The sequence below is a fragment of the Paenibacillus chungangensis genome, from assembly GCF_042675905.1.
Taxonomy (GTDB): Bacteria; Bacillota; Bacilli; order Paenibacillales; family Paenibacillaceae; genus Pristimantibacillus; species Pristimantibacillus chungangensis.
Genome location: NZ_JBHTJZ010000073.1, coordinates 56,792 through 114,462 on the forward strand (window position 1 = coordinate 56,792; position 57,671 = coordinate 114,462).

Sequence of the window (57,671 nt, forward strand, 5' to 3'; positions counted from 1 at the left end):
AAGATGAGGGCGCGATCGATTGTTTTGCAGCCGCGCTTCATCTGACTTTGCTGCTGACCGTGTACGGCTCGGCCAACGATGATGATATTCGGGACGCCTATGGCATTACCGAGACGCTCAGGTTCCAATACGAGCAAGCTTGTAGGTCTCTAAGGAGCATTGCGGAGCTTCTTCAGCAAGATGATGAACCTCAGCCTTGAAAAGCTGGTTCAACTTGTTTATAATAGAGTGGTTTATGGAACGTGAATACATGTTAAGCATGAGCATTTTTGGAGGGGAAAGCATAAAATGAAAGCAACCTGGGAAAAAATAGACAAGAACATCGTCTCGATGGACGTTGAGGTGGATGCGGAGAAAGTAACGGTCGCGCTTGACCAAGCGTTCAAGAAAGTAGCAAGTAAAGTTAATGTTCCTGGCTTCCGCAAGGGTAAAGTGCCACGCGGCATCTTCGAGTCGCGCTTCGGTGTGGAAAGCCTGTATCAGGACGCGATCGATATCATGCTTCCTGAAGCGTACACTGCGGCTATTCAGGAGAATGAGCTGCAACCGGTTGATCGTCCTGAAATCGACGTTACGCAAATCGGTAAAGGTCAATCCTTCAAATTCAATGCAAAAGTAACGGTTAAGCCGGAAGTAACGCTTGGCGAATACAAGGGCATTGTAATTGAAGCGGTAGAAACTGAAGTGAAAGAAGAGGAATTGGCAACTGAACTGGAGCGACTGCAGCAGCGTCATGCCGAGCTCAATGTCGTGGAAGAGGGAGCGGCGCAAAGCGGCGACACCGCTGTAATCGACTTTGATGGCTATGTGGACGGCGAGCCGTTCGAAGGCGGCAAGGCTGAGCGCTACTCTCTTGAACTTGGATCCGGATCGTTCATTCCGGGCTTCGAGGAGCAAGTAGTCGGCATGGAGATTGGGGATTTCAAGGATGTTGAAGTCAGCTTCCCGGAAGATTATCATGCAGAAGCGCTTGCGGGTAAGCAAGCAGTATTTAAAGTAAAGCTGCATGAGCTGAAGCGCAAGTCACTGCCAGAGCTTGACGATGAATTCGCCAAGGATGTCAGCGAGTTCGACACGCTGGAGGAGTATAAGCAAGATCTGTCCGAGAAGCTGAAGGAGCGTAAGGAGAAGGAAGCTGAGCAAGCGCGTGAGGCTTCTGTTGTAGAGAAAGCCGCCGAAGCTGCGGAAGTGGATATTCCGGAAGCGATGATCGACACGGAAATCGACTATATGTTCAAAGACTTCGAGCAGCGCCTAGGCATGCAAGGCATGAACCTTGATCTGTACTACCAGTTCTCCGGACAGAATGAAGAGGCGCTTCGCGGTCAGATGCGCAGCGATGCGGAGAAGCGCGTGCGTAACAACCTCGTTCTGGAAGCCATTGCGAAAGCAGAAGACTTTGATGTTTCCGACGAGGACCTGACGGAAGAGCTGGAGAAGCTTTCCAAGCAGTACAACCGTCCCGTATCGGAACTGCGCGACATATTCGAGAAGAACGGCAATCTGGACAGCCTGAAAGAAGATGTGCTGCTTCGCAAAACTATCGGTTTCCTGCTTGACAACAGCAAGACGGCTTAAACAAGGGCTAGCAGCCTTTGAATCACATAATGCTTTGCCCAAGATAAGGCGCGTGTATGATACGTGCCTTATTTTGACCTTACCTATCTGAAGTTGAGACCTTTAGCATGCAAACTCCATACATATGATTGAACCGCAGCCGTATACTGTAGTATTGGAAAATGACAAAAATGACATAAGAAACCGAACATGTTACAATGAAAGTGCTATTCAAGTCCAAAGAAGAAATGAGGTTGGTCGCATGAATCTGGTACCGATCGTAGTTGAACAGACGAATCGAGGAGAACGATCGTATGATATTTACTCCCGATTGCTGAAGGATCGCATTATTTTTCTCGGGAGCGCGATAGACGACGATGTTGCTAATTCCGTTATTGCTCAGCTGCTGTTTTTGGCGGCCGACGATCCGGAGAAGGATATCCATCTCTATATCAACTCTCCAGGCGGTTCAGTCACTGCTGGAATGGGAATATATGATACGATGCAATATATCAAGCCCGATGTATCCACGATCTGTATGGGAATGGCCGCCAGCATGGGCTCGTTGCTCTTGACTGCAGGCGCCCAGGGCAAGCGCTTCGCGCTTCCGAATGCCGAGGTCATGATTCATCAGCCTCTTGGCGGCGTGCGCGGCCAGGCGACAGATATCAAGATTCATGCCGATTGGATCTTGAAGACGAAGCAGAAGCTGAACCAGATCTACGTGAATCGTACGGGTCAACCATATGAGAAGATTGACCGCGATACGGACCGCGACTATTTCATGAGCGCCGAAGAAGCGCTACAGTACGGTCTGATTGACAAGGTTATTACTTCTCCTGTATCGTAATGTTTTAATTGAAGGGGTGAAGGCATGTTTAAATTCAACGACGAGAAGGGTCAATTAAAATGCTCGTTCTGCGGCAAGTCGCAGGAACAGGTTCGCAAGCTTGTCGCCGGACCCGGTGTCTATATATGCGATGAATGCATCGAATTGTGCACGGAGATCGTGGAAGAGGAGCTTGGCGGCGAAGAGGATCTGGATCTGAAGGATATTCCGAAGCCGCAAGAGATTCGCGCCATCCTGGATTCTTACGTCATCGGACAGGAATCTGCGAAGAAGTCTCTGTCAGTTGCTGTATACAATCATTATAAGCGGATTAATTCCGGAAGCAAGATCGAAGACGTGGAGCTGCAGAAGAGTAACATTCTGCTTCTCGGTCCTACGGGCTCAGGCAAGACATTGCTTGCTCAGACGATGGCTAAAATATTGAACGTGCCGTTCGCGATCGCTGATGCCACTTCGTTGACGGAAGCGGGATATGTGGGCGAGGATGTCGAGAATATTCTGCTCAAGCTGATCCAGGCCGCCGACTATGACGTGGAGAAAGCAGAGCGGGGCATTATCTATATCGACGAGATCGATAAGGTTGCGCGCAAATCGGAGAATCCTTCCATTACACGCGACGTGTCGGGAGAAGGCGTGCAGCAAGCGCTGCTTAAGATTCTCGAGGGAACGGTGGCATCCGTTCCGCCACAAGGAGGACGCAAGCACCCGCATCAGGAATTCATTCAGATTGATACGACGAATGTTCTCTTCATTTGCGGCGGAGCGTTCGACGGCTTGGAGCAGCTAATCAAGCGTCGCATCGGCAAGAAAGTAATTGGCTTCAACTCATCCGGCGAGACGCAGAAGGATTTGAAACCTGGTGAGTATCTGTCTATGGTGCTGCCGGAGGACTTGCTGAAGTTCGGTCTTATTCCGGAATTCGTAGGCCGCTTGCCAGTTATATCTACGCTGGAGCCGCTCGACGAGCCGGCGCTTGTTCGTATTCTGTCGGAGCCGAAGAACGCGCTGGTGAAGCAATATCAGAAGCTGCTGGAGATGGACAATGTGAAGCTGGACTTCGAGCCTGCCGCCTTGGATGCTATCGCGAAGGAAGCAATCAAGCGCAATACGGGCGCCCGTGGCTTGAGGGCAATTATCGAAGGCATTATGCTGGATGTCATGTACGACGTGCCGTCCCGTGAAGATGTCAGCACGTGCCTCATTACCGAGAAGTCAGTGCGAGAGAAGATTATGCCGGAGCTGTCGACCAACAAGAAAGGCAAGAAGAAGGAAGAGAGCGCCTAATCGACGTTTATTACAGCCAAAGTATCCACCCCTGCCCAAGAGGCACCGCTTCGGACAATGGGTGGACTTTGGCGTTCATGGGAGAGATAACTTATGTATTTACGTCAAGATACGGTAGCGGTCAAAGTAGGCGATCTAACGATCGGCGGCAGTAATGAAGTCATCATCCAGAGCATGTGCACGACCAAAACGGCCGATGTGGAGGCTACGGTGGCTGAAATTCTCCGTCTGGAGGAAGCGGGCTGCCAGATCGTTCGGGTGACGGTAAACAATATGGAAGCCGCAGATGCGATCAAGGAAATTAAGAAGCGCATCCACATCCCGCTGGTGGCTGATATTCATTTCGATTATCGGCTGGCGCTGGCAGCCATTGAGAACGGCATCGACAAGGTACGCATCAATCCGGGCAATATCGGTCGCCGAGAGAAGGTAGAGGCTGTCGTGCAAGCGTGCAAGGAGCGAGGCATTCCGATTCGAATCGGTGTGAACGCAGGCTCTCTTGAGAATCACTTGCTGGAGAAGTACGGCTATCCGACACCTGAAGCAATGGTGGAGAGCGCGTTATTCCATATCGGCATATTGGAAGAGCTGGACTTTCACGACATTATCGTGTCTCTGAAAGCTTCTGATGTTCCGATGGCGATTGCTGCTTACAGCATGGCTGCCGAGAAGATCAAATATCCGCTCCATCTTGGTATTACGGAAGCGGGTACGTTGCACGCGGGCACAATTAAGAGCTCCGCGGGTATTGGCGCATTGCTGGCTATGGGTATTGGCAATACGGTTCGCATCAGCTTAAGCGCAGACCCCGTAGAGGAAGTGAAGGTGGCTCGCGAGCTGTTGAAATCGTTCGGTTTGATTACGAACGCCGCGACTCTCGTATCCTGTCCCACATGCGGAAGGCTGGATATCGACCTGTTCGCCATCGCCAATGAGGTCGAGGAGTATATCTCCAAGATTAAAGTGCCGATCAAAGTATCTGTTCTTGGCTGCGCCGTGAACGGACCCGGTGAAGCGCGAGAAGCGGACATCGGCATCGCTGGAGCAAGAGGCGAAGGACTGCTGTTCCGTTACGGAGAGATCGTTCGGAAGGTGCCGGAGACAGAGCTTCTGGACGCTTTGAAGCAGGAGATTGACGAGATTGTACGGGTCTATGAAGAGACTGGCGACATACCGGGACGCAAGCAGCACTCCCATAGTGGATAGAATAGTGGCTTATCGTTGCCCCATGTAGCGGGGTGGGGTAAGCTGCTTTTTTTGTGCGCTGAATACTGACTGTGCGATTATTCCGACTTTCAAGAGGCAATACTGTCATAATACGGATAACTATGACGGTCGGTGAGGAGCCGTTACGCTTGAAAGGGGCGGAATAAGCATGAATTTAAGTCTCGTGTTAATGTTAGTGCAAGTGTTTTTCGCAGTAGTGATAGGAATTTATTTTTGGAATTTGCTTCGCAATCAGAAGACGAATCGGTCAGCGGTCGATCGCGAATCGCGAAAAGAGATGGATAAACTGAGAAAGCTGAGATCGGTATCGTTGACGAAGCCGCTGGCCGAGAAGACGCGACCGCAATCCATGATGGATATTGTGGGGCAAAAGGATGGATTGCGCGCGCTGAAGGCAGCGCTATGCAGTGCCAATCCGCAGCATGTCATCATATACGGTCCTCCCGGCGTAGGAAAGACGGCGGCAGCGCGGGTCGTCTTGGAGGAGGCGAAGAAGAATCCCTCCTCTCCCTTCTTGCCAGAAGCGAAATTCACGGAGATCGATGCGACGACCGCTCGCTTCGACGAGCGGGGCATTGCGGACCCGCTGATCGGATCTGTCCATGATCCCATCTATCAAGGCGCTGGAGCTATGGGGGTGGCGGGTATTCCGCAGCCGAAGCCAGGCGCTGTCACGAAGGCGCACGGAGGCATCCTGTTCATTGACGAGATCGGGGAATTGCATCCCGTGCAGATGAATAAGCTGTTAAAGGTGCTGGAGGATCGTAAGGTATTCCTGGAGAGCGCATATTACAATTCGGAAGACAGCAATATCCCGACTTACATTCACGATATTTTCCAGAACGGATTGCCAGCGGATTTCCGGCTTGTAGGGGCCACTACACGTTCGCCGGGTGAGATTCCTCCTGCCATTCGTTCCCGCTGCATGGAGGTATACTTTCGACCGCTCCTGGCGGAGGAGATCGCGCTCGTCGCGGAGAATGCCATCAAGAAGATTGGCTTCGGACCATGTCCTGAAGCGATTGAAGTGGTGAAGAAATACGCGACGAACGGCCGTGAGGCGGTCAATGTCATACAGCTGGCCGCCGGCGTGGCGTTGTCGGAGAAACGTGAGAGCATCGCCGCCGCGGATATCGAATGGGTCGTGAACAGCAGTCAGATTCCTCCCCGTCCCGATCGCAAGGTGCCGGACAAACCACAGATCGGTTTCGTAAACGGGCTTGCTGTGTACGGACCCAATCTAGGTACGCTGCTGGAAATTGAAGTGAGCGCCATACCCGTCGCGGCAGGGAAGGGCGTATTCACGATTACAGGTGTCGTTGACGAAGAGGAGCTGGGCGGCGGCAGCAGGACGCTGCGCCGCAAAAGCATGGCGAAGGGCTCGGTAGAAAATGTGCTTACAATACTCCGCCGTATCGGATTTAATCCCTACGACTACGATTTGCACATTAACTTCCCCGGCGGAACGCCGATCGACGGACCCTCCGCAGGAATTGCCATGGCAACGGCGATTGCTTCAGCCATAAGGGAGATTCCTGTGGATAATAAGCTGGCGATGACGGGGGAGGTAGGCATACATGGCAACGTCAAGCCGGTCGGCGGTGTGCTGGCGAAGGTGGAGGCCGCCTTTCAGGCGGGCGCGGTGCGTGTAATTGTTCCGAGGGAGAACTGGCAGGCCATCTTCAAAGATCTGGATGGCCTCCAGATCATCCCTGTGGACCGTGTCGAAGAAGTGTTCAATCATGTGTTCCCGGAAGAGAAGATGATTCAAGAGGGGCTCGAGAAGCCGGCCGGGTCAGATGTGTATATCGCGCCGGGTATTCCGTATTTGCAGGCGGATTCAACAGAGTGATACAATAAAGTGATGTTAAAGATTGGAGGTGCCTAGGATGGGAACTGGCAAAGGGAAGGGCCGCCGATTGCCCCTGCTTCCGCTTAGGGGGCTTCTCGTATATCCCAGTATGGTGCTCCACCTGGATGTGGGAAGGGACAAATCGGTGCGTGCGCTGGAACGCGCGATGGTTGAAGATCATAGAATATTGCTCTGTTCGCAGTCTGAAGTGAACATTGAGGAGCCGAGCCGCGAAGATATATATAAGGTCGGCACGATTGCCAAAGTAAGACAAATGCTGAAACTACCCAATGGTACAATTCGCGTTCTGGTAGAGGGCGAAACTCGCGCCGAAGTACAGGGCTACCTGGATAATGAAGAGTTCTACGAGGTGCTGGCGAAGGAGTTGCCGGAAGAGGTGACGGACGATCCCGCAGTAAATGCGCTGATGCGGTCCGTGCTGAATCAGTTCGAACATTATATCTCGCTGTCCAAGAAGGTGACACCTGAGACCTATGCGGCCGTATCGGATATCGACGAACCTGGCAGGCTGGCAGATGTTATTACGAGCCACCTGACGCTGAAGATTAAAGACAAACAGGATATACTAGAGACAATCGACGTGTCAGCTAGGCTGGAGAAACTGCTTGATCTGCTGAACAATGAACGGGAAGTCCTGGAGCTGGAGAAGCAGATTAGCCAACGCGTGAAGAAGCAGATGGAGAAGACCCAGAAGGAATACTATCTGCGCGAGCAGATGAAGGCGATCCAGAAGGAGCTTGGCGAGAAAGAAGGACGAGCAGGCGAAGCGGAGGAGCTGAGAAGCAGGCTGGAGGAAGCCGGCGTTCCCGATAGTGTGCAGGATAAAGTGAGCAAGGAAATCGATCGCCTGGAGAAGATGCCGCCCGCTTCCGCTGAGGGGGGGATCGTCCGCAATTATATTGATTGGATATTGTCCCTGCCTTGGAGCAAGCAGACTGAGGATGATCTTAGCATTAGCAAAGCCGAGGAAATTCTGAACGACGACCATTATGGGCTTGAGAAGCCGAAGGAGAGAGTGCTGGAGTATCTCGCCGTGCAGCAGCTGGTGAAAAAGCTGAAAGGACCGATTCTATGTCTGGCCGGCCCTCCGGGTGTCGGCAAGACATCTCTGGCGCGTTCCATCGCCAAATCGCTCGGCCGCAAATTCGTCCGGATATCGCTGGGCGGTGTCCGTGATGAAGCGGAGATCAGAGGTCATAGGCGCACTTATGTGGGAGCAATGCCGGGCCGAATTGTGCAGGGCATGAAAACAGCTGGAAGCATCAATCCCGTCTTTCTTCTGGACGAGATCGATAAGATGGCGATGGACTTTCGCGGCGATCCGGCCTCTGCGCTGCTGGAAGTGCTGGATCCTGAACAGAACAGCACGTTCAGTGACCACTATATCGAGATTCCATTCGATCTGTCCCATGTCATGTTCGTGACGACGGCGAACGCGATACACAATATTCCTCGTCCGCTGCTTGACCGTATGGAAGTGCTCTACATTCCGGGGTATACGGAGCTGGAAAAGGAAGAGATCGGCAGACGCTACTTGTTCCCGAAGCAGAGGGAAGCGCACGGATTGCAAGAAGGGCAGCTGGAGCTTGCCGATGAAGCGCTGCGGCTAATAATACGCGAGTATACGCGGGAAGCAGGCGTCCGTAATCTGGAGCAGCAGCTAGCCGGCATCTGCCGCAAGGCGGCCAAACAATTCGTGTCCAATGGCCATGAAGGCGAAGGCGCTATTGCAGTCGATGTGAAGCAGGTGAAGGAATGGCTTGGCCCTCCCAAATACCGTTACGGCCTCGCAGAGCAGGAAAATCAGGTGGGAGCCGTTACGGGACTTGCATGGACGGAGGTCGGCGGCGATACGCTCGTGATCGAAGTGACAGTCATGCCCGGCAGCGGCAAGCTCACCTTGACCGGCAAGCTGGGCGACGTCATGAAGGAATCGGCGCAAGCTGCATTCAGTTATATCCGGACGCGTGCGGATGCGCTTGGCATTGATCCCGGATTCCATGAGAAGAATGATATTCATATCCATATTCCAGAGGGGGCTATACCGAAGGATGGTCCGTCGGCGGGTATTACGATGGCTACTGCGCTCATCTCCGCTTTGACGGGACGTTACGTATCCAGAGAGGTGGCGATGACCGGAGAGATTACGCTGCGCGGCCGCGTACTGCCGATTGGCGGATTGAAGGAGAAGTCTCTTGCCGCTCACCGTGCGGGCATCAAGAAGGTGCTGCTGCCGAAGGACAATGAACGCGATCTGCGTGATATTCCGGACAGTGTAAGGGGAGAGCTGACCTTCGTGCCCGTAGCTCACATGGATGAAGTGCTGGAGCATGCGCTGCTTCCGGCGGAGCAAGAGGGAGAGAAGGAGGAGGCGGTGAACCCGTTATTATGAAAATAACAGATGTGCAATTTATCATTAGCGCTGTCAGGCCAGAGCAATATCCGGAGGACGGCTTGCCGGAGATTGCCCTGGCGGGGCGGTCCAATGTGGGGAAATCCTCTCTCATTAATACGATGATTATGAGGAAAAATTTAGCAAGAACAAGCTCTCAACCGGGGAAAACACAGCAGCTGAACTACTATCGAGTGAACGACATGGTCTACCTGGTTGACTTTCCGGGATACGGCTACGCCAAAGTGTCCAAAGTGCAGCGCGAGAAATTCGGTGTCATGATTGAAACTTATCTCAGGGAGCGGGAACTGCTTAAGCTGCAATTGCTCGTCATTGACATTCGTCACGCGCCGTCCAAAGATGACTGTCTCATGTATGAATGGCTGAAGCATTACAATATTCCGACTTGCGTCGTCGCGACGAAAGCGGATAAAATACCGAGATCCAAATGGCAGAAGCATATGAAGCTGATCAAGGAGACGCTGGGGATGGACAGAGAGGATACGATGGTGCTGTTCTCCTCAGAATCCGGTCTTGGGCGGGAGGAGCTTTGGAATATCATTGCTGAGCGTGCAGTCACGTAATTCTATGCAACATGAGGAAGAAAGACAATGAAGTTGTTTGATAAAGCAGAGCATAGAGGAAAAAAGTTCGGATTCCTTGTGAATTACTCCGAAATTTCTTGAAATATGCTCAAATTTGGTGACTCGCAAGGCAGGAATATATCGCATTGATCACGTATAATAGAAGTATGGAAGTGCAAAAGGCGGACGCTGCTTGCGGGCAGTGAATGCAAAAGAATTGAGGAGATTTTTATGGCTAAGCGGCTAGCCACAGAGTATGTAAATGCCAAACTGCAGTTAACGAATGAAGAGATGACGCAATTTATCGCTTTTATGGAGGATCAACAATTGCGGCTTCAGGTGCTGGTGATGGATCATGGCAGCCAGCGGCTCGTTCTTCAGGATGTAGCAGGGAGGGAGGAAATCCATCTCACTTTTGAGCGGCAGCATCACTACTACTTTTGCAGGCTCAATTGCCGTGTTGTACAACCAAAGCTGACCAATGCGTTGCGCAAAGCGGTATCCACATTCCGCGGCAATGCGATCGTCAACCGGATTTATAGCCATTATACGATGATCTATCACTATAAGAACGGCAACGTTCACAAAATTATCGAAAGCACGGAAACAGGCGAGCGAATCGTATTTCAGCACAAGGATACGCTCGGTTCGCTGGAGCGGTTGTTCCAGAGCCGATTGGTAGAACGTGAAATCGGGCTTCTGCAAGGTGCAGTGAATGAATGGCTTGATTTGCGTAATCAGACCAGGGATAACGGCGAGATCGCTGCTATCGATGAGCGTCTGAAGGAGCTGACGCGCAAGCTGTTTGTACTGGAAGCATAGGGCAGTTGATGATTCTGGGCCGGGTCAGCCTAATGGTGGCCCGGTATTTTTTATAATAAAGAGGTGTGTATCAAGGAGCAGTCCGAGCACATACATTAGTTTTGGAGATGAATTTTTGCCAATTGTGGGTGAAATCAAAAATAACTGTTGCAATTATTGCGGATAGATGTTATTTTTATTCTCGTTGAAAACATTGCTGATTGAACAAAATTAGGAACCAGGATTCACTCAGGACATGGATATGTTGCGAGAGATTATACCCTCGGGAAGTGAATGACGTAGGTCCTAGCGGATGAAATTTTTCAAACATTTTATTCCTAGGAAGGGGGAACCGGAAGATGGAATACTCAACTTTCGGAAGACACGTTGCTGTTGATGCTTGGGGTGTAGATTTTGATTTGCTGAACAGCGCTGAATTTTTGCAGTCACACATGGTAGAAGCCGCCGAGGCGTGCGGTGCTACAGTATTATCGGTGCAGGGTCAACAATTTGAACCTCAAGGGGCGACAGTTCTCGTGTTGCTGTCTGAGAGTCACCTCTCGATCCATACGTATCCTGAGAGAGGATTTGCTGCATTGGATTGCTACACTTGCGGTGAAACCGTCGATCCTCAGCTGGCGATCGATTACATGCTTTCTGTATTGAAGCCGACGACGACACATGCCAAGAAGCTTGTGCGCGGTCTGGGCGAGATGCAAGTGGAAGAGCCGAAAATGAAACAAACCGAGCTGGTGTAGACTACCTCGGATAGTATGCGATATTAGGATAACCATGGACCAGTTCCATGGTTATTTCTTTGCAGATATGGGGAATAATGATGTTGTATTTTTCAAATATTATTCATAAATGAATCTGAAGCGTATGTCGAAATATGCTATAATATTCGTTGATATACAAGGGTCGTACAGAAATCATAAGGAGGCAGGTGAAGCGAGGAGATGCATATTATCACTGTCGGGCTCAATTATCGAACGGCGCCGGTGGAAGTCAGGGAGAAGTTCGCATTCAGCGAGAATGATTTGCCTCATGCCCTCCATCAGCTGATGAATACGAAGAGCATACTGGAATGCGTCATCGTGGCCACCTGTAACAGGACTGAACTGTACGCCGTCGTGGACAGGCATCATATATGCGGTCATTATATCCGCAGCTTTATGGAGAACTGGTTTCAACTGGAACGGAAGCATTTCACGAACCACTTATACATGTATGAAGATGAGAAAGCTATTGAGCATTTGCTCCGCGTCACAAGCGGTCTGGATTCCATGGTCATCGGCGAGACGCAAATATTGGGACAGGTGAAGGATGCATTCCTGCTGTCTCAACGCGAGAAGACGACAGGAACAATATTCAATATGCTGTTCAAGCAGGCGGTGACGATGGCCAAGCGGGCACACTCCGAGACGTTGATCGGGGAAGCCGCCGTATCCGTCAGCTATGCGGCGGTTGAGCTTGGGAAGCAGATATTCGGTCAATTCGCCAAGAAGACTGTTATGATTATCGGTGCGGGAGAGACGGGCGAACTGACAGCGAAGCACCTGTATGCGAACGGAGCGGATCGCGTCATCGTCGTGAACCGGACGTTCGATCGAGCAATGCAGCTTGCGGACAAGTTCAATGGCATTCCTTGCTCCATGGAGGAGGTGCGGCATAAGCTGCATGAGGTCGATATCATCATCAGTTCTACCGGATCGCAAGGTTACGTGCTTGCGCGGGACAATGTTGCGGAAGCCATGAGACAGCGCAAGTCGAAGCCGCTATTCATGATCGATATTGCGGTTCCGCGCGATATTGATCCTTCCATCGCATCTATCGAGAACGTATTCCTGTACGATATAGACGATCTGGAAGGTATCGTGCAGAGCAATCTGGAGATGCGCAGGCAGGAAGCCGCTAAGATCGAAGCGATGATCAGCGAAGAGATGGAGCTGTTCCAGCAATGGTACAGGACGCTTGGCGTTGTTCCGCTTATCCGCGCCCTTCAGACGAAGGCAGAAGATATCCACAAGGAGACGATGGCCAGTCTGACGAATAAGCTTCCTGCTCTGGAAGAGCATGAACTTAAGGTCATCCGCAAGCTTACGAAGAGCATGGTAAGCCAGATGATGCATGATCCTATATTGCGCATTAAGGAAGCTGCTGGCGAGAGACGGGCAGAGGAAGCCATGGATATGTTCGTGAAGTTGTTCGCACTGGAAGGTCAGCTTTTGGAGCAGCAAGAGACCGCCAAGCCGCAAGCCGTTCCATCCGGAGGCGGCGCGTCCCATTCGAAATCGCCGACAGCAGCTCTGGCTCGTACGTGATTCCTTCCTCCTGACAGGAGAGAAGGAGTCACAGATACCAGTAAGCTTGCGAGGTGGTAGGAAGATGGGGACAGCCAAGTGGATATATGATGCAGTGCTTTATATTTATGCCCTGAGCTTACTGTTTTATTTCTCCGACTTTATGCATGCGAACCGGAGGGCGAAACGGATAGGTACAGGGCTGCTTATTTTTGTATGGGTTTTGCAGAGCGCCTATCTGGTCCAACGGCTGACGTCGCTCATACAGATGGATGTAGTCAGCCTGAGCGGGTTGGAGTATTGGTTTATTTTTTCCTGGCTTATGATTACCATTACGTTAGTCATTCATCAGTTTTTCTATATCGATTATGTCGTGTTTTTTGTCAATATAATCGGTTTTGCTGTGTTCGCCCTGCATTTGTACAGCGAGACCGGGGAGGGGCAGTCGCTGGATATATGGCAGGCGACCAGAGAGCTGCTATTCGTACATATTAGCCTCGTTTTATGCGCTTACGCTACATTAACTATCGGCGCCGTTCTTGCCGGCATGTACATGTACTTGCATTACCGGCTCAAGAGCAAGCGGTGGTCACAGGCTGTGCGGCGCTTCCCCAGCCTGGATCGGATCGAAAGGTATATGGACCGCACGATCGTTATCGGAGTGCCTCTGCTCGCTCTGTCGCTAGCCATCGCGATTATATCTCTGCTCGTGGAAGGGAAAGCGATACTGCTGCTTGACTGGAAAGTGGTTACTTCTTTCCTGTCGCTTCTTATCTTCGTCATCTATGTCTATATGCGTGCGCTGGACAAGTATCCCGGACAACAGCTGGCCAAGTTGAATATTGTTGCTTTCGTCATACTTGTTTTCAACTTCATGACCAGCTCTTTGTCATCATTTCATTAGAGAGCGGAGGATTGCCGCCATGAGTGACACATCGCCGTACGATTGTTACCCGGTCATGATGCGGCTGCAAGGAAAGCGCTGCCTTATTGTTGGCGGCGGACCGGTAGCCGAGCGCAAGCTTGAGGGACTGCTCGCTGCAGCGGCAGACGACATCGTTCTCGTTAGTCCCGATGCGACAGCTGAAATTCGAGAGCTGTCCGAAGCCGGGCGGCTTCGGTGGGAACGTAGGCACTATCGCGAGGAGGATATGGCGGGTGCTTGGCTAGTCTTCGCTGCCACTGGCGACAAGGCGTTGAACGCTTCCGTCGGACGTCTTGCGGAGCGCAGCGGCAAGCTTGTGAATGTAGCGCACGAGTCCGAGTTGGGTAACTTTATTACACCTAGCATTCTACGGAGAGGGGAGCTGCTCGTGACCGTCACCGCATCCGGCAACAGTCCTTCCTTCTCCCGACTGCTCAGGAAGGAGCTGGAGGCGCGCTACGGCGATGAGTATGGAATAACCGTTAAGCGACTAGGACAATTAAGGAAGCTGGCGCTGGAACAGCTGGCAGATGGGAAGCTTCGGAGTGACGTGCTGGAGCAGGCTGCCGATGAAGCGCTGGCAAGAGGGAACGAGCGTAAGGATATTCAGCAATGGCTGAACGAATTGACGGACAAAATAAGGGGGAGGTAGTTGGTATGACGGGTACAAGTGGAGCGCATCGCGTGATAACGGTCGGCACAAGGCAGAGCTCTTTGGCGCTTACGCAGACGGGGCAAGTCATTGCGCAATTGGAGGAGATCTGTGAGAGGCACGGGCTGCCCTATACTTTTCAGATGCAGAAGATCGTGACCAAAGGCGATCGAATACTGGATGTGACATTATCCAAGGTGGGAGGCAAGGGGTTGTTCGTAAAGGAGATTGAAGCTGCGTTGATGGCAGGGGAGATCGATATGGCTGTACATAGCATGAAAGACATGCCATACGTGTTGCCGCAGGGCTTGTGCAATGGGGCGACAACGAAGCGCGAGGACCCCAGAGACTGCCTGATCATGCGCAGCGGAAGCAGCTTGCAAGAACTGCCGCACGGAGCAAAGGTGGGCACAAGCAGCCTTAGACGCTCCTGCCAGCTGAAGAATGCCCGTCCCGATCTGAAGCTGGAGTGGATACGCGGCAATATCGATTCCCGCATGCGCAAGCTGGAGACGGAAGGCTTCGATGCCGTCGTGCTGGCCGCGGCGGGACTGACCCGTATGGGATGGCAGGACAAAATATCGGCCCTGCTGCCCCAGGACGTATGCGTGCCGGCTGTAGGCCAAGGCGCGCTCGGCATTGAATGCAGGGAGGACGATGAGGGAGTAAGGGAGCTGCTGCATTTGTTGAACGACGCCGATACGGATCTTGCCGTTACGGCGGAACGCAGCTTCCTCGGAGCGTTGAACGGCGGATGTCAGGTGCCCATCGGCGCATATGCGTCCATCATAGGGGAGCAAGACGGCCTGCCGATGCTGGAGATGACGGGAATTGTCGGCACGCCTGACGGAACGGTGATGCTGAAGGAGATCAAGTGCGGAACCGATCCGACAGCTCTGGGCAAGGATGTGGCGGAAGCTCTGAAAGCAGAAGGAGCAGAAGACATATTGGCTCAATATGGGGGATAGCCAATGAACAAGGGGAAAGTATATCTGGTAGGCGCCGGTCCGGGAGATCCCAGACTGATCACGGTGCGTGGGCTGCAATGTCTGAAGGAAAGCGATACTATCGTATATGACCGGCTGGCCAGCCCACGACTGCTTCGTCATGCGAAGGCCGGAGCGGAGCTCATCTATGTGGGCAAGCTGCCGGACCGCCATACGATGAAGCAGGAGGAGATCAACAGGCTGTTGGTCGATCTCGCACTGGAAGGGAAGACGGTAACGCGGCTGAAGGGCGGCGATCCCACCATTTTCGGTCGAGTCGCCGAAGAGGCCGGCCTCCTGTATGACCATGGCGTCGAGTTCGAGATTGTTCCCGGAATCACTTCCGCGATAGCTGTTCCGGCATATGCAGGCATCTCTGTCACGCATCGTGAGCTTGCTTCCTCTCTATCCATTGTTACCGGTCACGAAAGTCCGGACAAGCTGGATCGCTCTATTCAATGGGACAAGGTGACGAATGCGACAGGCACGCTGCTCTTCTTGATGGGCGTCGCCAAAATTGACTATATTGCCAATCAGCTTATGAAGCACGGCAAGTCGCCGCACACACCCGTCGCTCTGGTCCGCTGGGGGACGAGGGTGGAGCAAGAGACGGTTGTCGGCACCCTAGAGACGATCGCGGATATTGTGAAGCAGCGGAACTTCCAGCCTCCCGCCGTCATTGTAGTAGGCGAGGTAGTGCTGCAGCGGGAGAAGCTGAGATGGTACGAGCGCAAGCCGTTGTTCGGCATGCGGATACTCGTTACGCGGGCAAGAGCCCAAGCGAGCGCATTAGCAGAGCTAATCGAGGAGATGGGTGGAGAGCCATGCGAGTTCCCTGTTATCGAGACGAGGCTGCCACAGGAGCCAGAAGCTGTGAAGGCGCTGCGCAGCCATCTGGAGGATGCGGAAAGTTATCACTGGATTATTTTCACAAGCGTAAATGGAGTGGAGTATTTCTTCAGATGGTTGAAGGAATTCCATCTTGATATCAGAAGATTCCATAAGGCGAGAATTGCCGCAGTGGGGCCTAAGACGGCATCCGCCTTGCATGAACGTGGGCTGTTCGTAGAAGAGCTTCCGGAACAGTATGTTGCCGAAGGGCTGCTGGATCAACTGGAGCCGGTTATGCGTCCAGGGGAGAAGGCACTGTTGGCACGCGGCGATCTGGCTCGCGAGGTGCTGCCCCGGGAGCTTGCGGCTAGAGGCATAGAAGCCGTAGAGGCGAACGTATACGAGACTGTGATTGCGGATACGAAAGACAGTATGGTGATGGAATGGCTGCGAGAGAAAGCGATACATATGATTACCTTTACCAGCTCTTCTACCGTCGGTAATTTGCTTGAGGTGCTGCGGCGGAACGGCTGTGACGATCCTATTAGTCTGCTGGAAGGCATACCCGTTGCGAGCATTGGACCCATTACATCACAGAAGGTAGCTGAGGCAGGTCTTGCTCTGACGGTCGAAGCGAATACGTATACGATCGAAGGACTGCTTGATGCCATTGCAAGCTATAATAAGAACCGAAAGAGCGTCTAGGAAGGAATGGTGACAGATGGGTTATCCAATCGTAAGAAATCGGCGCTTGCGCCGCAGTGCGGGACTACGAAGCCTCGTACGGGAAACTGTGCTTGGTGCGGATGATTTTATATATCCGTTGTTCGTGACACACGGCAGTAACGTGAAGGAAGAGATACCGTCTATGCCAGGCGTGTATCATTACTCATTGGACCTCTTGCATGAAGAGATCAAGGAGATCATCGCATCGGGCATCAAGTCCGTTCTGCTGTTCGGCGTGCCGGAGCATAAGGATGAGCGGGGAAGCTCCGCATACGACGCGAATGGCATTGTGCAACAGGCCATCCGCGCCGTGAAATCATGGGCGCCCGAACTGGTCGTCATCGCGGATACTTGCCTCTGTCAATTCACGGACCATGGCCATTGCGGCGTCGTCGTGAAGGAGGAGCGGAGCGGACATACGATCGTAGACAATGATCGATCGCTGGAGCTGCTCGTTCGTACAGCTGTATCGCAAGCGGAGGCGGGAGCCGATATAATCGCGCCGTCGAATATGATGGACGGATTCGTTCATGCGATAAGAGAAGGACTGGACGCGACAGGCTATAACGATATCGCAATTATGTCCTATTCTGTGAAATACGCCTCGGCGTATTACGGCCCGTTCCGCGATGCCGCGCATTCCACACCGCAATTCGGGGATCGCAAAACGTATCAGATGGACCCTGCGAATAGCCGCGAAGCGATGCGGGAAGCGGAAGCAGATGTAATGGAGGGCGCCGATATGCTGATGGTAAAGCCCGCTCTTGCTTATCTGGATGTGGTGAGAATGCTGAAGGAGCAGTTCGACCTGCCTGTCGTAGCCTACAATGTCAGCGCCGAGTATGCCATGGTGAAAGCGGCTGCTCAGAACGGTTGGCTCGATGAGCGCGCTGTTGTCCTGGAGACGCTGACCGGCATGAAGCGTGCCGGAGCAGACATGATTATTACGTATTTCGCAAAGGATGCCGCTCGCTGGCTGAGAGGAGAGGACGTGTAATGGAACAAGGTCTGGGAAGAAGAGGGGACAGCCGTTCCGCTGAAGCGTTCGACAGAGCGAAGAAGGTCATTCCGGGAGGCGTGAACAGCCCGGTGCGAGCGTTCAAGTCCGTCGGCTTGACGCCAATCTACGTGGAGAGAGGCGAAGGAAGTCGAATATACGATATCGACGGCAACAGCTATATCGATTATGTCGGGTCTTGGGGACCTCTCATTATGGGCCACGCCCATCCTGAAGTGATTGAGGCGCTGCGCAAGACGGCGGAGAAGGGCACGAGCTTCGGAGCGCCTACCGAGCTGGAGACGCTGATGGCGGAGCTTGTCGTGGAGCGCGTCCCTTCAGTAGATATTGTGCGCATGGTTAATTCCGGTACGGAGGCGACGATGAGCGCGCTTCGGCTGGCCAGAGGAATTACGGGAAGAAGCCGCATACTGAAGTTTGAAGGCTCCTATCACGGACATGCGGACAGCTTGCTTATAAAAGCGGGCTCAGGTGTCGCTACGCTCGGCCTGCCAGACAGTCCCGGCGTTCCCGAAGGGGTGGCGTCCCATACAATCACTGTTCCATATAACGATATCGAATCGGTCAAGCTTGCATTCGACAAGTATGGCGAGGAGATCGCTTGCATTATCGTCGAGCCGGTTGCCGGCAACATGGGCGTCGTTCCGCCACTGCCGGGATTTCTGCAAGGCTTGCGGGATATTACGACGCAATACGGCAGTCTGCTCATATTCGATGAGGTGATGACCGGTTTTCGCGTCGCTTATGCATGCGCCCAAGGACTGTATGGCATCACGCCTGACCTGACCTGCTTCGGCAAAGTCATCGGAGGCGGACTGCCGGTAGGGGCGTACGGCGGACGACGCGAGCTGATGGAGCAGATAGCGCCAAGTGGGCCAATCTACCAAGCAGGCACCTTGTCTGGCAATCCGCTCGCGATGGCGGCGGGCTATACGACACTGAAGCTGCTAACGCCAGAAGTGTACCAGCAGCTGGAGCGCCAGGCAGCCAAGCTGCAAGCGGGTATGGCGGATAATGCGAAGAAGCATGGCGTGGCAGCTACCATCAATCGGGTAGGCTCCATGGTATGTCCGTTCTTCACAGAGCAGCATGTCATTAACTTCGATATCGCAAGAACAAGCAATCTGAAGCAGTTTCAAGCGTACTTCGCTTCCATGCTTGCATTGGGCATCAATATAGCGCCTTCCCAATTCGAAGGGATGTTCGTGTCTGCCGTCCATAGCGACAGCGACATCGAGACGACCATTCAAGCGCACGATGCCGCGCTGGAAAGTCTACAGCAGGCATGATGGCGAAGTGCTGGGAAGAGGCTGTTCGTCAAGGGGAATGGCTGGAGCTGCCTTGGGAGAAGCTTGCCGCCACAGCAGCTTCTCTAGAACCCGGAGATGATGTTCCTGCACAGCCGGAGACCGGCAGCCACCCGCATAAGGTGCGGCAGTGGCTGGCGGCTTCTTCTTTATTCCCGGAGAAGTGGGTCAACCGGCTATTCTCCGTCGGCGGAATAAGATGGCATGAAGAGAAGCTTGCGCTTAAGTGCTTTCCGGCAGCACGCATGAACGACGACCCTCTGTATCGAGTGGCGAAGCAGTCGAATAGTGGTGATCGTGCGGCCGTCTTATACGAGGATGATTATTGTCTCGTGCTGAATAAGCCGGTAGGCATGCCCGTACATGGTTCTGGCGTGGGCGATCAGGGGCGGGGGACGTTAGATGAGGAGGCGGCGCGGCATCTGCTGGCATGTGGCGATCCCTTGCCGGTCCGTCATATCCATCGACTGGATGACGATACGTCTGGCCCCGTTCTGTATTCCAAGAACGATCTGGCGCAGCTGCGGCTGGACGAAGCGATGCGCAGCAAGGCGATCGGTCGTCGATATGTTGCGGTCGTACACGGACGTCTGATGAAGTCTTGCGGGGAAATTAATGAACCGATCGGCAAGGATCGACATCATCCTGCACGAAGGAGGGTGTCGTCGAACGGCGACAAGGCGATCACCCGTTACGAGACGGTTGCATCCAATTCTCGTTACTCCATAGTTCGGCTAATACTAGAGACCGGACGAACCCACCAGATTCGGGTGCATATGAGCCATATTGGTCATCCCCTTTTGGGAGATTCGTTATATGGAGGATCTTCCAACATGCTCAACCATCAGGCGCTGCATGGGGAAGAGCTGATTTTCCCTCACCCGCTAACCGGCTGTACGATTAACGTATCGTCGCCGCAACCGGATTGGCTTATCGGGCTAATGGACCATATTGACCAGGTTTGAAAAAGACAGTCATGCTCTCGGCAATCCAACCATATAGATAAGTAGTGTATGTAACGCTAGCCCAAGCATTCAGGAAGTGAAGGGAGGACTTAGGCGTGTCTAATGGGATGAACGGATTGCGCTTTGATGTATACGAGAGGGTCCATATGCCTGATGACGCAGCAGCCATCGATGAACTGGAAGAAATCGAGCTTGTTCCTCGTATACAAGTAATCGATCAAGGTGATCAAGCAGTATTGAAAGGACAACTGCTGCTCAGCGGCGTATATCGGGGGCAAAATGCGGCGGAAGGTCCATTAACGCTGGAGCACTGGATTCCGGTTGAAATCTCGCTGCCTATGAATCGGGTGTCCAGGCTGGATGACATCTCCATTGAGATTGACAACTTCGACGTTGACCTGCTATCGGCTCGCACATTGAATATTACGGGTGTGCTGTCGCTTCGGGGGATTGCAGTGGAACCCCTTCAGGAAGAGCAGAGCGGATGGGAGGAGGAATCCTTCACTGCCGTACATGAGCGCGAGCAGGAACGAGAGATGTCTCAAGTGTCTGGTGCGTCTATGGAAGAAGAGAGCGAGGCGTACATAGTGGATCGCGAGGCGCAAAGCGAAGAGAGCGATACAGCTGGCGAACCGGAAGCCGAGCTGGAGGCGGAGCGGGAAGTTCAAGTCGCAGATGAAGAGGGCAAGTCCTATGATGAGGGGTATTCTGAACGTGAAAGCTACCAAGTGCCGTCATTGTCGTGGGAGTATCAATCGCATCAGCTGCCTAATGCAGAACATAGCTACGATAATGAAGAAGTGGAAGCGCGGCAACCGTTCCTCGATAGCGCCGACGCTGTTGAAGGGGCGAACCAGGAGGAGGGTCAACGGCCGGAAGAGCTGGAACCGGAATCCCACCAGGACCAGCACGCTGGGTATGCGCTGCTAGAGAAGGAAAGGCAGAAGGGAGAAGACGCATCAGCCCTGTCACAGCCTTCTTCATTGACAGCTGAGCAAGAGCCCCTTCCTACAGAATCAGCCAAGCCTGGGGTGCAGATTGCGTTCACAGGCAAATCCCCGGAGCACAGTGAAGGAAGTACAGAAGTGGGGATTCGCTCTCTGCTACAGTCCAGTCAGCGTGAGCGGGCTGTTAGAGAGGCGGCGGAGCAGTCGCAGGTGGAGCAAGAAGCGGAACGGACGGAAGCCATTCAGGAGGCTGAGGAAGAGATTGAATGGAAGCGATTGTTCCTTAGCAAGCAGGAAGGCGACGCGGCATTCAGGAAGATCAGAATGTGTATCGTTCAGCGCGAAGAGACGCTGGAAGAGATTGCAACCCGTTACAGCTTGAACCCAAGAGAAATACTTGTTCACAACGGATTGCATGAATCTGCCATTGAAGAGGGGCAAGTATTATATATTCCATAATGACAGCGAGGCGGGCTTGCGCAAAGGTGCAGGCCCGCCTTGATGCTTAGGCGGGAATCCTCAGGCATAGCGCCAGGTTGACTAACGCGTCGTATAGCGGTATGATGGTGAATATATGCGTTATAATGACGTGGAAGGGGAATAGCAGCAGCTATGCCTTCAGAGAGCAGGACCGTTACGCTGAGAGGTTCTGCAGGATGAACCTGCATGCGAGTCGCCCCGGAGTCGCTTTACTGAAGCGGGAAGCATTGCAGCCTGCCGTCTTAGGTAAAGCCGGTAACAGCCGTTATCTGTACGAGTGCCGCAAGGGGATCGCTAATGGACCCGCTCGCGGAACAAAGGTGGTACCACGGGAGTTAGACCTTTCGTCCTTTAGAGGGCGGAAGGTCTTTTTGCATATATCCAGATTAATGTGGAGGATGGAACATATGTCAGAAAATCAAAGCAATCATGCAATGCCGACAACTTATGATCCGAAAACAGCCGAGCAAAAATGGTATCCTTACTGGATGGAGGGTCAATTCTTTCAAGCGGGCAAGCGTCCCGATGCGGAAGCTTATACGATCGTCATTCCCCCGCCTAATGTGACGGGCATGCTGCATATCGGCCATGCACTGGACTTCACCCTGCAAGATATTCTCATTCGAGCCAAGCGTATGCAGGGATACGATACGTTATGGCTGCCGGGCATGGACCATGCCGGTATTGCCACTCAGACGCGTGTGGAGCAGAAGCTTCGCGAGAGTGGTGTGTCGCGCCATGATCTGGGCCGTGAAGCCTTCCTGGAGAAGGTGTGGGAGTGGAAGGAGCAGTACGCGGGAACAATTCGCGACCAGTGGGCAAAGCTGGGGCTGTCGCTGGATTATTCCAAGGAGCGATTCACGATGGACGAAGGGCTGTCCAAAGCGGTGCGGGAAGTATTCGTCAGGTTGTACGAGAAGGGGCTTATTTATCGCGGCAAAAAGATTATTAATTGGGACCCTGCAGCACGTACAGCATTATCCGATATTGAAGTGGAGCATAAGGAAGTCAATGGTCACCTCTATCATTTGAAGTATCCGCTCAAGGACGGATCCGGCTACGTGACAGTTGCGACGACACGGCCGGAGACAATGCTGGGCGATACGGCGGTCGCTGTTCATCCGGAAGACGAGCGATACAAGGATATGATCGGTAAGACGCTTGTATTGCCGGTCATCGGCAGAGAAATTCCGATTATCGCGGATGAATACGTCGAGAAGGACTTCGGTTCCGGTGCGGTGAAGATTACGCCTGCGCACGATCCGAACGACTTCGAGGTAGGCGAGCGCCACAGCTTGCCGCAGATTACCGTAATGGATGAGACGGGCACGATGAACGCCGAAGCAGGCCCTTATCAGGGGCTGGACCGCGCCGAGTGTCGCAAGAAGCTTGTGAAGGACTTGCAGGAGCAGGGCGTATGTGTGCAGATTGAGGATCATGTCCATCAGGTCGGCCATAGCGAGCGCAGCGGCGCCGTCGTAGAGCCGTACCTGTCCACACAATGGTTCGTGGCGATGAAGCCGCTGGCTGAGGCAGCGATAGCCGCTCAGAAGACTGGTAAGGGTGTCCGGTTCGTGCCGGAGCGCTTCGAGAAAATATATCTGAATTGGATCGAAAATGTACGTGACTGGTGCATCTCCCGCCAGCTGTGGTGGGGTCACCGTATACCGGCATGGTATGACGATGCGACAGGCGAGCTTCACGTATCGCGAGAGGACATGGAAGGCGATCATCTCCGTCAGGACGAGGATGTGCTGGATACGTGGTTCAGCTCTGCGCTATGGCCTTTCTCTACGCTTGGGTGGCCGGATGAAAGCGAGGATCTCAGCCGCTACTATCCGACCAATGTGCTGGTGACGGGCTATGACATTATCTACTTCTGGGTAGCCAGAATGATCTTCACGGCGCTGGAATTTACGGACGAGAAGCCGTTCCAGGACGTGCTTATTCACGGGCTGGTGAGAGATAAGGATGGACAAAAGATGTCCAAGTCGCTGGGCAACGGTGTCGATCCGCTGGAAATTATCGAGCAATATGGGGCGGATGCGCTCCGTTTCATGATATCGACGGGCAGCACTCCCGGTCAGGATCTGCGCTTCCGAATAGAAAAGGTGGAGCAAGCGCGTAATTTTGCCAATAAGATCTGGAATGCGTCACGCTTCGCGCTCATGAATCTGGATGGCTTCAAAGCGTCGGATATCGACATTGCAGTGAAGCTGGGCACAGCGGATCGCTGGATTCTGCACCGGTTCAATGAGACGGCGCGCGATGTGACCAGACTAATGGATAACTATGAATTCGGCGAGACTGGCCGTGTGCTGTACAACTTTATCTGGGACGACTTGTGCGACTGGTATATCGAATTCTCCAAGCTTAGCTTGAATGGGACGGACGAAGCGGCGAAGCGGGCCACGCAATCCGTGCTTGCCTATGTGCTGGATCGCACGCAGCGGCTTATTCATCCGTTCATGCCGTTCATCAGCGAGGAGATCTGGCAGCATCTTCCCCATCAAGGGGAGACCATCACCTTGGCGGAGTGGCCGAAGTATGACGCTGCGCTGGAAGCACCGGATGCCGTCGCGGAAATGAATCTGCTCATGGAGATCATCCGAGCCGTTCGCAACATTCGCGCAGAAGTAAACGTGCCGATGAGCAAGAAGATCGAGCTTCTTCTCAAGCCGTCCAGCGAGAGCAACGCCGCTATTCTTGCGCGCAACGAGGAATTCGTGAAGCGCTTCTGCGGCACTTCGCTGCTGGAGACGGGTATGCATATCACTGCTCCGGAGAAAGCGATGACCGCAATCGTCACCGGCGCGGAGCTGTACTTGCCGCTTGCGGGTCTGATAGATATCTCGCAAGAGATTGCGCGGCTGGAGAAAGAGCTGGCACATCTGAATGCCGAAGTGCAGCGCGTCGAGAAGAAGCTCGCTAACGAAGGCTTCGTATCGAAGGCGCCGGCCAAGGTTATCGACGAGGAACGGGCGAAAATGAAAGACTATGCCGAGAAGCGGGATAAAGTGCTGCAGCGGATAGCCGAGCTGCAGGGCTAACGGGAAGAAGGGATGCAAGATGACGGAACAAAAGCAAACGGGAAGCGACTACAGCAGCTTATCCACTTACAATGAGGCTGTCGCCTGGATTACGGGCTTGATTCCATTCGGCATCAGACCGGGGCTGCAACGTATCGAAGCATTGCTGGAGCGGCTCAACAATCCGCATCGCCGGCTGAAGTTTATCCATGTCGCCGGGACGAACGGGAAAGGCTCGGTATGCGCTTATCTGACAAGCGCGCTCTTGCGCGGAGGCTATGATGTGGGGACGTTCACGTCCCCTTACATTACGAAGTTTACCAATCGATTTCAATATAATGGCGAGGATATCCCGGAGGAGACCCTCCTTGCGCTTTCCAACGAATTGAAGCCGCATGTGGACGAGCTGGCAGATACGGAGCTCGGCTCGCCAACGATGTTCGAGGTTTCTACGGCACTGGCCATTCTTTATTTCGCTAAGGTCAGTTATCCTGACTATGTCGTATGGGAGACGGGGCTTGGCGGTCGCCTGGATGTAACGAATGTGGTCTACCCGGTCATTTCGATTATTACGAATGTCGGACACGACCACATGGACCGTCTGGGCGATACGCTGGAGCAGGTGGCTGCAGAGAAGGCGGGTATTATCAAGCCGGGCGTGCCTGTCGTCAGCGCAGTCTCCCAACCGGAGCTGGCGGCTGTTATACGCGGAACGGCACTCCGGAATAAGAGCTCGCTCTACATGCTGGACGATCAATTCCGTGTTGAACGGCTGGAAGCCAGCGAGGAGGAACAGTCCTTCCGCTTCAGCAGCTTGTTCCGCGATCTGCCGGAACTGAAGATTACGCTAAGCGGCGCTCATCAGGTAACGAATGCTGCGACGGCTCTTATGGCGTTGGAAGTGCTTCGTCAATATCAGGCACTGGTACTGGATGAGGAAGCGATCCTGGAAGGACTTCGCGGCGCGACATGGCCAGGACGCATGGAGTTAGTGAGCAGGGAGCCGCGCGTGTTATTAGATGGCGCGCATAATCCCGAAGGCGCAGAGGCGCTGGCTGCAGCAATAAGCGACACGTATAAGTATGATCGCTTGAACGTTATGATGGGTATGCTGGAGAATAAGAATCATCAGGCGACGCTCCGGCATATACTACCTATAGTGAACACGCTTATTATTACCGAGCCTGATTATCGCATGAAGCAGGATGCGGACGAATTGGCTCGGCTGGCAGAGGATATGCGGGAATCGTGGTCTCCAGCGCTGTCGTTCCAATTAGTCGTTGCGAAGGATTGGAAGGATGCGCTCAACAAATTGCAGGAAGCAACCGGGGAGACGGATCTTGGAGTCGTGACAGGTACGCTGTATTTGATAGCGGATGTACGTTCCTATATGTTGTACAACTCGGATTCTGAAAAAGGTTGGTGAACCGTCTTTGAATACGGCAGAACACATCCACTTCATCGGAATCGGCGGTTATGGGATGAGCGCCATTGCCCGCGTGATGCTGGAGAAGGGATACAAGGTAACAGGTTCGGATGTGGCGCGACAGGAGTTAACGGAGAAGCTCGCGGCCAAGGGAGCGGATATCTTCATTGGCCATCAGCCGGAGCATGTGAAAGGAGCAGACCTCGTCGTATACTCCACGGCGCTGCCTAGTGATAATGTGGAGCGGAAAGCGGCGGAAGACCTGCGCATTCCGGTGTTGCATCGTTCTCAAATGCTGGCCAGGCTAATGAATGCGGGAAAAGGCGTTGCCGTTGCCGGAGCGCACGGGAAGACGACGACTTCCTCCATGATCGCGCTTGTCATGGAAGAATGTAAGACGGACCCTACTTATATTATCGGCGGCGAGATTGTGAATGTGGGCACCAACGCGAAAGCGGGAAAGGGAGAGTATGTCGTAGCGGAAGCGGATGAGAGTGACGGTTCCTTCCTGCATTATCATCCTGCGATTGCGATCGTAACCAATATCGAACCGGATCATCTGGAAAATTACGATGGCGACTACGAGAAGTTGAAAGCGGCCTATGTCCAATTCCTTCAGCAAGTAAAGTCTGAGGGAAAAGCGATTGTATGCGCGGACGATACCGCGATTCAGGAAATATTGCCGAGAGCTCGCAAAAGGGAGGACGGGAAGGGGGAGCCTCTATTAATCACATACGGCATCGATCAAAACGCTACCTACAGGGCGGAAAACATCGTGCTGGGTGATCGTAAAGTCTCCTTCGACATGCTCCGTCAGGGTGAGCCACTCGGTCGCGTTGAACTGTCTGTTCCTGGCCTTCACAATGTATACAATGCGATGGCGACGGTTATTACATGCCTGGAGGCTGGTTTGACATTTGAAGCCGTCAAAGACGCGATCAAGCTATTTCGCGGCGCAAAACGTCGCTTCCAGGTGTTAGGTGAAGTGAACGACATTCTCGTCATTGATGACTATGCTCATCACCCAACGGAAATCCAGGCAACGATCAGTGCGGCCAAAACGACCGGGAAACGAATCATTGCCGTCTTCCAGCCACAGCGTTATACGAGAACGTATTTCCTATTCGAACAGTTCAGCAGAGCGTTCTCGGAAGCGGACGATGTTATTATATCCGATATCTACTCGCCTGCGGGCGAGCTGCAAATAGAGGGAATTAACTCAAGCAAACTGGTAGAATTGATTCGGAATAACAGTCATGCCAGGGCTGAGTATATTCCGACAAAGGATGAGGTGCTGGCGGCGCTTCAACAACGTGTGAAGCCAGGCGATCTCGTCATTACAATGGGCGCCGGCGACATATGGAAGGTGGCGGACGCTTTGGCCAAGTCTCTGCAATCATCACATGGCGGGGCGATCCAATAACGATAAATCCGGAACCTTACTCACTTGATGGAAGGTTCACCTGGAAAAATAGAGGGTGGTGCAGGGATGATACTCCTTGTGCCGCCCTCTCTGTTATCATCAATGTTCTACTCAGAGCAGACCACTTGTAGTGAGACAGAGAATGGAGTCTTCCAGCATCGGCATATCTCGTAATTTGATTTCATAGAATGATAGTAGACAGGACAATGGAATCAAGGGAGTGATCGACATGAACAAGAAGCCTTCCAACCGGATAACGTATCGATTCGACCGCAGCGGTAATGTAATGCATGGCAATGCGAAGCCGGCAGCTCATGCACAGCAAGGGAGTGTGGAAAATAAAGGAAGTTCAAACGTTGTCCCCTTATACCCGTCGCATGCTGCGAATGTTATACATGAAAGCGAGTATTGGACAAGCCCTTATCAGCAAGATGTCGGGAAATTGGAAGAGTTGATCAGGAATTCAACACATGATCGCGACAGAAAGTTGCCCTGCAAGGATGAGGTCGATGTCATGCCTGAACATCTTGCCGACCTGGAGGATCGTGATCCAAGTTGTGAAAAGGAAAAATGGCCGGACATGCAAGTTGAATCGGGGTATGAGGAACGCTTCGGATATCTTGACGGGAACGGTTCGCATTTACGGAGAAATCAAGGTCCGTCATGGTTTAACGTATTCCTGTCAGTCACTGGGGCCCTGGCGACAGGCGCGTTGTTCGGCTATGTCATTCTAAGCTTGTTCACGGGTTCAGAATTGTGGTCGTTCAAGGAACGTCAAGCATCAAGCGATAATGTCATACAGCAAGAGACTTGGGCAAGTCATTCGGATGCGGGAATGGATCGCGCAAGTGTCAAGGAGGGAACGACGCAGTCGGATAGGAAAAACGAAGATCAGGAAGGAGCAACCGCTAGCGATGCTTCCGCTCGCAGCTCGGTTGTTGCCATTGACGGCTTGAAGTTTACTTACCACATGCTGCAGTACGGCGTGTTCAGCAATCCAGAAGGCATGAATGCCGCCGTGAAGCAACTTCGCGACAAAGGACTTGCTGCCTCCTACGCTCACATCGACGAAAGCAAGTATGCCGTTTTTGCAGGTGTAGCTGCGGATGCGCAAAGCTTGAAGCTGCTTGAGAGCAAGCTGCCGGGACTGATCTTGTACGGAAAGGAAGTGCGGCTTCAATCGCCGGATGCAATGAATTTTTTGGGTACAGAAAAGGAAGTTAAGGCGTTTTTCGAACAAACGAACGGGCTGATTGCGGTCTGGAGCAATCTTATTACTGCTCAGTTCGAGCAATCCTCTCTCTCCAGTCTGGGCGATGCTGCGACTGAGGCTTGGAAGAAGCGGTATGCGGAGTGGAGCGATATCGCGAAGGTGGTACACAAGGGAATGAACGACGAATTAGGAAACGCTTATATGGACAAGCTGCTGGCCGCGATGGATCTAACGGCAGCGTCTATTGCTTCCTACAATAAGGAGCCGTCCAGCTCTCCATTATGGCAGGCGCAAGCCGCACTGATGGAAGCGGTGCTGATACAAAAAGAATGGTTTGAGACGCTGGGCGCATTGTAATGAAAGGAATTGGAGCGTATAATAGGGACAGGTGTCAAATAGCCAGCTGTATCAGGCGTGAAAATAGTGGTAGCAGTACGATAGGGAGGGCATCGCATTGAAGAAGAATGGCTGGACTCTCCTTCTCTTCGTCATATTGGGATTGCTTGCGGGAGCTTTGCTGTCGCACTGGCTGGAATCCTTACCCGGTACAGCATTCCTGACAAAACCGATTGAAGCGACAATATCGCCTGCCATTGATTTGTATGTGCTGGACTTTGCCATGATCCTCGATATTCGTATCAGTTTGTTGAGCCTGATTGGTGCCGTTATCGCAATATGGCTGTATCGCAAGCTTTAGAGACTTATACTTCGTAACACCCCAATAGACAAGCTTACAAGGAGAAGGCAGTTATGGCAGACCAACTGACATATTCACATCCGATAAGCCGGATTGTCCTGGCTTCATCGTCTCCGCGCCGGAAGGAACTGGTCGCAGCTATGGACCTTTCCTTGCCGGTTTCTATTTTGTCTGCGGACGTAGAGGAATGGATCGATCCTTCATGGTCGTCGGGGCAAGCTGTACAGGAGTTGGCTCTTCGCAAGGGGAGAGCCGTCAAGGAGAGACTGGGGAAGGAAGACGGCTCTGCGTTATCCGATCTTATCATCGCAGCGGATACGATCGTCGTACTGGACGGGAAGCCGCTTGGCAAGCCAGACAATGAAGCTCACGCCAGAGAGATGCTGACGGCTCTGCAAGGGCGCTGGCACGAAGTGTATACGGGCGTTGCTTGTCTGCCAACGGCATACGGAGAGCACACAGTCTGTCATCGTCTGACGAAAGTGCATATGAAGCCGTTGAGCCAAGATCATATTAGCCGATATATTGCCACTGGCGAACCGAACGACAAGGCTGGGGGCTATGGCATTCAAGGACTTGGGTCAATGTTCATTCACGAAATAAAGGGTTGTTACTTCAACGTGGTCGGATTGCCCGTATCGTTATTGGCCGATATGCTGAAGCGTTATGGCATAGAGGCATATTGAATCGCGATATGGCGGGAGGAGCACGCCAACTATGAAGATAAAGGCGGTAATGGGACATGGAAATGCAAAGCGGCAATTTGCGTGATGTCCCCCATGAAGAACGTCCAAGAGAGCGCATGATGAGATATGGGGCTGAAGCGCTTAGCCATGCGGAACTACTGGCTATTCTGCTTCGAACGGGAACGCAGCGCCAATCGGCCATTCATTTGGCTGGAGTTGTATTGAAGCAATGCGGCAGTCTGCGCAATCTAATGGATTTGAGCATGGAAGAATTAACGGCCATAAAAGGCATAGGTCCTGCGAAAGCAGTTCAACTCCGCGCAGGCATTGAGCTTGGAAGACGTATGATCAGGAGCAAGCTACCTGACGTTGTGACGGTGCGCAGCCCCAAGGATGCCGCCGACTATTTGATGGAGGATCTTCGTTATCTGAAGAAGGAACACTTTGTCTGCTTGTTTCTCAATACGAAAAATCATATTATTGCCCGGGAAACCTTGTCAATGGGTACGCTTAATGCGTCTCTCGTACATCCCAGAGAGGTGTTCCGCGCAGCGATTAAGTGCAACAGCGCATCTATCATTTGCGCGCATAACCATCCAAGCGGCGATCCAGCGCCAAGCCCCGAAGACATCCGATTGACCAAGCGGCTTGCGGAGGCGGGGCAGCTTGTCGGCATTGACATTCTTGACCATATTGTCATTGGCGATGGCAGGTTTGTCAGTTTGAAGGAGCAGGGCTATATGTAATATAATAATGGAATCGGTACAATAGTCATTGATAAATGAATGTGTTTTAGTGAAGAAGGGAGCAGCAGCATGTTTGGAAGTTTTACGAAAGATCTGGGTATTGATCTGGGTACGGCCAATACTCTTGTCTATGTGAAAGGAAAAGGAATTGTCGTGAGGGAACCGTCGGTGGTAGCCCTGCGTACAGATACAAAAACGATTGAAGCCGTCGGCGAACAGGCGAAAAAGATGATCGGGCGCACGCCCGGTAATATTCGAGCCGTGCGTCCGATGAAGGACGGTGTCATTGCTGATTACGATACGACGGCAACGATGATCAAGTACTTTATTCGCTCTGCCCAGAAGCAGAGGTCGCTGTTCCCTCGTCATCCCAATGTCATGGTATGCGTGCCGTCCGGCATTACAGCCGTAGAGAAACGCGCTGTCGAGGATGCTGCGAAGCAAGCCGGAGCTCGCGAGGCTTACACAATTGAAGAGCCGTTCGCAGCGGCAATCGGCGCTGATCTTCCTGTATGGGAGCCTACCGGCAGTATGGTCGTAGATATTGGCGGCGGTACGACCGAGGTTGCGGTTATCTCGCTCGGTGGTATTGTCACTAGTCGTTCTATCCGTGTGGCCGGAGACGATATGGACGAAGCAATCATTCAATATATCAAGCGCCAATATAATCTGATGATCGGTGAACGCACGGCGGAGCAGTTGAAGTTGGAGGTAGGCTCCGCACTGCCGCTTGATAAGCCTGAGACGTTGGAGATTCGCGGTCGTGATCTCGTGACCGGCTTGCCGAAGACGCTGCCTGCCACTTCCGATGAGATTACAGATGCATTGTCTGATACCGTCAATTCCATAGTGGAAGCAGTGAAGATTACGCTGGAGAAGTGTCCACCCGAGCTTGCGGCGGATATTATGGATCGGGGAATCGTTTTGACGGGAGGCGGCGGTTTGCTTCGGAATTTGGATAAGCTGCTGCAGCGCGAGACTGGCATGCCTGTTATTGTTGCGGACAATCCGCTGGATTGTGTAGCGATCGGAACCGGACGTTCTTTGGATCACATTCATCTATTCAAGGGCAGGAGCTCCTCACGCTCAAGGCGATAAGCTGTAAGATGTATGGACAAGGGGATTTAGGGGTGAGGGATTGCTTAATCTATTTAGGAATAAACGTCTGTTTATGCTCATGATCGGAATGATTCTTACAATTGCGATTATTGGTTTTTCGTTAAGCGATCGCAAGGAACTCTCCTGGCCTGAAAAATTTTTGAAGGATACCTTTGGCTACGTTCAGCAATGGTTCTACAAGCCCGCTGGCTCAATAGCGGGCTTCTTTGAGGATATCAGGGATCTGAGGGAAGTCTATGAGGAAAATGAACGACTGAGAAATGCAGTAGCCGCATATTCGCGGGATAAGGTAGCATACAACTTCATAAAGCTGGAAAACGAGCGACTTCTGGAGCAACTGGAATTTACGAAACAGCAGAAGCAAATGTACAATTACAACTATTTGATCGCTCAAGTCGTATCCATCAGCAACGATGCTAACAATCGCTCCATGAATATCAATCTCGGCTCAAAGCACGGGGTCAAGCCCAATATGGCGGTAACGACGGTGGACGGATTGATTGGCTTAGTAAGCTCAGTGTCGCCGTTCACTTCCACCATTACGCCGATTACCGAATTGAATGAATCCTCTCCCACAGCGAATGGCAATTCCATCGCCGCTACGATCGAAGGGAGAGAGAACGATTCCTTCGGCATTCTCAGCTATTACGACAAAGAGAAGAAGCGTCTCGTCATGACCAGAATCGAAGAAACGGATAAGATGGAGGTCGGCGACAAGGTCATCACCTCAGGACTAGGCAATGTGTATCCTAGAGGGATGGTGGTTGGCACTGTGGAGACGAAGCAGGTTGGCGACATGGGGCTTACGTATACTGCAACTGTCAAGCTAGCTGCGGATTTCGACCATTTGTACGAAGTGTTCGTCGTTCAGCCGCCTGAGGTGGAGGAGCAATGAGCATGAACAGAATCGTTCCGATCATGATTCTGCTGTTTGTCCTCGAAGGAGCGCTTGTGCCCTGGCTTATTCCGGAGAGCATTGACGACCGCCTCATACCGCACTTTATATTCGTTATGGTCATATTTGCAGCGCTTTATCGGGGCAGGTTTGCCGCTTTGGTGTTAGGTGCGGGATTCGGTTTGCTGCAGGATATCGTGTATTATGGGCATATGCTTGGCGTCCATTTTTTTTTGATGGCGATTATCGGATACTTCACAGGCTTGTTGCTGGAGAAGAAGAGAGTAACACTGCTTATGGCAATGTCGGTAATCGGACTGAGCTGCATCGTATATGATTCCATCACATTCGGCATATATGCTGTGTTCCGTATTACCAATGCATCCTACACTTGGTCGCTCATCCATTACATTGTTCCAAGTCTGTTCTTGCAATTGGCTTTTGCGCTTGCGTTATACATTCCACTGCGCCGCATGTTCCAATCTCGCATTTCGACCGGCGCTGACGATGAAGAGGAATGAGACAACGGGTAAAAATCTTCCCGGGATGCAGGAATTGGAGATACCGGCCAAGAATTTTATAGGTTGGGGAGGGACGAGTCGTGGCCGAAAAGCAACAACATATAATGATAAAAGGCGTAAAAGAAGGTCTGCTGTTCCTTCTCGATGATGAGTGTACATTCGAAGCCCTGCTTCAAGAGCTGCGACATAAGCTGGAGAAGACGCATCAACAATTGCTATCCGGACCGTTAATTCATGTTCATATCAAGCTTGGTGAGAGGGTCGTCACAGACGAGCAGAAGGAACAATTGACGAGCATTATTCGAGCACAGGGTAATCTTATAATCGGTTCGATTACATCCAATTCGTCAAGCGGGGCTGACATTATCGACAAAGAGAAGCTGAAGGTTATGACATGTATCGTTCGCTCCGGGCAGACTGTGGAGCATGACGGAGACTTGCTTCTAATCGGAGATGTCAATCCGGGGGCAAGCTTGTTGTGCGCCGGGGATATCTATATCTTGGGAGCGCTGCGGGGAATGGCCCACGCCGGAACCGGCGGACGGGAAGATGTCATTATTGCTACCTCGCTTATGCGTCCAACGCAGCTTCGTATCGGCGATGTCGTTAGTCGACCGCCGGAAGAATGGGCGACAGGAGACGCATCCATGGAATTCGCTTATTTGAACGAAGGCCAGATGCAGATCGACAAGCTGTCTCAGCTTTATCGCATCAGGCAGAATCCAATTCTTTTTAAAGGGGTGTAGAGTATGGGAGAAGCGATTGTAGTAACTTCAGGCAAAGGCGGTGTCGGTAAAACGACGACCACGGCTAATATCGGTACGGCTCTTGCCTTGCTTGGAAAGAAGGTCTGCCTGGTCGATACGGATATCGGGCTTCGTAATCTAGATGTCGTAATGGGACTGGAGAATCGGATTATCTATGATCTGATCGACGTTACGGAGGGACGCTGCAGGCTGAATCAAGCGCTTGTGAAGGATAAGCGCTTCGAGGAGTTGTATATGCTGCCGGCTGCCCAGACGAAGGACAAGGATGCGGTTAAGCCGGAACAGATCCGGAAAGTTGTGCAAGAACTGAAAAATGAGCATGACTATGTGCTGATTGATTGTCCTGCGGGAATTGAGCATGGGTTCCGTAATGCAATTGCAGGCGCAGATCACGCTATCGTTGTAACGACGCCGGAGAATGCCGCTGTTCGGGACGCCGACCGTGTTATCGGTCTTCTGGAGGGGGAGAAGATCCCTTCCAAGCTGGTCATTAACCGCATACGCCAAACAATGGTCAAGAGCGGCGAGATGCTGGATGTGGACGAGATATGCCAAGTGCTGTCAATTGACCTCGTCGGCATCGTACCGGATGATGAGAAGGTCATATCCGCAGCCAACAATGGCGAGCCGACGGTGATGAATCCGGCCTCACGGGCGGCAATCGCCTACCGGAATATTGCAAGGCGCATATTGGGAGATATGGTTCCGTTAATGGTGCTGGACGAGAAGGTTGGCGCTTTTAAGCGTTTCCGCAAGTTTTTTGGAATAGGATGATGGCTTCGTGCTGAATAAACTGAAGAAGCTGGACTGGGGCATACTTCTCATTCTGGGTCTACTAATGGCTGTCAGCGTCGTAGCCATTCATAGCGCCACGGCGTATACGCCGAAGTACAGCGGTAGCGTAATGAAGCAGCTGATGTTCTATGCCCTAGGATTTGGAGTTGCCACTATCTCTGTATTGTTCGACTATCGTATTGTATTAAAGCTATGGCATGTTATGTACGGCATTGGAATCGCTCTGCTTATTGCGGTCTATTTCTTCGGGGGTATCGTCAACGGGGCGAAAGGCTGGTTCAGACTCGGCGCTTTCTCTTTCCAGCCTGCGGAAATCGTCAAGATCATACTGATCATCGGAATAGCCTACTTGATGGGGAAGCGGCAAGGCGACAAGCTGAATTTCTCGCAGGATTTGCTGCCGATCGGCGCGTTCGCATTTTTGCCGTTTTTGCTCGTTATGATTCAGCCTGATCTCGGCAATGCAATTATCTATTTAGTAATTGTGGTTGGCATGCTGTGGATTGGCAATGTGAAGTATACGCATGTGTTAATCGGGCTTTCCGTCCTAGTCGCGGGTCTTGTATTATTTGTCATGCTGTTCAATTTGTTCAACGAGCAGATCTATACGTACCTGAAAGATGTCGAGAAAACACACTGGTATGACCGGATTAACACATTCATTAATCCGAGTGAAGCCAGCGCCGATGCGCGTCATCAATCAGAGAATGCGATGATTGCAATTGGCTCTGGTGGATTGAGTGGCGATGGCTTCCTGCAGGGTGACATGAAAAATGGCGGATTTATTCCCTATACGTATTCCGATTCCATATTCGTCGTCATCGGCGAGGAGTTCGGGTTCCAGGGTTCGGCGATCTTGCTCATGCTGTACTTCTTGCTCATATACCGAATGATTATGATTGCATTCAAATGTTACGACAGGCGGGCGGCCTATATCATTCTCGGCATCGTGTCGATGTTCGTCTTCCAAGTGTTCCAGAACATCGGCATGATGATCGGATTAATGCCGATTACGGGCATTACGCTGCCATTCGTCAGCTACGGTGGCACGTCGCTGCTGCTCAATATGCTGTCGATCGGACTTGTGCTGAGTATTAAAGCCCATCAAGAGGTTTATGAGCTAGTGGCGGATTAGCGTGATATAGAGAAGGTGGCGGTGCGGGGGAAGCGGGATCCCCTGACACCGCCACTTTTTATGGATACAAGAGAAGTGCGCCATTCGTGGGGGCATCGCGCATACTTGTCCCGACTTCTTCATACATATGTTGTAACTATTCCATAAGGTTCTTGCGGTATATGACGAAGAAGGAGGGCGAGGATGTGGGAACGAGAGACGATGTGAAGAAACGCCGTCATCACAAAATAAAAAGCTTAACCCGGCAATACGCCGACCGGACGGCACGGGAGGAAGAGGGAAAACCCGCTGAGCCAGTCAGGGGACGAATCTCGGCTGGAAGCAAGGAAAAGGATCGGATGCCGTTCGTCCAAGCAGAACGCATTAATCGGGAAAGGCTATTATTGGAGCATTCGTCGAGAGATTCTGAGGAGCGGACTCATAGCGGGGATAGGCTTGCTGATCCTGAATTGGATTGGAAGCGGAATCCAAATCCATGGGAGAGATGGGAGGAGTACTCCGGCAGAGGCGGGGTGCATAGGAGAGGGATCGGCTTGCAAGACCAGCACGAGCCTGAATCGCCAAATCCGCCGAGAGGTCATCACTTCCGAAAACAACTTGTTAGAAAGTTGGCCATTGCAATCGTGCTGTTCTTTGCTGTATGGGGAATCTTCCAATGGCAGCATCCGTGGACAGTGAAGGCACAGGCGGTGGTGAAGGAAGCGCTTACGGAGGAGATGGACTTCGCAGCGGTCGCCGGCTGGTATAAGAGCGTGTTCGCGGGCGCGCCGTCCTTCATTCCCATATTCAACGACAACAATGATGAGGCAATTGGCGTAGAGGGGGACATCGTCAAGACGCCGATCGTCTCACCTCTGGAAGGCGGCGTCCTGCTGCGTACGTTCGCTGAGCTGCTTAACGGGATTGAGCTCGCTGGCGAACCGGGGATGCAGGTAGTAGCTGTGGAGCGAGGAAGAGTGGTTATGGTGTCCCGTGAAGGAGATAGCGTGTTGCTGCAGCATGCTGGAGGTCGAATGAGCATATACGGCAAACTGGGCAGCAGCGATATCAGAGTTGACGATTGGGTGGAAGCGGGGGACGTTATCGGCGTATTGAAGGAGGCTCCGGAAGGAGGGTTCAGCCCGCTCTATTTCGCGATTAAGCAAGACAATCAATATGTTGATCCTGTAGGCGTGATTCCCCTTGATTAGCTTGCGGGGCATTCGCTGGTCCATCCACCCGCTATTCGTCCTTATCATGGCGGCATCCGCCCTAACGGGCTACTTCACCGAGCTGATTACGCTATTCATCATCGTGCTCGTTCATGAGATGGGACATGTTCTGGTGGCAAGAGGCCTGGGATGGACTGTCAAGGAAGTCAAGCTATTGCCATTCGGGGGCGTTGCCGAAGTCGAGGAAGCGGGCGGCGCAAGCGCAAAGGAAGATGCAATTGTCGCCATTGCAGGCCCGCTGCAGAACGTCTGGATGGCAGTCGCTGCATGGGGCTGCGGTGCGCTTGGCTTATGGGACGCTGAATGGGCGGAGTATGTCATGATGGCCAATGTCATTATCGGTTCCTTCAATCTGCTGCCGATTCATCCTCTGGACGGAGGCAAGCTGATGCAGTCCTTGTTAAGCTACTTTATTCATTACTACCATGCGCTGCTGTGGACCGCCAGAATCAGCTTGACGCTTAGCGGCGCTATGACGCTATCCGCTTTTTTGCCCATCCTGCTGCACGGAGAAGGCGTTCAGCTCAATCTGTTTATTATTGGCGTTTTTCTAATCGTATCGAACTTGACATACCTGCGACATGTTCCATTTCTATTTTATCGATTTCTTGTACAACGGGAACGTCTAGCGAGACGATTAACGGAACTGGGCAGAGAAGCTAGCCCGTTGATCGTGCAAGGGGGACAATCCGTGCTGTCCGTCGCTCGCCGCTTTAATCGGGAGAGATATCATCTGGTTTACGTGCTGGAGCCCGCTGCGAAGGATTTAAGGGTTTTGGCTGAAGAGGTGATTGTAGCCGGGTGTTTGTCCGGTGAGAATCCAGGTCGTGCAGTATCGGAACTTTTGCGTTAGAATAGAAGGAAAGAGGAGCGGGAGGAACGTTAATGAAGCAAATGCTTGTGCAAATAGACGGCGACAAAATACAAACCGCTGTTCTGCAGGATGGCAACCTAATTGACTTTCATCTGGAGACCAGCCATAGCGCAAGCCTTGTCGGCAACATATACCGGGGTAAGGCCGTCAATGTACTGCCCGGCATGGAGGCGGCCTTCATTGATATCGGTCTGTCCAAAAACGCATTCCTGTATATCAATGATCTGCTTCACCCCAATCTGGACAAGCAGCCTACCCATAAACCATCCATCGCAGATATCATCCGCCATGGGGAGGAGCTTATGGTGCAAGTCGTGAAAGACCCTATTCGCGGCAAGGGAGCCCGTGTGACGACGCACTTCAACCTGGCGGGGCGTTGGCTTGCGTATATGCCGTCGGCGGACTATGTGGCTGTCTCCAAAAAAATTGGCGACGATGCGGAGCGAGAACGGCTGAAAGAAATTGGTGAATCTCTGCGAATAGGCGAAGAAGGCATCGTTATGCGCACAGCCGCATCGGGTGCAGAACAAGCGGCGCTGTCCGACGATACGAAGCGGCTGCGCAAGCTGTGGCAATCAGTAATGGCCGCTAATGAGACGGCTGTCGCGCCGGCGTTGCTCCATACCGAGGATGGCTTGCTGCAGCGGGGCGTACGCGATTATTTCACAATGGACCTGGATGAAATATGGACGGATAGGTCCGACACTTTGGAGGAGATCGCTACCTTGCTCGATGTGATCGCACCTTCCCGAAAGGATAGGCTTAAGCTATATGAGACGCCGGGTGGCTTGCTTCAGCATTATGGAGTCTGGCAGCAGCTAGAAGCCGCATTTGCTCGCAAGATACCGCTGGACAGCGGTGGTTACCTTATATGGGAGGAGACTGAGGCGCTCACGGTCATCGATGTGAATACGGGTGGCTACACCGGTACGGCAAGCTTGGAGGATACCGTGTACCACACCAATACGGAAGCCGCGACGCTTATTATGCGTTTGCTGAGAATTAGGGATACGGGTGGTATTGTTATCGTCGATTTCATCGATATGGAGCGGGAGACCAACCGACAGGACATCTTTCAAAGCATGGTTCAGGAGGCGCACAAGGATGCAGCCAAGTGCACGATCGTAGGCTGGACCCGGCTAGGGTTGATGGAGTTAACTCGCAAGAAAGCCCGCAACAGCAGCGTCAGGGAGCTGATTGGCTTACCATGACGATCGATGCAGTAAATTAGCTTGCCATAGGCTATCATATATGATACAATTTTTTGGTGTATAATTCACAATGGGCTGAAGACATACACAGGTACCGCACGGATCGGGTAGACAAGCGCGGCTCATACCGCCACCTGAATTAGGCGAGTCTTCGTAGAATAAGGAGGTGCACCGAATATGTTCGCAATTATTGAAACTGGCGGCAAGCAATACAAAGTTCAAGAGGGCGATGTCATCTACATCGAGAAACTTGAAGGCGGCGAAGGCGAGAATGTTACTTTCGACCGCGTGCTGGCTGTATCTGGCAAGGACGGTCTGGTGGCAGGTTCCCCTGTCGTGTCCGGCGCTAGCGTCACTGGTAAAGTGGAGAAGCATGGCAAAGGTCAGAAGATTGTCGTTTACAAGTACAAGGCGAAAAAGAACTATCGTCGCAAGCAAGGTCATCGTCAGCCATACACGAAAGTAACGATCGAGAAAATCCAAGCGTAAGAGGATCCATTCCGATGATAAACGTTAGCATCGTGAGAAGCGGCGAGCAAGGGCGCGTCGTATCGTTCGCCGTAAAGGGTCATGCCAAGTATGCAAAGCCCGGCAAGGATATTGTATGCGCAGGAGTGTCAGCCGTAACGGTAGGCACGGTCAATGCCATTGAAACTTTGGCGGGGGTTCAGCTTCCGGCACAGATGCAGAACGGCTGGCTGTCCTCGGATATTCCGGAGCTTCCGGATAATGAGCTCGACGGCAAAGTGCAGCTTCTTCTTGAATCGATGCTTGTGATGCTGGATACCATCGTTCAATCATACGGCAAGTATATTGCCATCCGCGAAGAGAAGCTGTAGGCTTTCAGCTGCGGTGCGGCAAAAGTAACTATGGGAAGGAGGAACATCTCATGTTGAAACTGAATCTTCAGTTGTTCGCTTCCAAGAAGGGTGTAGGTTCCACCAAGAACGGACGCGACTCCCAATCCAAGCGCCTTGGCGCTAAGCGTGCGGACGGTCAAATCGTATCTGGCGGCAGCATTCTGTACCGCCAGCGCGGAACGAAGATCCATCCCGGAACGAATGTAGGCATCGGCAAGGACGACACGCTATACGCGAAAGTGGACGGCGTTGTAAAGTTCGAGCGTTGGGGTCGCGAACGCAAGAAAGTGAGCGTATACCCAGTTGAGCAGGCTCCTGTAGCCGCAGCAGTGGAAGTATAATGCACATAGAAAAAGCCTCGGCCGACAACGCTTGGTCCGGGGCTTTTCGTTTTTTTTCATAATGACCGGACTGACCCGGCGTGTTATACTGGATAAGCTAGGAAATTAGACGAAGGTAGGGTTCGTGCAATGGGACGCTTAGCATCACTCAAGTATGTTGCGGCGACATCCCTTCTGCTGCCGGTTAGCGCCGCGCTAATGTGGCCGGGAAGGCTATGGATCGTAGCCGTCTTAATTGCCTGGCTTATCGCTGTATCCGCATTGTGGATCAAGGCGGATAGAATGAGCTGCCAGGATCGGATGAGCAGAACTGTCCATGCGATGCAACATGCAGGCATCCGTACGCTTAACCATCACCGACATGACTGGATGAACGATCTTCAGGTGCTTTATGGCTACATAAGGCTGGGCAAGCTGGATAAGAGTATACAATATGTGGAGAAGATAAGAGAGAGAATGGCCGGCGAGAGCGCGGTTGCCAATCTAGGTGTGCCATCGCTTGTCAGCTATATCCAATCGTTCCGAACGCTCACCAATTCCTTAACCCTTGAAGTAGCCATACAGGATGGCCTCAATTTGAGGGATATGGCGCTGGATGAGGAAGGCGTTGCACATACGATTATGGAGACGATCAATGCATATCGCTTCGCCGCCAAGACGGGTGACGAAGCTCCAAGCATGCTGAGGGTGGAACTCAGTCACGATGATGCTGCATTGTATGCAGCTTTCTATTATGAAGGCGAATTGATCAATGAGCAGCAATGGAAGCAAAAAATACAACAGCAGTTGATAGGCGCTCCCATGAAGCCTGTAGGCAAAGAGCATACTGTGACAAGTATGCTGCTGCGGGCGGAGATGCGCGCCTGAACGGAGGCAATACATGTTTGTCGATAAAGCGAAAATATTTGTAAAGGGCGGCGACGGGGGAGATGGCATCATATCCTTCCGCCGCGAGAAGTATGTTGAGAATGGCGGTCCTGCCGGCGGCGACGGCGGCAATGGCGGCGATCTGGTATTCCAGGTGGACGAAGGCTTGCGCACGTTGATGGATTTCCGCTATCAGAAGCATTTTAAAGCGCAGCGCGGCGAACGCGGGAAGGTGAAAAGCATGCATGGCGCGAGCGCGGATGACACGATTGTTCGCATTCCGCCCGGCACAGTGATTATTGATGATGATACGGGTGAGACGATCGCGGATATGACGCGTCACGGCCAGAAGGTTGTTGTGGCTAAAGGCGGACGCGGCGGACGCGGCAATTGCCGGTTCGCCACTCCGAGTAATCCGGCTCCGTACATCGCGGAGAATGGAGAAGAAGGCCAAGAGCGGTGGATCGTGCTGGAGCTGAAGGTGATGGCCGACGTAGGGTTAGTAGGCTTCCCAAGTGTGGGCAAGTCTACGCTACTGTCGGTTGTATCCGGCGCGAAGCCGAAGATCGGCGCTTATCACTTCACGACGCTGTCGCCCAATCTGGGCGTGGTGGATGTAGGGGACGGCCGTAGCTTCGTCATGGCGGATCTTCCCGGTCTGATCGAAGGCGCACATGAAGGCGTGGGGCTGGGGCATGAATTCCTGCGTCATGTGGAGCGGACGAGGGTGATTGTCCATGTCGTGGACATGAGCGGGTCAGAGGGGCGCGATCCCTTCGACGATTGGAAGAAAATTAATGAAGAGCTGAAGTTGTATAATGCGAAGCTTGAGGATCGTCCACAGATTATCGCTGCCGGTAAGATGGACATGCCAGATGCTGCGGACCAATTGGAGCTATTCCGTGAGCAACTGTTGGAGGAATGCTATGACAATTATACGATCATGCCAATCTCGTCCTTGACGAAGCAGGGCATACAGGAGCTCTTGTATAAGGCTGCGGATGTTCTGGATGAGACGGCAGACGTCGTAGAAGTGGAAGAAGTAAAGGAAGTTGAAGAACGCAAGGTTTATACGTTCGAGAGCAAGAAGGAAGCGGCCTTCACGATTCGACGCGACAATGAGGAGTACGTCGTGGAGAGCGAGGAGATCAAGCGATATATGAAGCGATTTAATTTGACTTCGTATGATGCCGTCATGCGCTTTGCTAGAATGCTCCGGAAGATGGGCGTTGATGATGAACTGCGAAAGCGTGGCGCCAAGGACGGCGACGTCGTTCGCATCGAAGATTATTCCTTCGAGTTTTTTGAAGGCACCGATTATAATCCGTACGATTAATCCACCACTAGACGACAGTAGTCGTCTTTTTTTCTAACTACCTATTGCCGTAACGTCTTACAAAGGTTATAATGTCCACTATAGAAGAACAATTGTCTTTTTGGGGAGGACGAATGTGGCAGAGCGCTATTATGTCGTTCGAGAAGAGCTATTGCCTGAAGCGATGATGAAGACGATTCAAGTGAAAGAAATGCTGGACAGAGGCGAGGTGGCTACCGTTCATGAAGCAGTGGAGCGGGCAGGACTTAGCCGAAGCGCATTTTACAAATACAAGGATGGTGTATTCGCTCTCAATGAGCTCGGACGGGAGAGAATTGTAACGATCGCAATGGACTTGGAGCACCGCTCCGGTGTATTGTCCAATGTGCTGGCGCTTCTGGCCGGTCTGGAAGGCAACGTATTGACGATGAATCAGAGCATTCCGTTGCAGGGTTATGCCAATGTTGTGGCATCTGTCGATATATCGCAAGTGACGAGAGAGCTATCTGAGTTGATATCGCTGCTTGGCGGCCAGCCCGGCGTCAGGAAGGCAATCGTTATCGGGCAGGGTTAACAGAAGAGAGGATGGATGAAGCAGAGATGAAACCGGTGAAAGTAGGATTATTAGGACTTGGTACGGTAGGCACAGGTGTCGTTCGTCTGGTGGAAGGGCATCAGGAGGACCTGCAAAACGGTTCCGGGTCACCGATTGTTATTGAGAAGATATTGGTGCAGAACAAGAGCAAGGAGCGCGATATTAACGTATCACTCGACAAGTTGACAGAGGATCCTTGGGAGATTGTCAAGGACCCGGCTATTGACGTGATTGTAGAAGTGATGGGCGGCGTGCAGCAGACGAAGGAATACTTGCTGGAAGCACTGTCGCTGGGCAAGCAAGTCGTTACGGCCAATAAGGACTTGATGGCGCTGCACGGTCCTGAGTTGCTGGAGATGGCGAAGAGGCATGGCTGCGATGTCATGTATGAGGCCAGCGTAGCGGGAGGCATCCCTATTATCCGAACGCTGATCGACGGCTTCTCGTCCGATCGCATTACGAAGATTATGGGCATTGTGAACGGAACGACGAATTACATTATGACGAAGATGAGCCAGGAGGCTGCCGCTTACGATGATGTGCTGAAGGAAGCGCAGCAGCTAGGTTATGCGGAATCCGATCCCACCTCCGATGTGGAGGGGTTGGATGCCGCGCGCAAGATGACGATTCTGGCGACGCTCGGCTTTCGCACCAATGTTGATTTGTCGGATGTGTCCACTGAAGGCATATCGAAGGTGACGAAGGAAGATATTCTCTATGCGAAGCGTTTGGGCTATGAGGTCAAGCTGCTCGGTATTGCCGAACGCCAGGACGATTTGATTAGCATAAGCGTACAGCCGACGATGGTGAAGAACACTCATCCCATCGCATCCGTGAACGGGGTCTTCAATGCGGTCTACGTATATGGCGAGGCTGTGGGTGAGACGATGTTCTACGGTCCGGGCGCAGGGGAGCTGCCTACGGCAACGTCCGTCGTCGCGGATCTGGTAGCCGTCGTGAAGAACCTGAATTTGGGAGTGAGCGGCAAGAATAGCACAGTTGCTTACAAGGAGAAGAAATTGAAGACGGATGATCAGATTTCCTCGAAGTACTTCATGCTGCTCCATGTGGCGGATCGCGCTGGCGTGTTGGCACAAATAACGCAAATATTCGCGAAGTACGAGGTCAGCCTGGACGCCGTGCTGCAACAGCCGAATCCAGCTAATCCAGCGGCGGAGATCATCATTATTACCCATGATGCCAGCAAGGCGTCCGTCGGCAAGGTGCTGGAAGCGTTCCAGGAATTGGACGTCATCTTCAACGTGAAGAGCGTATATAGGGTTGAAGGCTAATGAGCGGGATGAATGCGCAAGGTCGTAAAGTGCTGGTCAAGGTGCCTGCGAGCACGGCTAATCTGGGACCAGGATTCGATTCGCTGGGAATGGCATTGTCGCTCTATACGTGGATTGAGATGAAGCAGTCCGATGAGACGGTGTTCCATCTGCATGGCGAAGGCAAGGACGAACTGCCTCGTGATAAATCCAATCTAGTCTATAAGATAGCTCAGATGGTGTTCCATGAGGCGGGTGTGAGCGTACCGGAGCTTGAAATCGCGATGTATAGCGAGATTCCGCTGACGCGCGGACTGGGCAGCAGTGCGACAGCGATTATCGGAGCGTTGACGGCGGCGAACGCATTGATCGGGGAGCCATTGAGCAAGGATCGGCTATTCCAGATGGCGACGGCGCTGGAGGGGCATCCCGACAATGTCGGAGCTTCGCTCTTCGGAGGCATTATCGTCGCCGCCTGGGACGGGGAGTCGGCCCAGCATGTGCGCCTGGAGCCGCCACCACAGCTGGAGACACTGGTTGCTATCCCAGCGTTCCAGCTATCTACGGAGAAGGCCAGGCATGCGCTGCCTTCTGAAGTGAGTAGGGCCGACGCTGTGTTCAACGTCGGTCGCAGTTCGCTGCTCGTCGCCGCGCTGGCCTGCGGTGAGCTCGCTCTTATCCGTCATGCGATGCGGGATCGACTGCACCAGCCCTATCGGGCGGCGCTCATCCCCGGCATGACGGAGATATTGGAGCGCGCTGCCGATTACGGCGCGCTCGGCGCAGCGCTTAGCGGGGCTGGGCCCACGCTAATCGCGTTCGTGGACGCTGCCGGTAGCGAGAAGGCCGAGCTGGAGAGCTTCCTGCAGCGGACGCTGCAGAAGGAAGGGATTGCGGCGGAGACGATGTGGCTGGCACCATGCTCCGTCGGCCCGGAGATTATCGTCGTCGACGAGGCCGCACCGGGGAGCGAAGGCCATCAACCATCATGGCAATCACTGATGGATATCGTCAAAGGAGAAGTCAAGGCATGAAGAGAATCGCGTTGCTGCCGGCAGGTTCCGTATCTGACGAGGCAGCCAAGCAGTTTTTTGGAGACAAGGAAGTGGAGTGGGAGCATCATCGGCTAATCGCCGACGTGTTCCAGGCGACGGAGAGAGGCGAATGCCATTATAGCGTTATTCCCATTGAGAACACGATAGAAGGTTCGGTAAGTCTGCACATGGATTGGATCGTGCATGAAGTGGATCTGCCGATGCAGGCGGAGTGGGTCTATCCCTCCGTCCAGAATCTAATTGGCCGCTCCAGCGAGATGGAAGGCAGAGAGGGCGGCATCGATTACTCACGCATTAGCAAAGTGATCAGCCATCCCGTCGCGATGGCGCAGTGCCATCAGTTCCTGCGCACCTATATGCCTCATGCGGAGAAGGAACACACCGGAAGCACTGCTGAAGCGGTTCGTTATGTGAAGGAGCATCCTGGCGAAGGAATTGTGGCGATTGGCACGGGAAGGGCAGCGGCGAATAACGGGCTGGACGTGCTATCGAAAGGAATAACCGACCACGACAACAACTATACCCGCTTTATGTTGGTGGGCCCTGAGCCTTACACAGTGCGTCAGTCGGATCGGACCAAGACGAGTATCCTGATTACGTTGCCGGAGGATTATCCCGGGGCGCTTCATCAGGTGTTGTCCGCATTTGCCTGGCGGCGTATCAACCTATCGAGGATCGAATCCCGTCCGACGAAGAAGAAGCTGGGCAACTATTATTTTTATATAGAGATCGAGATGTCATTGGATACGGTGCTGCTGCCCGCCGCATTGCAAGAGATAGAAGCGATAGGCTGTCAAATTCGCATTTTAGGTTGTTATCCGAGCTTTTCTTACCAACAGCTGTTATAATAGAAGGGTATATCATTCGGAGGTGTGGGCATAGGTATGGCACAGCAATGGATTTATCTGAATGGGGAATTTGTAACGAAAGAAGAAGCCAAAGTATCTGTATATGATCATGGCTTTCTTTATGGCGACGGTATTTTTGAAGGTATTCGTATTTATGGAGGGAATATCTTCAAGTGCAAGGAGCATCTGGATAGACTGTATGATTCCGCTAAGTCAATTATGCTGGACATGCCGTTAACGCTGGATGAGATGCAAGACGCGCTAGTGGAGACGATTCGCCGTAACGAGCTACAAGACGGGTATATTCGTCTTATCGTATCTCGCGGCCCGGGCAATCTGGGGCTTGATCCGAAGCGTTGTCCGCAGGCATGGGTAATCATCATCGTGGAGCAACTGGCGATATATCCTGAGGAAGCGTACAAGAACGGTCTTGTGTCCGTCTCCGTATCGCAGCGCCGCAACATTCCTGATGCGCTCAATCCGAAGATTAAGTCGCTGAACTACCTGAACAACATTCTAGTGAAAATCCAGGCGAATCTTGCGGGTGTGGGAGAAGCAATCATGCTCAATTCGCAAGGATATGTAGCGGAGGGTTCTAGCGACAATATCTTTATTATCAAGAATGGTACGGTCTTCACTCCTCCTTGTTATGTCGGTGCTCTGGAAGGCATTACGCGGGCGGCGATTATGGACTTGTGTCGGAAGTTCGGCTATCCGCTGAAGGAAGAACCGTTCACGCTGCATGACGTATATGTGGCAGATGAAGTATTCTTCACGGGAACGGCAGCAGAGGTTATCGCTGTTCGAGAAGTAGACGGTCGCACGATTGGCTCTGGACAAGCAGGTCCGATTACAACTCACTTGTTGAAGGAATTCCGCAGCATCGTAACTGTCGACGGTATTAAGGTTTACGAATAAGACGACTTTGTACAGAAATAGGCAACAATAAGGTGGACTGTCTCCTACTGGGGGCGGTCCTTTTTGTATGGAATTTGTGACAGGTGTGAAGGGATGAAAGAAAGCTCTCGGAACAGTGGGCATTAGCAGCTGGCTAAAGTGAAGGCCTAGGCCGCACTCTCCCATCAACTCAGAAGTGGGTAGAGGAGAGGTAGGTTGATGAGCGTTAGTGAAATGGGCAAGGTCGCGCCCTTCTCATTATTCAATCGGACAGTGAATTACGTTGGGTAAGCAGAAGAATTAAAAGAGATATGGTGATTAAATGAATACATGTAAGCGATTGATCAGATTCTGCTCCTGAGATAATGGGAGAGTGAAGAGGTTCTCAGAACATAGATAATGTGCGGCTCAACATCATGACTGGCAGAGTGCTATACGAGTTCGTCGACGGTACTTTATGGAGAGAATTGCACGAAGTGACAGGTTAATAGTGGCTCATGTTTGCTGAAGACAAAATTAATGGAGAGTTTTTTATGGAAAGAGGCGACACTCGCCCATGTTCTGCATAGGATATAGAGATTGATAACGGGCTTTAGCCTTGCCTGCTTATCCAGAACGTGACGGGAGGGTATCGTCGAGTGAAAATCCACATTGTGAAACAGGGCGACACATTATACTTTATAGGGAAGAAGTACAATGTTTCGCTCGAAGAAATCCTACATTTGAATCCAGGAATATCGAATCCGGATGCGCTGGAGGTCGGGATGAAAATAAAAGTTCCGTCCAGTCATCCCGGGAACAGCGGCGGAATGAGTGAGATGGACATTATGCACCAGCATATCGTGAAGCAAGGAGATACATTGTGGAAGTTGTCCAAAGCTTGGGGAGTTCCGCTTGCTACCATGATTCATGCCAATCCACACTTGAAAAATCCGAATGTATTGCTTACTGGAGAAGTAATCAACATTCCAAAAGCGAATGCACAAGTTCCCGCTACGACAGGTCAGTACGGGACGCAATCAACAAGTCCGAAATCGTCATTTATGCAAGGGGTGCAGGGCTTCGTAGGCAAGATGTCAACAGCTCCTGTCGTAGGGAAAACGTTGACAGGGCTTGCAGCGGGCAAAAAAAACACAGCTCCAATACCAAATAAGAAACCGACAGGTCCTATCGTATCCCCGGTACCGCCGGCAAAACCGGAAGCGAAGATAGAGCCGGAAGCAAAGAAAGTGGAGCCGTTAGCGACGAAGAAGGAGCCGGAAGCGAAGAAAGTGGAGCCATTAGCGACGAAGAAAGAGCCGGAAGCGAAGAAAGTGGAGCCATTGGCGACGAAGAAGGAGCCGGAAGCGAAGAAAGTGGAGCCATTGGCGATGAAGAAGGAGTCGGAAGCGAAGAAAGTGGAGCCATTGGCGACGAAGAAGGAGCCGGAAGCGAAAGTGGAGCCACTGACCTCAAAGGTAATGCCTCAATCATCAAAGATGGAGCCGCTGAGCAACATGGGCCCAAGTGGAGTGAACGTGCAGCCGCTAAGCAACATGGGCCCAAGTGGAGTGAACGTGCAGCCGCTGAGCAACATGGGCCCAAGTGGAGTGAACGTGCAGCCGCTGAGCAACATGGGTCCAAGTGGAGTGAATGTGCAGCCGCTGAGCAATATGGGCCCAAGTGGAGGAAACATGCAGCCGCTGAGCAACATGGGTCCAAGTGGAGTGAACGTGCAGCCGCTGAGCAACATGGGCCCAAGTGGAGTGAACGTGCAGCCGCTAAGCAACATGGGCCCAAGTGGAGTGAACGTGCAGCCGCTGAGCAACATGGGTCCAAGTGGAGTGAACGTGCAGCCGCTAAGCAACACGGGCCCAAGTGGAGTGAATGTGCAGCCGCTGAGCAACATGGGCCCAAGTGGAGTGAATGTGCAGCCGCTGAGCAATATGGGCCCAAGTGGAGGAAACATGCAGCCATTGTCCAATGTTGCTCCCTACTCGGCAGAGAATACGGGGAAAGTATCCCCCTACAGCGGGAAGGGGAAGAAACCCCCAGTACAACAGCAAAGCGAGAATAATGTGAACTCAAATTCAATGAATGGCGATTACATGCAGAGTATGGATCTATTCCAGCAGTATCAGTTGCCGGCTTATGATATGATGCAATACGATTATCCATCATCACCTGACGAGAATATGTATATGCCGATAAGCAAAGGGGAAATGAATGCAGCGATTTACGGAATGAAGGAAAAAACAACTATTTCGCCGAGCGAAATGGGCGGATATGTCCACCCACTCAGTATGGGTTACCCTATGCAGCCCACCTTCATGCCCTATGGAGCGGGTCCCGGGTGGGGATACGGCAACCCCATGGTTAATGTGATGCATCAGGGCGGTAATATGGCTGCTCCCGACATGATGCCGCTGTCGAATGCATCGAACGCAGGGATGGTCTCGCCGCTGTCGAATGCGTCGAACGCAGGGATGGTCTCGCCGCTGTCGAATGCGTCGAACGCAGGGATGGTCTCGCCGCTGTCGAATGCATCGAACGCAGGGATGGTCTCGCCGCTGTCCGCCATGTATCCGCCACCGGGATTTGATGGAGCTTCGAACCCCTACTGGGCAGTAGGCTATCCACCGATGTGGTCCTATTCAGGGGAAGCCGATCAAGACCAACCCGTTCAAACCAATACGAAGGGTGACTATAGTGAGCGGATAGAAGAGGCGGAAGAAATGGATGGCCTCCAGGAATCGGTACCCCAATCAAAGAAAAAGACTCGTAAAAAAAAGAAAAAAGCGATCATTCGAACTATAGCGCCAAAGCCGAAGAAGAGAACGACTTACGTGAGCAGACCTTGGATTAATCATTAGGCTGTTGTCCACAGCTGCGCTGCATAATATAGAGCAAATTGCGCAAACTATCCCCAAAAAGCGCAAAGGGGTCAGTCCTTATGATGGCAATTCGAATGTGGAAGCGATTGAAAAAGCGTTTGCGCCGTTCGCGTAGGCCGCTGCCGCTGTGGACATTAGGAAGGATCGCCGTCACCATATGGATGGTGATCGCGATAGACGGGCTGATTTTTCAGCCCGTCTTGCATGCTGAAAACATGATTAACAATCCGCCATTCCACCAAATATTAATGGAACAAGAAGCTAATGTAGAGGTTGTATTGAAGCGTATCTATGTTTGCGGTGAGGAGACGGAATCGCTTGGGCGAATGTCTGTCCTCCAGCTTAACCGTATGCTTCAAGATCACTGGGAATGGAGAGTTGAAGCCAAGGATGAAGCGAAGACCGTTATTGTAGCTGAAATTAACGATTTGTCTGACTATTGCAAATCCAATGCCTACTTTGGTGTAGATCGCGATGGCAATTTGTCCTTATATGACGGGCTTCCGAAAGAAGAGAAGGTACTGCGGACTTTTTTTCAGCTGGATATTGAATTTATGGAGAGCAGCCTGCCCAAAAAGCAGATCTATGCTCTGGTAACCGGTATTCGTGTTTCCGACATGGACGAGTATTATAGCGTGCTTTCGACGTTCAGCGATTTTGCGATGGAGCAAAATACAAAAGCAATGGAAACGATCCCAACCGGGCAGTAGCGTCTTGAAGGCTCTCGTTGCTTTTCTCGGTCTAATAAATAAGCCGGCTTTCGATCTTCATCAAACGTCCGTTCTCATTTCAAGCAAATTTTGCTATAATGAAGGGCAGGCATTAAGAGATGAGATAGGAGCTGGCAATTTGCGTGTGTTGGGTATAGACCCCGGAATAGCGATCGCGGGGTTCGGATTTATTGATAAACAAGGACATAAGCTGACCCCTGTGCAATATGGCGCGATACAGACGGAGGCCCATACGCCACAGGAGGAGCGCTTATTGCAAATCTATGAATCTGCCGGAGCGCTGATAGATCGCTATAAGCCGGATTCCGTCGCAGTGGAGAAGTTGTTCTTCAATCGTAATGTGACGACGGCTTTCGCTGTCGGACAGGCGCGAGGAGTCATTATATTAGCCGCGGCACAACGCGGGCTGCCCGTAGCGGAGTATACGCCGCTGCAGGTAAAGCAATCCGTCGTAGGATATGGGAAAGCAGAGAAGCGCCAAGTGCAGGAGATGGTGAAAATGTTCCTGAAGCTGTCCGCCGTTCCGAAGCCGGATGATGTGGCGGATGCGCTGGCAGTAGCCATATGTCATGCTCATTCCGCGACAATGACTCAAAAAATTAACGAGGTGACCCGTTCATGATCGATTTTTTGCGCGGAAAAATTGTACATATCGACGCAGAGTACGTCGTTGTTGATGTTCGCGATGTCGGATATCGTGTCTTTACGCCTAATCCTTACGAATTCGTTGGGAAGGATGAAGCGGCGACGATCTATATTCATCATCATGTGCGGGAGGACGCCATTCTACTCTATGGATTCCTGTCGCGTGAACAACAGACACTGTTCCGCAAGCTGCTGGATGTATCTGGCATCGGACCGAGAGTGGCGTTAGGCATCCTGTCGGCGGGGCGTCCCGAGACGATCATTGCCGCGATTCAACAGGAGAATATCGGTTTCCTGACAAAGCTGCCCGGCATCGGGAAGAAGACGGCACAGCGCATGATTCTGGACTTGAAGGATAAGCTTCTGGGAGCTTCTGATGCCGCCAGCCTTGCAGCAGCAGGAATAGTATCAGAGCCTGCGGATGGTGATAACGGACAAGGGAGCGGGACTGCCTGGCAGGAAGCCCGCGACGGTCTTGCCGCGCTTGGTTATACCGCTTCGGAACTGGATGCGGCTTGGAACAAGATGAAAGATTCCGTCACTCCGGAAATAACGGTAGACGCCCTGATGAAGTTGGCGCTTCAGCAGTTGTTCAAAGGGTAACGGAAAGGAGAGGAAGCTATGGATGACCGGATTGTATCCGCGAACCTGATGATGGATGAACACGCCGTCGAGTTGAGCTTGCGCCCCCGATATCTCGCGGAATATATCGGGCAAAGCAAAGCAAAGGAAAATTTGAAAATCTATATCGAAGCCGCCAAGCTCCGTAAGGAGGCACTGGATCATGTGCTCCTCTACGGCCCGCCAGGTCTAGGCAAGACTACCTTGTCCAATATTATCGCTAATGAGCTTGGCGTTAACCTAAGAACGACGTCGGGACCGGCTATCGAACGACCTGGCGATTTGGCGGCGCTGCTGACGAATTTGCAGGAAGGCGATGTGTTGTTTATTGATGAAATTCATCGTCTACACCGTACGGTTGAGGAAGTGCTTTATCCCGCGATGGAGGACTTCGCTCTGGATATCATGATTGGCAAGGGGCCAAGTGCACGCTCCGTCCGGTTGGATTTACCGCCGTTCACGTTAATCGGCGCGACGACGAGAGCGGGACTTTTGTCCGCGCCGTTACGGGACCGATTCGGAGTCGTCAGCCGACTGGAATTTTATACGGTGGATGAGCTGGCTTTTATTGTATCGCGTGCTGCGGAAATATTGGAAGTGAGCATCGTTGGCGAAGCTGCGTCGGAGATCGCCATGCGCTCCAGAGGGACACCGCGGATTGCGAATCGGCTTCTGAAGCGGGTAAGGGACTTCGCTCAGGTAAGAGGTGACGGCATCATTACCCATGACATTGCGCAGTCGGCTTTATCGCTTCTGCAAGTTGATCCACAAGGGCTGGACGACATCGATCATAAGATGCTTCGTGCCATGATGGTTACTTTCTCAGGTAGACCGGTCGGACTGGATACCATTGCTGCGACAATCGGCGAAGAGAGTCAGACGATTGAAGACGTCTACGAGCCGTATCTGATGCAGATTGGGTTCCTGCAGCGTACGCCTCGGGGCAGGATAGCCACGGAGAGCGCCTATCAGCATTTGGGACTTCCCTTGCCCACGGATCGTTAACCCATCAAGAGAGGAGAGAAATCATGACTTCCGGTAAGTCAATTCGCATTTATCTAATCATCACGTTATGCGCTATGCTATGGATTACCGCGATAGGACCACAATCGACTTATGCGGCGGTTCCAAAGATGGATACGATTCGGGTGGCGATGTATATGAGTTTACCCGGTAAATACCAGTCTACTACGCCGGCTGCCACCTTCTCTTCACAAGGCGGCATAGTCGTGAGCATGCAGCGGCAAGGCGGCAATTCGCCTTGGTTCCAAGTTGGACCGACAGAGAAGGCTCGCTTCGCACTGGATAATTACGGCGTGAAGTTGCTGGAGACGGGAGATTTCGCCGTTGCACAGCAAGCGCATACTCATATTACTTCTTCAGGAGGCACATCTTCGATCATCTCCTTGTCCAAGAAGGGGAGGAAGGTCTATCAGCTTCGTGAAGGTAGCTATACCAGTGAAGCCGAGGCATCCGCAGCGCGTAAGCGTTGGGAGAGCAATACGTTGTTGAAGGCGATGATGGGGGGATTCAGAGCAGAATTGTTAGGGCCTTACCATCTGCAATCACAGCCTCTGAAGACGAGAGCGGAGGCGGAACGTGCGGCCGTCGCATATGGCATTGCCGGCGAAGACGCTTATGTTGGCATGAAGGAGGGAGAGGACGGTTCGCCACATTATTTCGTAGCGGTTGGTCAAGCCTCCTCTCCATCGGCTCTAAAGGCGATTGGCGCCGCCGCATCTGCGGCAGCGGGAACTACTGCCCTTAAGACCATGGATGAGGACGAGCCGTATCTGATTATGCAGCTCGACCATACCAGAAGCAGTAGTTCGGGCGAATCCCGGTATCTGTTGCCAGCAGACAGCTTCAAAGTATGGCTGTCGCCAGCAGGAGAAGCGGCTATACGACTGGAAGAGCGCAGTAATCGAATCTATAGAGGGCAGTTCGAGGTAAGCGGCTTCCAGAACAAGCTGGCCGTCGTGAATGAACTGCCGTTGGAACAGTATTTGTATTCCGTCGTAGCTGTAGAGATGTACCCTTCTTGGCCGCTGGAGGCACTGAAAGCGCAAGCGGTGGCAGCCCGTTCGTTCGCTGTTCGTGGCGGTACAGGCTTCCAGATCGCACATGTGGTGGATACAACGCTAAGTCAGGCTTATTATGGGACGGAGAAGGAGCACCCTTCCACTACGAAGGCCGTGGATGAGACAAAGGGAGAAGTGGCTCTGTACAATGGAAGCATCATTGAAGCGCTATATTCGGCCAATAGCGGCGGAATGACATCGGATTCGGCTGAGGTATGGGGTAATGCTATCCCTTATTTGCAGCCGGTCGCAAGCCCTGACGAATCTGCAGAAGCAGGTCTGCATGACTGGTACCATGTTGTGCTTCCGAACGGTAAGCTTGGATATGTACGCGAGGATCTGGTGGAGGGTACTGGGGAGACTACAGCAGCAGGAAGCGCATTGTTAAAGGTGAAGGCGGACGGGACCAACATTCGCGTGCATCCCGTTATTCAGTCCAGCGTGCCCGTCGTGGCGCAGGCGAATCAAGGAACGCGTCTCATCGCGCTAGACAGGGTGAAGGAATCCAATCCTATGAACTGGATGCGGGGACCGTTCACAGGAGAGCAACTGCAGACAAGCTTGAACGCAAGGCTATCTGACAAGCTGGCGGCACCTGTTCGTACGTTGGAGGTGAGCGAACGCGGTCCTTCGGGTCGCGCGACAGCCCTTAAGGTGAATGGTAAGGAAGTGCCCTTGAAGTCTCCAGATTCTATACGTTCCTTGCTGGGTGTAGGCGAATCACTGCCTAGCACCAAGCTGAACGTGACAGAGACTGGCGACGCTGTAATACTGGGTGGCGGAGAACAACGTTCATCGATCGGAAGTCAGGATGGGGTGTATGTACAAGGAGCTGATGACCGAGCGAGTGTCCATCATAACAACCATTTGTTCATTATGAATGGCGAAGGTGAACTTGTCGCAAGTCCGATGGAACGCTCCTTTCTGTTCACGGGACAAGGTAACGGACACGGTGTGGGCATGTCCCAATACGGCGCGTTGAGTCTAGCGCAGCAAGGGTATGACTATCAATATATTTTGAAATACTATTACAACGGGATAACCATAGCTAAGGAATGATAATAAAACATGAATGTAGATTGGTTTGATTTCGAATTGCCGGAGCGCCTGATCGCCCAAACTCCGCTTCATGAACGAACGGCATCCCGCCTGCTCATGCTGAATCGCCAGACGGGGGATGTGGAACATGGCAGCTTTAGGGAACTGGAAGATCGGCTGATGGAAGGCGATGTGCTGGTACTGAATAATACAAGGGTCATACCCGCGAGGTTAATTGGCAACAAACCCGACACGGGCGCCAAGGTAGAGCTGCTGTTGCTGAAGCAGCTTGGCGATGACCGCTGGGAGGCGCTCGTCAAGCCGGCCAAGCGGCTGAAGAAGGGAGCAGTGATGTCGTTCGGCGAGGGGGCTGACGGTCAGCCATTGCTGAAGGCTGTGGTAGAGGAAGAAGGCGATATGGGAGCGAGAACGATCTCCTTCTCCTATGAGGGCATATTCCAGGAGCTGCTTGATCAGTTAGGCGAGATGCCGCTTCCGCCATACATCAAGGAGCGGCTAGAGGAGTCTGAGCGTTACCAGACCGTGTATTCCCTGCATGAAGGCTCTGCCGCTGCGCCGACCGCCGGCCTGCATTTCACGAAGGAAATGTTGGAGCGAATCCAGAACAAGGGAGTTAAGCTGGCATACATCACACTTCATGTCGGTCTGGGCACATTCCGGCCGATGTCCGCGGAGCGGGTGGAGGATCATGAGATGCATGCGGAGTTCTATCAACTAGACGATGCCAATGCAGCGCTGCTGCAGGAAGCGAGAGAGCAGGGCAGAAGAATTGTAGCGGTTGGCACCACGTCGGCCAGAACGTTGGAGACGGTAGCGGACATTTGCGGAGATGGACCGATTACGGCTTGCAGCGGCTGGACTTCTATCTTTATTTTTCCGGGCTACTCCTTTAAACTGGTAGATGCGCTGTTAACCAATTTCCACTTGCCCAAATCGACGCTTGTCATGCTCGTCAGCGCCCTTGCGGGACGGGATCACATTATGCAAGCCTATAGGGAAGCTGTGGAGCGGGAATATCGGTTTTTCAGCTTTGGCGATGCCATGTTTATCTACTAATAATTGAAGAATAGGAAGCGTGAATAGTGGCTGTTAAATACGAGTTTATTAAACAATGCAAGCAATCGGGTGCCAGACTGGGTCGTGTTCATACGCCGCATGGCATCATCGATACGCCTACTTTTATGCCTGTAGGGACGCAAGCGACGGTGAAGACGATGAGCCCGGAGGAACTGAAGGCGATGGATGCTCATATCATTCTAAGCAATACGTATCACCTGTTCCTCCGTCCCGGTCATGATATTGTAAGGAAGGCGGGAGGACTGCACAAGTTCATGAACTGGGATCGTCCCATCCTGACGGATAGCGGCGGCTTCCAAGTGTTCAGCTTGAGCGCGATGCGCAAAATTACGGAGGAAGGCGTGCAGTTCCGTTCGCATTTGAACGGGGACAAGTTATTCATCGGACCGGAGACGGCAATGGAGATTCAGAATGCTCTCGGCTCAGACATTATGATGGCATTCGATGAGTGCCCGCCGTATCCTGCAGAGTATGAATACGTGAAGCAATCGACAGAGAGGACGTCCAGATGGGCCGAGCGATGCTTGAAATCGCATGCCCGTCCGCAGGACCAGGCGCTGTTCGCCATCGTTCAGGGCGGAATGCACGAAGATTTGCGCGTTCAGAGCGCAAAAGATTTGACTTCCATGGATTTCCCGGGGTATGCTATTGGAGGATTGAGCGTAGGCGAGCCCAAGCATCTGATGTATGAGGTGCTTGATTATACAGTGCCGCATTTGCCTTCGGACAAGCCCAGGTATTTAATGGGAGTAGGTTCGCCGGACGCATTGGTAGAAGGCGCAATACGCGGCATTGACATGTTTGATTGCGTTTTGCCGACCCGGATAGCAAGGAATGGCACGACGATGACAAGCGGAGGAAGGCTCGTCATTCGAAATGCCAAATTTTCGGAGGACTTCGGTCCTTTGGACCCCAATTGCTCCTGCTATACGTGTACGAACTACTCTAGAGCGTATATTCGTCACTTGCTGAAGGCCGATGAGACGTTCGGCATTCGTCTGACGACTTACCATAACTTGCACTTTTTGCTGCAGCTCATGCGGGATGTACGCCAGGCTATTATGGAAGACAGGCTTCTG

53 protein-coding genes and 2 other annotated features (2 of these 55 running past the window's edge) are annotated in these 57,671 nt (G+C 52.4%); all 53 genes read left to right on the top strand.

The window, feature by feature from the left end; all coding sequences use genetic code 11:
- Positions 1–200, top strand: partial view of a hypothetical protein gene (locus ACFQ2I_RS23450; RefSeq protein ID WP_377568833.1) — the end only. 676 nt of this gene lie to the left of the window's left edge; 200 of the gene's 876 nt are visible here — the last part of the coding sequence; its start codon lies beyond the left edge, outside the window; the stop codon is at positions 198–200.
- Between the two features lie 88 nt (positions 201–288).
- Positions 289–1,578 carry a trigger factor gene (tig, locus tag ACFQ2I_RS23455; RefSeq protein ID WP_377568836.1) on the top strand — a complete coding sequence of 430 codons (1,290 nt, stop codon included), beginning with the start codon at positions 289–291 and terminating at the stop codon, positions 1,576–1,578.
- Positions 1,579–1,819: 241 nt separating this feature from the next.
- Positions 1,820–2,407 (top strand): ATP-dependent Clp endopeptidase proteolytic subunit ClpP, encoded by a 588-nt coding sequence (clpP, locus tag ACFQ2I_RS23460; protein WP_377568839.1) that lies wholly within the window; start codon positions 1,820–1,822, stop codon positions 2,405–2,407.
- 24 nt (positions 2,408–2,431) lie between these two features.
- A complete protein-coding gene (gene clpX, locus ACFQ2I_RS23465; RefSeq protein WP_377568842.1) occupies positions 2,432–3,691 on the top strand; it encodes an ATP-dependent protease ATP-binding subunit ClpX in 1,260 nt (419 codons plus the stop codon).
- Between the two features lie 93 nt (positions 3,692–3,784).
- Positions 3,785–4,897: a flavodoxin-dependent (E)-4-hydroxy-3-methylbut-2-enyl-diphosphate synthase gene (ispG, locus tag ACFQ2I_RS23470; RefSeq protein ID WP_377568844.1), complete on the top strand. Its 1,113-nt coding sequence runs from the start codon at positions 3,785–3,787 to the stop codon at positions 4,895–4,897.
- A 169-nt stretch (positions 4,898–5,066) separates the two neighbouring features.
- Positions 5,067–6,770, top strand: a complete 1,704-nt coding sequence (lonB, locus tag ACFQ2I_RS23475; protein WP_377568846.1) for an ATP-dependent protease LonB — start codon at positions 5,067–5,069, stop codon at positions 6,768–6,770.
- 37 nt (positions 6,771–6,807) lie between these two features.
- Positions 6,808–9,183: an endopeptidase La gene (lon, locus tag ACFQ2I_RS23480; protein WP_377568849.1), complete on the top strand. Its 2,376-nt coding sequence runs from the start codon at positions 6,808–6,810 to the stop codon at positions 9,181–9,183.
- On the top strand, positions 9,180–9,767 hold the full coding sequence (gene yihA, locus ACFQ2I_RS23485; RefSeq protein ID WP_377568852.1) for a ribosome biogenesis GTP-binding protein YihA/YsxC: 588 nt from the start codon (positions 9,180–9,182) through the stop codon (positions 9,765–9,767). Before lon ends, yihA begins: the two co-directional genes overlap by 4 nt.
- Before the next feature lie 231 nt (positions 9,768–9,998).
- The gene (locus tag ACFQ2I_RS23490) at positions 9,999–10,589 is read left to right on the top strand and encodes a non-ribosomal peptide synthetase module (RefSeq protein WP_377568855.1); all 591 of its coding nucleotides are present in this window, start codon (positions 9,999–10,001) and stop codon (positions 10,587–10,589) included.
- A gap of 338 nt (positions 10,590–10,927) precedes the next feature.
- Positions 10,928–11,326, top strand: coding sequence for an adenosylmethionine decarboxylase (gene speD / locus ACFQ2I_RS23495; RefSeq protein WP_377568857.1), 399 nt, complete (start codon positions 10,928–10,930; stop codon positions 11,324–11,326).
- 201 nt (positions 11,327–11,527) lie between these two features.
- The gene (gene hemA / locus ACFQ2I_RS23500; RefSeq protein WP_377568860.1) at positions 11,528–12,892 is read left to right on the top strand and encodes a glutamyl-tRNA reductase; all 1,365 of its coding nucleotides are present in this window, start codon (positions 11,528–11,530) and stop codon (positions 12,890–12,892) included.
- Positions 12,893–12,956: 64 nt separating this feature from the next.
- Positions 12,957–13,775: a cytochrome C assembly family protein gene (locus ACFQ2I_RS23505; RefSeq protein ID WP_377568863.1), complete on the top strand. Its 819-nt coding sequence runs from the start codon at positions 12,957–12,959 to the stop codon at positions 13,773–13,775.
- Positions 13,776–13,794: 19 nt separating this feature from the next.
- Positions 13,795–14,448 (top strand): precorrin-2 dehydrogenase/sirohydrochlorin ferrochelatase family protein, encoded by a 654-nt coding sequence (locus ACFQ2I_RS23510; RefSeq protein WP_377568865.1) that lies wholly within the window; start codon positions 13,795–13,797, stop codon positions 14,446–14,448.
- A 5-nt stretch (positions 14,449–14,453) separates the two neighbouring features.
- The gene (hemC, locus tag ACFQ2I_RS23515; protein WP_377568868.1) at positions 14,454–15,416 is read left to right on the top strand and encodes a hydroxymethylbilane synthase; all 963 of its coding nucleotides are present in this window, start codon (positions 14,454–14,456) and stop codon (positions 15,414–15,416) included.
- A gap of 3 nt (positions 15,417–15,419) precedes the next feature.
- Entirely contained in the window at positions 15,420–16,970 is a 1,551-nt protein-coding gene (gene cobA / locus ACFQ2I_RS23520; RefSeq protein ID WP_377568871.1) for a uroporphyrinogen-III C-methyltransferase, read from the top strand.
- 16 nt (positions 16,971–16,986) lie between these two features.
- Entirely contained in the window at positions 16,987–17,988 is a 1,002-nt protein-coding gene (hemB, locus tag ACFQ2I_RS23525) for a porphobilinogen synthase (protein WP_377568874.1), read from the top strand.
- Entirely contained in the window at positions 17,988–19,298 is a 1,311-nt protein-coding gene (gene hemL / locus ACFQ2I_RS23530; RefSeq protein ID WP_377568876.1) for a glutamate-1-semialdehyde 2,1-aminomutase, read from the top strand. Before hemB ends, hemL begins: the two co-directional genes overlap by 1 nt.
- Complete coding sequence (locus ACFQ2I_RS23535; protein WP_377568879.1) at positions 19,298–20,281, top strand: RluA family pseudouridine synthase; 984 nt, start codon at positions 19,298–19,300, stop codon at positions 20,279–20,281. The genes hemL and ACFQ2I_RS23535 overlap by 1 nt, the downstream gene beginning before the upstream one ends.
- Positions 20,282–20,376: 95 nt before the next feature.
- Complete coding sequence (locus ACFQ2I_RS23540) at positions 20,377–21,687, top strand: LysM peptidoglycan-binding domain-containing protein (protein WP_377568882.1); 1,311 nt, start codon at positions 20,377–20,379, stop codon at positions 21,685–21,687.
- A gap of 122 nt (positions 21,688–21,809) precedes the next feature.
- Positions 21,810–22,063: a binding site (T-box leader), on the top strand.
- Positions 22,064–22,115: 52 nt separating this feature from the next.
- Positions 22,116–24,758, top strand: coding sequence for a valine--tRNA ligase (locus ACFQ2I_RS23545; protein ID WP_377568885.1), 2,643 nt, complete (start codon positions 22,116–22,118; stop codon positions 24,756–24,758).
- A gap of 19 nt (positions 24,759–24,777) precedes the next feature.
- A complete protein-coding gene (locus ACFQ2I_RS23550) occupies positions 24,778–26,163 on the top strand; it encodes a bifunctional folylpolyglutamate synthase/dihydrofolate synthase (RefSeq protein WP_377568888.1) in 1,386 nt (461 codons plus the stop codon).
- A gap of 7 nt (positions 26,164–26,170) precedes the next feature.
- A complete protein-coding gene (gene murC / locus ACFQ2I_RS23555; protein WP_377568891.1) occupies positions 26,171–27,586 on the top strand; it encodes a UDP-N-acetylmuramate--L-alanine ligase in 1,416 nt (471 codons plus the stop codon).
- 229 nt (positions 27,587–27,815) lie between these two features.
- The gene (locus ACFQ2I_RS23560) at positions 27,816–29,156 is read left to right on the top strand and encodes an SPOR domain-containing protein (protein WP_377568894.1); all 1,341 of its coding nucleotides are present in this window, start codon (positions 27,816–27,818) and stop codon (positions 29,154–29,156) included.
- Between the two features lie 97 nt (positions 29,157–29,253).
- Positions 29,254–29,496, top strand: a complete 243-nt coding sequence (locus tag ACFQ2I_RS23565; RefSeq protein ID WP_377568896.1) for a DUF4321 domain-containing protein — start codon at positions 29,254–29,256, stop codon at positions 29,494–29,496.
- A 53-nt stretch (positions 29,497–29,549) separates the two neighbouring features.
- Positions 29,550–30,182 carry a Maf family protein gene (locus tag ACFQ2I_RS23570; RefSeq protein WP_377568899.1) on the top strand — a complete coding sequence of 211 codons (633 nt, stop codon included), beginning with the start codon at positions 29,550–29,552 and terminating at the stop codon, positions 30,180–30,182.
- A gap of 56 nt (positions 30,183–30,238) precedes the next feature.
- On the top strand, positions 30,239–30,928 hold the full coding sequence (radC, locus tag ACFQ2I_RS23575) for a RadC family protein (RefSeq protein WP_377568902.1): 690 nt from the start codon (positions 30,239–30,241) through the stop codon (positions 30,926–30,928).
- A gap of 69 nt (positions 30,929–30,997) precedes the next feature.
- Positions 30,998–32,026 carry a rod shape-determining protein gene (locus ACFQ2I_RS23580; RefSeq protein WP_377568905.1) on the top strand — a complete coding sequence of 343 codons (1,029 nt, stop codon included), beginning with the start codon at positions 30,998–31,000 and terminating at the stop codon, positions 32,024–32,026.
- A 40-nt stretch (positions 32,027–32,066) separates the two neighbouring features.
- Positions 32,067–32,942, top strand: a complete 876-nt coding sequence (gene mreC / locus ACFQ2I_RS23585; protein WP_377568908.1) for a rod shape-determining protein MreC — start codon at positions 32,067–32,069, stop codon at positions 32,940–32,942.
- Positions 32,943–32,944: 2 nt separating this feature from the next.
- Complete coding sequence (mreD, locus tag ACFQ2I_RS23590) at positions 32,945–33,463, top strand: rod shape-determining protein MreD (protein ID WP_377568911.1); 519 nt, start codon at positions 32,945–32,947, stop codon at positions 33,461–33,463.
- Between the two features lie 80 nt (positions 33,464–33,543).
- A complete protein-coding gene (gene minC, locus ACFQ2I_RS23595) occupies positions 33,544–34,209 on the top strand; it encodes a septum site-determining protein MinC (RefSeq protein WP_377568913.1) in 666 nt (221 codons plus the stop codon).
- 3 nt (positions 34,210–34,212) lie between these two features.
- Positions 34,213–35,004, top strand: a complete 792-nt coding sequence (gene minD, locus ACFQ2I_RS23600) for a septum site-determining protein MinD (RefSeq protein WP_377568916.1) — start codon at positions 34,213–34,215, stop codon at positions 35,002–35,004.
- A 7-nt stretch (positions 35,005–35,011) separates the two neighbouring features.
- A complete protein-coding gene (locus tag ACFQ2I_RS23605) occupies positions 35,012–36,160 on the top strand; it encodes an FtsW/RodA/SpoVE family cell cycle protein (RefSeq protein WP_377568919.1) in 1,149 nt (382 codons plus the stop codon).
- A 185-nt stretch (positions 36,161–36,345) separates the two neighbouring features.
- The gene (locus tag ACFQ2I_RS23610) at positions 36,346–37,350 is read left to right on the top strand and encodes a peptidoglycan DD-metalloendopeptidase family protein (RefSeq protein WP_377568921.1); all 1,005 of its coding nucleotides are present in this window, start codon (positions 36,346–36,348) and stop codon (positions 37,348–37,350) included.
- Positions 37,343–38,224 carry a M50 family metallopeptidase gene (locus tag ACFQ2I_RS23615; RefSeq protein WP_377568924.1) on the top strand — a complete coding sequence of 294 codons (882 nt, stop codon included), beginning with the start codon at positions 37,343–37,345 and terminating at the stop codon, positions 38,222–38,224. The genes ACFQ2I_RS23610 and ACFQ2I_RS23615 overlap by 8 nt, the downstream gene beginning before the upstream one ends.
- 32 nt (positions 38,225–38,256) lie before the next feature.
- On the top strand, positions 38,257–39,456 hold the full coding sequence (locus tag ACFQ2I_RS23620) for an Rne/Rng family ribonuclease (protein ID WP_377568926.1): 1,200 nt from the start codon (positions 38,257–38,259) through the stop codon (positions 39,454–39,456).
- A gap of 85 nt (positions 39,457–39,541) precedes the next feature.
- Positions 39,542–39,617 (top strand) — a sequence feature (ribosomal protein L21 leader region).
- A 16-nt stretch (positions 39,618–39,633) separates the two neighbouring features.
- Positions 39,634–39,945: a 50S ribosomal protein L21 gene (gene rplU / locus ACFQ2I_RS23625; protein ID WP_377568929.1), complete on the top strand. Its 312-nt coding sequence runs from the start codon at positions 39,634–39,636 to the stop codon at positions 39,943–39,945.
- A gap of 14 nt (positions 39,946–39,959) precedes the next feature.
- A complete protein-coding gene (locus ACFQ2I_RS23630) occupies positions 39,960–40,295 on the top strand; it encodes a ribosomal-processing cysteine protease Prp (RefSeq protein ID WP_377568931.1) in 336 nt (111 codons plus the stop codon).
- Positions 40,296–40,345: 50 nt separating this feature from the next.
- A complete protein-coding gene (gene rpmA, locus ACFQ2I_RS23635; protein ID WP_262678881.1) occupies positions 40,346–40,657 on the top strand; it encodes a 50S ribosomal protein L27 in 312 nt (103 codons plus the stop codon).
- Between the two features lie 129 nt (positions 40,658–40,786).
- Entirely contained in the window at positions 40,787–41,524 is a 738-nt protein-coding gene (locus tag ACFQ2I_RS23640) for a Spo0B domain-containing protein (protein WP_377568934.1), read from the top strand.
- Between the two features lie 13 nt (positions 41,525–41,537).
- Positions 41,538–42,860, top strand: a complete 1,323-nt coding sequence (gene obgE / locus ACFQ2I_RS23645; RefSeq protein WP_377568937.1) for a GTPase ObgE — start codon at positions 41,538–41,540, stop codon at positions 42,858–42,860.
- Between the two features lie 115 nt (positions 42,861–42,975).
- Entirely contained in the window at positions 42,976–43,413 is a 438-nt protein-coding gene (locus tag ACFQ2I_RS23650) for an ACT domain-containing protein (RefSeq protein WP_377568939.1), read from the top strand.
- A 26-nt stretch (positions 43,414–43,439) separates the two neighbouring features.
- Positions 43,440–44,726, top strand: coding sequence for a homoserine dehydrogenase (locus ACFQ2I_RS23655; RefSeq protein WP_377568942.1), 1,287 nt, complete (start codon positions 43,440–43,442; stop codon positions 44,724–44,726).
- 8 nt (positions 44,727–44,734) lie between these two features.
- A complete protein-coding gene (gene thrB, locus ACFQ2I_RS23660; RefSeq protein ID WP_377569027.1) occupies positions 44,735–45,739 on the top strand; it encodes a homoserine kinase in 1,005 nt (334 codons plus the stop codon).
- Positions 45,736–46,608: a prephenate dehydratase gene (gene pheA, locus ACFQ2I_RS23665; RefSeq protein WP_377568944.1), complete on the top strand. Its 873-nt coding sequence runs from the start codon at positions 45,736–45,738 to the stop codon at positions 46,606–46,608. The genes thrB and pheA overlap by 4 nt, the downstream gene beginning before the upstream one ends.
- Positions 46,609–46,644: 36 nt before the next feature.
- A complete protein-coding gene (gene ilvE / locus ACFQ2I_RS23670; protein ID WP_377568946.1) occupies positions 46,645–47,526 on the top strand; it encodes a branched-chain-amino-acid transaminase in 882 nt (293 codons plus the stop codon).
- Positions 47,527–48,269: 743 nt separating this feature from the next.
- Positions 48,270–50,357 (top strand): LysM peptidoglycan-binding domain-containing protein, encoded by a 2,088-nt coding sequence (locus ACFQ2I_RS23675; RefSeq protein WP_449290086.1) that lies wholly within the window; start codon positions 48,270–48,272, stop codon positions 50,355–50,357.
- 80 nt (positions 50,358–50,437) lie between these two features.
- A complete protein-coding gene (locus ACFQ2I_RS23680) occupies positions 50,438–51,088 on the top strand; it encodes a BofC C-terminal domain-containing protein (protein ID WP_377568949.1) in 651 nt (216 codons plus the stop codon).
- Between the two features lie 139 nt (positions 51,089–51,227).
- On the top strand, positions 51,228–51,731 hold the full coding sequence (gene ruvC / locus ACFQ2I_RS23685) for a crossover junction endodeoxyribonuclease RuvC (protein WP_377568952.1): 504 nt from the start codon (positions 51,228–51,230) through the stop codon (positions 51,729–51,731).
- Positions 51,728–52,357 (top strand): Holliday junction branch migration protein RuvA, encoded by a 630-nt coding sequence (gene ruvA, locus ACFQ2I_RS23690; RefSeq protein ID WP_377568954.1) that lies wholly within the window; start codon positions 51,728–51,730, stop codon positions 52,355–52,357. The genes ruvC and ruvA overlap by 4 nt, the downstream gene beginning before the upstream one ends.
- Positions 52,358–52,375: 18 nt before the next feature.
- Positions 52,376–53,380, top strand: coding sequence for a Holliday junction branch migration DNA helicase RuvB (gene ruvB, locus ACFQ2I_RS23695; protein ID WP_377568957.1), 1,005 nt, complete (start codon positions 52,376–52,378; stop codon positions 53,378–53,380).
- 23 nt (positions 53,381–53,403) lie between these two features.
- On the top strand, positions 53,404–55,515 hold the full coding sequence (locus tag ACFQ2I_RS23700; protein WP_377568960.1) for a SpoIID/LytB domain-containing protein: 2,112 nt from the start codon (positions 53,404–53,406) through the stop codon (positions 55,513–55,515).
- A gap of 9 nt (positions 55,516–55,524) precedes the next feature.
- Complete coding sequence (gene queA / locus ACFQ2I_RS23705) at positions 55,525–56,571, top strand: tRNA preQ1(34) S-adenosylmethionine ribosyltransferase-isomerase QueA (protein ID WP_377568963.1); 1,047 nt, start codon at positions 55,525–55,527, stop codon at positions 56,569–56,571.
- Positions 56,572–56,594: 23 nt separating this feature from the next.
- Positions 56,595–57,671: the 5' portion of a tRNA guanosine(34) transglycosylase Tgt gene (gene tgt / locus ACFQ2I_RS23710; RefSeq protein WP_377569032.1), read on the top strand. It continues 60 nt past the right edge of the window; 1,077 of the gene's 1,137 nt are visible here — the first part of the coding sequence; its start codon is at positions 56,595–56,597; its stop codon lies beyond the right edge, outside the window.

What these genes read in the sequence shown, in the direction of transcription:
- tig (WP_377568836.1), top strand. Translation starts at nt 289, where the DNA reads ATGAAAGCAACCTGGGAAAAAATAGACAAGAACATCGTCTCGATGGAC.
- clpP (WP_377568839.1), top strand. Translation starts at nt 1,820, where the DNA reads ATGAATCTGGTACCGATCGTAGTTGAACAGACGAATCGAGGAGAACGA.
- clpX (WP_377568842.1), top strand. Translation starts at nt 2,432, where the DNA reads ATGTTTAAATTCAACGACGAGAAGGGTCAATTAAAATGCTCGTTCTGC.
- ispG (WP_377568844.1), top strand. Translation starts at nt 3,785, where the DNA reads ATGTATTTACGTCAAGATACGGTAGCGGTCAAAGTAGGCGATCTAACG.
- lonB (WP_377568846.1), top strand. Translation starts at nt 5,067, where the DNA reads ATGAATTTAAGTCTCGTGTTAATGTTAGTGCAAGTGTTTTTCGCAGTA.
- lon (WP_377568849.1), top strand. Translation starts at nt 6,808, where the DNA reads ATGGGAACTGGCAAAGGGAAGGGCCGCCGATTGCCCCTGCTTCCGCTT.
- yihA (WP_377568852.1), top strand. Translation starts at nt 9,180, where the DNA reads ATGAAAATAACAGATGTGCAATTTATCATTAGCGCTGTCAGGCCAGAG.
- ACFQ2I_RS23490 (WP_377568855.1), top strand. Translation starts at nt 9,999, where the DNA reads ATGGCTAAGCGGCTAGCCACAGAGTATGTAAATGCCAAACTGCAGTTA.
- speD (WP_377568857.1), top strand. Translation starts at nt 10,928, where the DNA reads ATGGAATACTCAACTTTCGGAAGACACGTTGCTGTTGATGCTTGGGGT.
- hemA (WP_377568860.1), top strand. Translation starts at nt 11,528, where the DNA reads ATGCATATTATCACTGTCGGGCTCAATTATCGAACGGCGCCGGTGGAA.
- ACFQ2I_RS23505 (WP_377568863.1), top strand. Translation starts at nt 12,957, where the DNA reads ATGGGGACAGCCAAGTGGATATATGATGCAGTGCTTTATATTTATGCC.
- ACFQ2I_RS23510 (WP_377568865.1), top strand. Translation starts at nt 13,795, where the DNA reads ATGAGTGACACATCGCCGTACGATTGTTACCCGGTCATGATGCGGCTG.
- hemC (WP_377568868.1), top strand. Translation starts at nt 14,454, where the DNA reads ATGACGGGTACAAGTGGAGCGCATCGCGTGATAACGGTCGGCACAAGG.
- cobA (WP_377568871.1), top strand. Translation starts at nt 15,420, where the DNA reads ATGAACAAGGGGAAAGTATATCTGGTAGGCGCCGGTCCGGGAGATCCC.
- hemB (WP_377568874.1), top strand. Translation starts at nt 16,987, where the DNA reads ATGGGTTATCCAATCGTAAGAAATCGGCGCTTGCGCCGCAGTGCGGGA.
- hemL (WP_377568876.1), top strand. Translation starts at nt 17,988, where the DNA reads ATGGAACAAGGTCTGGGAAGAAGAGGGGACAGCCGTTCCGCTGAAGCG.
- ACFQ2I_RS23535 (WP_377568879.1), top strand. Translation starts at nt 19,298, where the DNA reads ATGGCGAAGTGCTGGGAAGAGGCTGTTCGTCAAGGGGAATGGCTGGAG.
- ACFQ2I_RS23545 (WP_377568885.1), top strand. Translation starts at nt 22,116, where the DNA reads ATGTCAGAAAATCAAAGCAATCATGCAATGCCGACAACTTATGATCCG.
- ACFQ2I_RS23550 (WP_377568888.1), top strand. Translation starts at nt 24,778, where the DNA reads ATGACGGAACAAAAGCAAACGGGAAGCGACTACAGCAGCTTATCCACT.
- ACFQ2I_RS23560 (WP_377568894.1), top strand. Translation starts at nt 27,816, where the DNA reads ATGAACAAGAAGCCTTCCAACCGGATAACGTATCGATTCGACCGCAGC.
- ACFQ2I_RS23570 (WP_377568899.1), top strand. Translation starts at nt 29,550, where the DNA reads ATGGCAGACCAACTGACATATTCACATCCGATAAGCCGGATTGTCCTG.
- radC (WP_377568902.1), top strand. Translation starts at nt 30,239, where the DNA reads ATGGAAATGCAAAGCGGCAATTTGCGTGATGTCCCCCATGAAGAACGT.
- ACFQ2I_RS23580 (WP_377568905.1), top strand. Translation starts at nt 30,998, where the DNA reads ATGTTTGGAAGTTTTACGAAAGATCTGGGTATTGATCTGGGTACGGCC.
- mreD (WP_377568911.1), top strand. Translation starts at nt 32,945, where the DNA reads ATGAACAGAATCGTTCCGATCATGATTCTGCTGTTTGTCCTCGAAGGA.
- minD (WP_377568916.1), top strand. Translation starts at nt 34,213, where the DNA reads ATGGGAGAAGCGATTGTAGTAACTTCAGGCAAAGGCGGTGTCGGTAAA.
- ACFQ2I_RS23620 (WP_377568926.1), top strand. Translation starts at nt 38,257, where the DNA reads ATGAAGCAAATGCTTGTGCAAATAGACGGCGACAAAATACAAACCGCT.
- rplU (WP_377568929.1), top strand. Translation starts at nt 39,634, where the DNA reads ATGTTCGCAATTATTGAAACTGGCGGCAAGCAATACAAAGTTCAAGAG.
- ACFQ2I_RS23630 (WP_377568931.1), top strand. Translation starts at nt 39,960, where the DNA reads ATGATAAACGTTAGCATCGTGAGAAGCGGCGAGCAAGGGCGCGTCGTA.
- rpmA (WP_262678881.1), top strand. Translation starts at nt 40,346, where the DNA reads ATGTTGAAACTGAATCTTCAGTTGTTCGCTTCCAAGAAGGGTGTAGGT.
- ACFQ2I_RS23640 (WP_377568934.1), top strand. Translation starts at nt 40,787, where the DNA reads ATGGGACGCTTAGCATCACTCAAGTATGTTGCGGCGACATCCCTTCTG.
- obgE (WP_377568937.1), top strand. Translation starts at nt 41,538, where the DNA reads ATGTTTGTCGATAAAGCGAAAATATTTGTAAAGGGCGGCGACGGGGGA.
- ACFQ2I_RS23655 (WP_377568942.1), top strand. Translation starts at nt 43,440, where the DNA reads ATGAAACCGGTGAAAGTAGGATTATTAGGACTTGGTACGGTAGGCACA.
- thrB (WP_377569027.1), top strand. Translation starts at nt 44,735, where the DNA reads ATGAATGCGCAAGGTCGTAAAGTGCTGGTCAAGGTGCCTGCGAGCACG.
- pheA (WP_377568944.1), top strand. Translation starts at nt 45,736, where the DNA reads ATGAAGAGAATCGCGTTGCTGCCGGCAGGTTCCGTATCTGACGAGGCA.
- ilvE (WP_377568946.1), top strand. Translation starts at nt 46,645, where the DNA reads ATGGCACAGCAATGGATTTATCTGAATGGGGAATTTGTAACGAAAGAA.
- ACFQ2I_RS23675 (WP_449290086.1), top strand. Translation starts at nt 48,270, where the DNA reads ATGAAAATAAAAGTTCCGTCCAGTCATCCCGGGAACAGCGGCGGAATG.
- ACFQ2I_RS23680 (WP_377568949.1), top strand. Translation starts at nt 50,438, where the DNA reads ATGATGGCAATTCGAATGTGGAAGCGATTGAAAAAGCGTTTGCGCCGT.
- ruvA (WP_377568954.1), top strand. Translation starts at nt 51,728, where the DNA reads ATGATCGATTTTTTGCGCGGAAAAATTGTACATATCGACGCAGAGTAC.
- ruvB (WP_377568957.1), top strand. Translation starts at nt 52,376, where the DNA reads ATGGATGACCGGATTGTATCCGCGAACCTGATGATGGATGAACACGCC.
- ACFQ2I_RS23700 (WP_377568960.1), top strand. Translation starts at nt 53,404, where the DNA reads ATGACTTCCGGTAAGTCAATTCGCATTTATCTAATCATCACGTTATGC.
- queA (WP_377568963.1), top strand. Translation starts at nt 55,525, where the DNA reads ATGAATGTAGATTGGTTTGATTTCGAATTGCCGGAGCGCCTGATCGCC.